Genomic DNA, 57,433 nt, shown 5'->3' with positions numbered 1-57,433 from the left:
TATTCGTACCGCATCCGCGGGAAAAATAAGAACGGAGTGACAACTTCTGTGGTGTACTTTCTGATTGCGCTAATTGTATTTTTGATTGACCAGGGTACCAAATATGTGATTGCTACCCGGCTGGAGCTCGGAGAGCAGATTCCGGTTATTAATGATTTCTTCATTATTACCTCACACCGCAATCGTGGAGCCGCTTTCGGCATCCTTCAGGGACAGCAGTGGTTCTTCATTCTGATTACAACCGTGGTTGTGATCGGTATCATCTGGTACCTGAACAAAGCCCGGAAGACCCGCAAGCTGCTGCCTACAGCGCTGGCTCTGGTGCTCGGCGGAGCGATCGGCAACTTTTTGGACCGTCTGCTGAACGGAGAGGTTGTAGATTTTCTCATGTTCAATTTCGGCAGCTACACCTTCCCGATCTTCAACGTGGCCGACTCCTGTATTGTAATCGGGGTAGCGCTGATTATTCTGGACACGCTGCGTGATGTGAAGGGCGGAGAGGAAATCACTGAAGTTAAAGAAGCAAAGGAAGTCAGAGAAGGGAATGAATGATTTGAACAAGGACTTTGGCGAATTGGTGGCTGAAGGGGCCTCAGAGGAGGACAAGGACGTCACTGCATGGACGGTTGCATTAGAAAACGCCAAGGAACGGATTGATAAATACATCACCGAAGCCTGGGAAGAGGAGGTTTCCCGTTCGCAGGTGCAGCTATTGATTTCAAACGGGCATGTTACGGTAAACGGAGCTCCTGTAAAAGCGAATTATAAGCTGTCTGCAGGCGATGTTGTTGCTGTAACCATACCGGAACCGGAAGTAACTGACCTGGTACCCGAAGATATTCCGCTTGATGTGGCTTATGAAGACAGCGATGTTATTGTGATCAACAAGCCGCGGGGCATGGTTGTGCATCCGGCTGTAGGGCATCCGTCAGGTACCTTGGTCAATGCGCTGATGTATCACTGCAAGGACTTGTCCGGTATTAACGGCGAGATCCGCCCGGGCATTGTGCACCGCATTGACAAAGACACCTCCGGCCTGATTATGGCCGCCAAAAATGACGCCAGCCACGCCTCGCTCGCAGCCCAGCTGAAGGAGCACAGCGTAACCCGGCGTTATATTGCGGTTGTACACGGTAACGTATCGCATGACAAGGGAACAGTGGATGCGCCGATCGGCCGTGATCCACACGACCGCAAGCTGTACACCGTAACCGAGAAGAACAGCAAGCGGTCGGTGACCCATTTTACCGTGCTGGAACGCTTAGGGGATTGTACCCTGCTCGAGTTGCAGCTGGAGACAGGCCGTACCCACCAGATCCGTGTGCATATGAAGTTCATCGGACACCCGCTGGTCGGAGATCCGGTGTACGGGCGCAGCAAGGGGATCACCATGAACGGACAAGCACTGCATGCCGCTATACTCGGCTTCGTGCATCCTTCGACCGGAGAATATATGGAGTACAGCCGGCCGATTCCTGCGGATATGGAAGATTTATTGCTCCAGCTGCGGAGCAGATAAGTACAAATGAAGTGATGATAAATCCATGGTTTTGCAGGCGGTTTTGCTTCATATTTAGATTATGGGATGTAAAATCGTCCTGCATGGGTTGCATAGTTATAAATAATGCCAGGAGATGAGAACAAGAATATGAGTATTGAACAATATCAGAGCACTTTTATTCAGAGTAATTTTGCTGACCGCATCGGCGGCGCTAACTACGGCAAGGATACCAACATTTATAAATTTGAAAAAATCAAACGTGCAAAAGCATCGGCGAAGCAGGACTTTCCTGATATCGAACTGATCGACATGGGTGTAGGCGAGCCGGACGAAATGGCTGACGAAGGCATCGTTGCCAAGCTGGCTATGGAAGCTGCAAAGGAAGAAAACCGCGGGTATTCCGATAACGGGATCCCTGAATTCAAAGCGGCAGCCGCTGCTTACCTGAAGGAAGTATTCCAGGTTGAAGGCATTGACCCTGTGACGGAAGTGGTTCACTCCATCGGTTCGAAGCCGGCCCTGGCTATGCTGCCGTCCGCCTTCATCAATCCGGGCGACATCACCATCATGACCATTCCGGGTTATCCTGTGCTTGGTACCCACACCAAATATCTGGGCGGACAAGTCTACACTGTTGAGCTTAAGAAGGAAAACAACTTCCTGCCTGACCTGAACTCCATTCCGGAGGATATCGCTCACAAAGCGAAGCTGCTCTACCTGAACTATCCGAATAACCCTACAGGCGCAAGTGCAACTCCTGAGTTCTTCGCTGAGGTTGTAGTCTGGGCTAAAAAATACAATGTCGTAGTTGTCCACGATGCTCCTTACGCAGCCTTGACTTATGACGGCGTGAAGCCGCTGAGCTTCCTGTCCGTACCTGGCGCGAAGGATGTCGGCGTAGAGCTGCACTCCCTGTCCAAGTCCTATAACATGACCGGCTGGAGAATCGGCTTTGTTGCCGGTAACCCGCTGATCGTAAAAGCATTCAGCGACGTTAAGGACAACAACGACTCCGGTCAGTTCATTGCAATCCAGAAGGCTGCCGCTTACGGTCTGGCTAACCCGCAGATCACCGAGGCAATTGCCGCCAAGTACTCCCGCCGCCACAACATGCTGGTAGACGCGCTGAACAGCCTGGGCTTCAAAGCCGAGAAACCGAAGGGTTCGTTCTTCCTGTATGTAGCTGCACCTAAGGGTGTCAAAGGCGGACGCCGTTTTGAATCCGGTGAGGACTTCTCCCAGTTCCTGATCCGCGAAAAGCTGATCTCCACTGTGCCTTGGGATGATGCCGGCCCGTTCGTCCGTTTCTCTGTTACCTTTGTAGCTAAGGGTGAAGAAGAAGAAAAACGCGTAATCTCCGAAATTCAAAGACGTCTCTCCGACGTTGAATTCGAATTTTAATGATAAAGCCGCCGCGGTCTTAACAGACTGCGGCGGCTTTTTTATGAGTGGGGGAAATGGGGGGTTCCGGTGATGGATACGTATTATTTTGCCGGCGGGCGGTACGCCTTTTTATGAAATGCATTGATGTACTTGAACAGGGACTCCCCTTTATCTGTTACTGCAACTTCCCGTGCGAGCGGCTTCAGCATGGCCTGATACGGCTCCGGTACCCAGATGTACTGATGAACGTAGGGCGTAAGGACGAAGCCGTTCTTTTCCCAGAAATGAATCCGTTCTGTATGTTCCTCCGACGTGCCGGATTCTGCCTCGATAATAACTCCTTGCACGCCATGTTCCTTCTGTGCCCATTCCACGACTGAGTTCAGCAGCAGTGTACCGGCTCCCCGGCCGCGCAGCTCCCGGCTGACCGCCAGATAATCAATGATGAGCCGCCGGCCTTCTTTTCCGTCGATTACACCTGTAACAGCCATCCCGGCTGTCTGTCCAGCTAACATTCCGGCGTGCAGATAGCCGATTCCAAGGTCCAGCATACTATGCAGGATTTTTTCAGGCTTGGCCCCGCTGGGGAAAGCCTCCCGGTACACCGGCTCCACGGACCTCCATAGCTCATCGTTCCACTCTGCAATTGTTATTAGCTCCATGTTCATCCTCAAGTCGCCTCCGGATTTATCATAACAGACCGGGCGGGGCATAGTAAAAAATGGTGCTGTAGCGGGAATGGCCGCTTTAGCGCGGATTAACTTTTGGCTGCTGTCTGTAATATGACATACAGGTGTCTATTTCAATCGGATAGAATGATAGCATAAGTCAAGATAAAGAGGTGTGCCTGTGGACAAGATGGATTATAAAAAAGCTAACAAGGATCTATACCAGCCCAAGACTGTGCCTGGTGTGGTTGATGTGCCTGAAATGACCTTCATCCAGGTGGACGGACAGGGTGACCCGAATGAGCCGGAGGGCGAATATCAGCGGGCTGTAGAAATACTCTATGCGCTGTCCTATGCGATCAAAATGGCTCCCAAAAGCGGTCCGGCGCCAAAAGGATACTTCGAGTACGTCGTGCCTCCGCTGGAGGGCCAGTGGTGGCAGGAGGACATTCACGGGGTGGACTACGCCCGGAAGGACAGGTTCTGCTGGACCGCGATGATCCGCCAGCCTGAGTTTGTGGATTCGCAGGTGTATGCGGCTGCTGTGGAGACAGTAAACCGTAAAAAACCGCAGATCGATGTTGCCAAAGCCCGGCTCGTAACCTTTACGGAGGGGCTGTGTGTCCAGTGTATGCATATCGGCAGCTATGATGAAGAACCGGCGACCGTTGAGAAAATGAACAGGTATATAGCAGAACAGGGTCTGCTGTGTGATCTGTCTGACATGCGGAAGCATCATGAAATTTATCTGTCCGACCCGCGCAAATCGGATATTGCGAAGCTGAAGACGATTGTACGGCATCCTGTACGCAGGGCGGAGTAACACTGGGAAATATGTAGCTTAATGATAATTGGACCGGGGATTGGGTAAATACAAAGTAAGTCTGCCCCAATGTAAACCGGAGGAGTGATGTGCGTGGATCATTCAGCTTCAAAAGAGCCCGGGAATGAAGGCGTTGTACCCAACTGGCAACCGTCCTCCCTTCCTGTCATGCAGCGTCATACAGAAGCGTATCTCGACAAGCAGCTGCTGCCGCTGCAGCGGATTGAGGCCGGGGGCCCTCTGCAGCGGGCCGATCTGAAGAGCTTCCCAGACCCGGTTCGTTACATTGGCTACGCTATTGTCTATGGCATCCCCCTGATCGTCTTAGCTCTAATTCTAATTAGCCTTTTAAAGTAAGCCGGCGTTTTTTGCCGCTGATGGTTCTTGCCGATTGTATTTAGTCTTTTTGTTTTCAATCGTTTGCTTTCAGTCTTTTGTAAGCTGAACTTAAGAATAATGGGTACCGGATAGGCGAAACTCTTGTATCTCAAGAATTCAGCCATCTCAACAAGTCCGGTTTTTGAGTTCTCAACCAATCTAGTTGGATTTTTGACACTTAAATCCGGTATTTTTCGCTATCTACGGCCATTAGTTGGAAAAAAGGCATCTAAATCGGGCTATTTATCGCTCGGTAGGGTATTCCGGCTAAATTAAGTGTCTTTTTTCCAACTAGTCTCTGGGAAGAGGGTTTCACCGGTAAAATAGTTGGCAAATTTGCACTTAGATAAAACAGCCTAGCCGTCATCCCTTTGCTCCTTCTCCCCCGAACTGGGAAAGCCTTCTGTTCAGGTGGAACCCCGCAGCAGCGCCCGGCACCGAACAAGTGTATTTATAACTAAATGTAAAACTTTCCCGGTTTGACATCAAGACAAACATCTGTCATAATTCCCTTTAGTTGAATATGCGCCTTTAATTCAGTCCCGTGAGGCTGGCAAGGTAACGTGAATCGAGGTTCGCGACAATTGGATGGGATCCGTATGAGTACGGATAGCCTCTTTATGCGCGCGGACATCCATCTTTTTAATCTGCGGATTTCACTCCTTGCCTGCTTTGGGCAAGGAGTTTTTTGATTTCCGGGAACTTGAACGGGCGTACAAGTGAAAGGATGGCTGGATAAATGGCTACCGAAAAAAATGTAATTATGGATGAAACGGCGATCCGCCGGGCGCTGTCGCGCATTGCACATGAGATTTTGGAGAAAAACAAAGGTATTGAGAATTGTCTGCTGGTCGGCATCCGCACCCGAGGGGTGTATCTGGCCCAGCGGATTGCAGAACGGATCAAAGAAATTGAGGGCGTGGAAATTGCCTGGGGCGAGCTCGACATCACGCATTACCGGGATGACCGCGAAGGCGGAGATAACCGGGAGGCAATGGACCAGGCGGCGGCAGAGAGCATACTGAACCTGCCGGCAGGCAGCGGCGGTATCCGCGACAAGAAAGTGATTTTGTTCGACGATGTGCTGTACACCGGACGTACGATCCGCGCGGCGATGGATGCCCTGATGGACTGCGGACGGCCGCGGATGATTCAACTGGCTGTACTGGCCGACCGCGGACACCGCGAGCTGCCGATCCGGCCGGACTACATCGGCAAGAACGTGCCGACCTCCAGGCATGAAGAGATTGAAGTTTCGCTTACGGAATACGACGGCAAAGACGAGGTTTACATTATTTCCAACCGGGAGGAACGATAACAATGATGACAGCAACCAAGGTGAAGGAACGCAGTCTGCTGGGGATTAAAGAGCTGGACCGGACAGAGCTTCTGCAGCTTTTGAACAGAACCGCGTATTGGGATAATCAGGCTGAGAAGCTGACACCGGTGCTGAGATCACAGTTTGTAGCTAACATGTTTTTCGAAAATAGCACACGGACCCGCTTTTCCTTCGAAATGGCTGAGAAACGTCTTGGGGTGCAGGTGCTGAATTTTACGGCGGCAGCTTCCAGTGTAGAAAAAGGCGAGTCGATCTACGATACAGTGCGCACACTGGAATCGATGGGGATCGACGCCGGAGTTGTGCGTTTGAAGCCTGCAGGAGTGCTGCAGCAGCTGGCGGAGAAGGTATCCATCCCGCTGATCAACGCCGGAGACGGAAACAACGAGCATCCGACCCAGGCGCTGCTGGACATGTATACGATGACCAAAAATTTTGGTGAGCTAAAGGGCCTGAAAGTGTCGATTATCGGGGACATTATGCATAGCCGGGTGGCCCGCTCGAACCTCTGGGGACTGACGAAGATGGGAGCAAGCGTGCAGTTCTGCGCCCCGGACAGCATGAAGGCGCCTGAACTGGCACAGTATGCACCCTACGTAAGTATAGAAGAAGCGCTGAAGGCCGATGTGGTCATGATGCTGAGAGTGCAGCTGGAGCGTCACGCAACCGGCATCCTGCAGTCAGCTGAAGAGTACCGCAGGCAGTATGGACTGACGGAGGAACGGGCGGCCAAGCTGGATAAGAACACAATCATCATGCATCCGGCGCCGGTCAACCGCAATGTGGAGATCGATGATGCGGTAGTCGAGAGCAGCCAGTCACGGATTTTCCCGCAGATGGCTAACGGTGTTCCGGTGAGAATGGCAGTCATGGAGCGTGCTCTTCAATAGAAGAGACAGACTCTAAAAAAACCTGACATAAATGGATTAATAAATATACACAAAGATGAATTTTTATTATATAATACAAACAGGGTCTGGAGCTGCGGCTTGCAGGCAAAAGGAGAATCAACCGTGATCATTAGAAATGCCAGCGTATTGAACAAAGAAGGCGAACTGGAAATCAAGCATATCGTGGTTCAGGACGGGATCATCACAGCGGTTGAAAGTGAGCTTCCTGCGGAAGAATCCGGTGAAATTGTAGACGCGGAAGGCAAGCTGCTGGTACCGGGCCTGATCGATATGCACGTGCATCTGCGCGAGCCGGGCTTTGAGCATAAAGAAACGATTGAAACCGGCGCACGGTCGGCGGCCAAAGGCGGATTCACCACCATCGCCTGCATGCCGAACACCCGCCCGGTGACTGACACTCCGGAAATAGTCGAGCTTGTAAAAGAAAAAGCGCGTGAAGCCGGACTCGTTAAAGTGCTGCCTTATGCGGCAATCACCAAAAATGAGCTTGGCCGCGAGCTGACAGACTTTGCCGCCCTGAAGGAAGCCGGAGCGATCGGCTTTACAGACGACGGTGTAGGTGTACAGACTGCTCAAATGATGAAGGATGCTATGAAGCTGGCTGCAAGCCTGGATATGCCGGTCATCGCCCACTGTGAGGATGATTCACTGGTCGAAGGCTGTGCGGTTAATGAAGGTACTTTTGCAACCAAGCATGGCCTGAAGGGGATTCCGAATGAGTCGGAAGCCATCCATGTAGGGCGCGACATTCTGCTCGCTGAAGCGACAGGCGTACACTACCATGTCTGCCACGTCAGCACAGAGCAGTCGGTACGGCTGATCCGCCAGGCGAAGCAAATCGGCATTAAAGTAACTGCTGAGGTTTGTCCGCACCATCTGCTGCTCTCCGAAGAGGACATCCCGGGAATGGACGCCAACTGGAAAATGAACCCGCCGCTGCGCTCCCGCCGCGATGTGGAAGCCTGCATCGAGGGACTGCTGGACGGCACGATCGACATCATCGTAACCGACCATGCGCCGCACAGCGAGGAAGAAAAAGCCAAGGGCATGCAGCTTGCACCGTTTGGCATCGTCGGTTTTGAGACTGCCTTCCCGCTGCTGTATACCGCTTTTGTAGCGACAGGCAAATGGGATCTGTCCTTACTGGTACAGCGGATGACCGCTGATCCGGCCCGCGTGTTCCGGCTGAACACAGGCAGCCTGGCAGTAGGTGCGCCGGCTGACTTGACACTGATTGACCTGAATGAAGAGCAGGTGGTAGACCCGGCCACTTTTGCCACTAAGGGACGCAATACACCGTTCACCGGATGGAAGCTGAAAGGCTGGCCGGTAGCAACCTGGGTAGACGGCAAAGCCGTCTGGACACAAGCCAACTAACGATCCTGACTGAGTCAGGATAGAGACAATAGAATCAGACTACAGAAACAAGAAGGAGTGGAAGGAAATGCAGGCAAGATTGCTGCTTCAGGACGGAACGCTGTTTACAGGGACCGCATTTGGCGCTGAGGGCGAAATGACAGGCGAGGTTGTATTTAACACAGGGATTACAGGTTATCAGGAGGTGCTGTCGGACCCATCCTACTGCGGACAGATCGTAACAATGACTTATCCGCTGATCGGGAACTACGGCATTACCCGTGATGATTTTGAATCTGTGCGTCCTTTTGTACACGGCTTTGTTGTACGCCGCCATGAAGAAGTGCCGAGTAACTGGCGTGCTGAATACAGTGTGGACGACCTGCTGAAGGAATATGGCATTCCCGGCATCAGCGAAATCGACACCCGGATGCTGACCCGCATTATCCGCCACTACGGAACAATGAAAGCCATCCTGACTACTTCTAACAAGCGTGTGGAAGAGCTGATGGAAATGATGGGCGACACAACGATTGAAGAGCTGCGCAACCAGGTTGCGCGCACTTCTACGACTACAAGCTACAGCAGCCCTGGAACAAAGGAACGGATCGTGCTGGTTGATTACGGCGCGAAGACCGGTATCCTGCGCGAGCTGAACAACCGCGGCTGTGACGTAGTGGTCGTGCCTCATGATGTAACTGCGGACGAAATCCGCCGTCTGAACCCTGACGGAATCCAGCTGTCCAACGGCCCTGGGGACCCTAAGGATGTGCCTTATGCCGTGAACACCATTTCCGAGCTGCTTGGCGAATACCCGATCTTCGGCATCTGCCTGGGTCACCAGTTGTTCGCACTGGCCTGCGGTGCAGACACCGAGAAGCTGAAATTTGGCCACCGCGGCGGTAACCACCCCGTTAAGGAGCTTGAAAGCGGACGCTGCTTCATCACCTCGCAGAACCACGGCTACACCGTTAATGAAGAATCTGTGCAGAGCACCGAGCTTGAAGTGACGCACATCAACAATAATGACAAGACCATTGAGGGTCTGAAGCATACCCGTTACCCTGCCTTTTCGGTGCAATACCATCCGGAAGCAGCGCCGGGACCGCATGACAGCAGCTATCTGTTCGACCGTTTCCTGCAGATGATTGCCGATCACAAAGCGAAGACGCCTGCCGGCTCACGCCAGGCACAGCTTGCTGCCAATGCCAGAATCACGGCACCTAAACTAACAACGAAGCTTGAAGCCGTGAAAGGAGCTCTATAATCATGCCTAAGAACGATAAACTTAAAAAAATCCTGGTAATCGGCTCCGGTCCAATCGTCATCGGCCAGGCGGCCGAGTTCGACTATGCAGGCACACAGGCCTGCCAGGCTCTGAAAGAAGAAGGCGTCGAGGTTGTACTGATCAACAGCAACCCGGCCACCATCATGACTGATACTAACATGGCTGATAAAGTCTATATCGAGCCAATCACCCTTGATTTCGTAACAGGCATCATCCGCCAGGAGCGTCCGGACGGATTGCTGCCAACGCTGGGCGGTCAGACCGGCCTCAATATGGCAGTTGAGCTGGCGCGTGCCGGCGTACTGGAAGCGGAGAACGTGAAGCTGCTCGGTACTCAGCTGCATTCGATCGAGAAGGCGGAAGACCGTGATTTGTTCCGCGAACTGATGCGCGAGCTGGACCAGCCGGTTCCGGAAAGTATCATTATTACAACTGTTGAAGAAGCGATGAGCTTCGCTGAGGAAATCGGCTTCCCGCTGATTGTCCGTCCGGCTTATACGCTCGGCGGAACAGGCGGCGGTATCTGTGATAATGCGGAAGAACTGCGTGAGACGGTTAAAGCGGGTATCCGCTACAGCCCGATCGGCCAGTGTCTGGTCGAGAAGAGCATCGCCGGAATGAAGGAAGTCGAATATGAAGTAATGCGTGACGCGAACGACAACTGTATCGTGGTCTGCAATATGGAGAACTTTGACCCTGTAGGTGTACATACTGGCGACAGTATCGTTGTGGCACCGAGCCAGACGCTCTCCGACCGTGAATACCAGATGCTGCGCAGCGCTTCACTTAAGATCATCCGTGCGCTGAATATCGAAGGCGGCTGTAACGTACAGTTCGCGCTTGATCCGCAGAGCTATCAATATTATGTAATCGAAGTGAATCCGCGTGTCAGCCGCTCCTCGGCGCTTGCCTCCAAGGCAACCGGCTATCCAATCGCTAAAATGGCAGCCAAAATCGCACTCGGCTACACGCTCGACGAAATCGTTAACCCGGTTACCGGACAGACGTATGCCTGCTTCGAGCCGACGCTGGACTATATTGTAAGCAAAATCCCGCGCTGGCCGTTCGACAAGTTCACCTCGGCGAACCGCAAGCTGGGCACACAGATGAAAGCGACCGGCGAAGTAATGGCGATCGGCCGTACCTTTGAAGAGTCGATCCACAAGGCAGTCCGTTCCCTGGAAATCGGAGTTCACCGCTTCCGTCTGCCGGGTGCCGAGCTGCTGGAAGACAGCGTCCTGCGTACCCGTCTGGCAAAAGCGGATGATGAGCGCCTGTTCCTGATCGCCGAAGCCTACCGCCGCGGCTATCAGCTGCAGGAAATTCAGGATATTACGAATGTAGACTGGTGGTTCCTGTCCAAGATTGAAGGACTGGTACAGTTCGAGGATGTGCTGCGCAGTGAAGAAACACTGAGTGCTGAAACCTTGTACCAGGCCAAACGCAAAGGCTTCACTGACCGGGCTATCGCCGAGATCCGTGCCGAAGGCCGTCCTGGCGGTGCACAGACGAAGGAAGCGGATGTCCGCGCCCTGCGCCTGGCCCAAGGCCTGACACCTGTCTTCAAGATGGTAGATACCTGCGCCGCTGAATTCGAAGCATCGACGCCTTACTACTACTCGACATATGAAACAGAAAACGAAGTTACGCATTCCGATAAGCAGAAGGTTGTAGTGCTCGGCTCCGGTCCGATCCGTATCGGCCAGGGGATTGAGTTCGACTACTCTACTGTACACGCGGTGTGGGCGATTCAGAACGCCGGCTATGAAGCCGTCATTATCAATAACAACCCGGAGACGGTGTCTACGGATTTCAATACTTCAGACCGGTTGTATTTCGAACCGCTTTTCTTTGAAGATGTAATGAACGTCATTGCCCAGGAGAATCCGATCGGGGTTATCGTGCAGTTCGGCGGCCAGACGGCCATTAACCTTGCTGCGCCTCTGGCGGCAGCCGGTGTGAACATCCTTGGAACCAGCCTGTCGAGCATCGACGAAGCCGAGGACCGCAAGCGGTTTGAAGCGCTGCTGGCCCGTCTGGATATCGCACAGCCGAAAGGCAAAACAGTAACCGATGCAAGCCAGGCTGTAGAAACAGCACAGTCCCTTGGCTATCCGGTGCTGGTGCGTCCTTCCTACGTGCTGGGCGGACGTGCGATGGAAATCGTATATAACGATACTGAGCTGATGAACTACATGGTTGAAGCGGTTAAGATCAATCCGGAGCATCCGGTACTGATCGACCGTTACATGCTCGGCAAAGAGGTTGAGGTTGACGCGATCTGCGACGGTGAAACCGTAGTAATCCCGGGCATCATGGAGCATGTGGAGCGCGCAGGCGTCCACTCCGGCGACTCCATCGCCGTATATCCTCCGCAGTATCTGGATGAAGGACTGAAGCAGAAGATCACCGACATCACGATCAAAATTGCTAAAGAGCTGAAGACCATCGGTCTGGTGAACATTCAGTTCGTTATCTACCAGAACGAAGTGTATGTCATTGAAGTAAATCCGCGCTCCTCGCGTACGGTTCCATTCCTGAGCAAGGTGACCGGCATTCCAATGGCCAATCTGGCGACCAAAATCATCCTTGGCAGCAAGCTGAAGGAAGAGGGTTATACAGAAGGCCTCTGGCCGGAGAGCGACTATGTATCGGTTAAAGTGCCGGTGTTCTCTTTTGCCAAGCTGCGCAGAGTTGAGCCTACCCTGGGACCTGAGATGAAATCGACCGGTGAGGTTATGGGCCGCGACAAGCTGTATGCCAAGGCGCTGTACAAAGGTCTGATTGGTGCAGGGATGAAAATTCCGGCAACCGGCGCGATCATCGTTACGGTAGCGGATAAAGACAAAGCCGAAGCGGTTGAGCTGATGAAGGGCTTCCATGCTATGGGCTACAAAATCATCGCTACAGGCGGCACGGCGCAGGCGCTGGAGCAGTCCGGCCTGAACGTGATGAACGTCAACAAGCTGGATGAAGGCGAGCCTACGATCCTCGACCTGATCCGCAGCGGTCAAGCGAACTTCGTGTTCAATACCCTGACTAAAGGTAAAACACCTGAGCGTGACGGCTTCCGCATCCGCCGTGAAGCGGTTGAGAACGGCGTGGTATGTATGACCTCGCTCGATACCGTAGCGGCGCTGCTGAAAATGCTGCAGACGATCAACTTCTCGTCACAGTCGATGCCCGCTTTTGTCGGACAATAAGATATGAATACCAGGAACCGCCTGCGGGCGGTTTCATACAGGGGACGGTTTGCGTTATCGCAGACCGTTCAACTGTGCCCGGGCAAGCAGATGATGAATGAAGGAGCTGGAGAATCACCCATGGAACAGCAAACCCCTGAGCAGACAGAGCTTGAAACGATTGGTCAGATTGCCAAACGGGATGAAATGGCCGGCAGGCTGATGATTCCGCTCGACTACCCGGATGCGGACTCCGCGCGGGTCCTGATTGATAAGCTGGAAGGCATTCCGTGTTACCTGAAGGTTGGCATGCAGCTGTTCTATGCAGCTGGGCCGGATTTTATCAGAGAGCTCAAGGAACGCGGCTATAATGTCTTTCTGGATGTCAAAATGCACGATATCCCAAACACCGTCCGTGGCGGTGCTGAGAGCATTACCAGGCTTGGTGTGGACATGTTCAACGTCCATGCCTCCGGCGGCAAGACGATGATGGCTGCAGCACTTGAGGGAGCCGCCAAGGCGGTCAGCCTGAACCCTTCACTGCATATTCCGCTGATCATCGCGGTTACACAGCTTACAAGTACCAGCCAGGAAGTCATGAACGATGAAATCGGCATTTCCGGGAATGTAGAAGATACCGTAGTACGTTATGCCAAGCTTACTGCTGAAGCCGGTTTGCATGGCGTAGTTGCTTCCCCGCAGGAGTCCGCAGCGATCGCAGCAGCCTGCGGTCCTGAATTCGTTACTGTAACACCGGGTATCCGTCCGGCAGGCTCCTCCCTGGATGACCAGTCCCGGGTAATGACACCTGGACAAGCTATCCGTCAGGGCAGCCACTTCCTGGTTATAGGCCGGCCGATTACAGCAGCAGCCGATCCGCGCGCAGCAGCACTATCCATAATTGAGGAGATGACACAAGCATGAGTACATTGTCTAATACAAGTCAGCAAGTAGCAGCCTATCTGCTGGAGATCGGGGCGGTCGCCCTGCGTCCGCAGGACCCATTCACCTGGACCTCCGGCATTAAGTCACCAATCTATTGCGATAACCGCCTTACAATGTCCTTCCCGGAAGTGCGTAATTTTATTGCAGGCGGCTTTGCAGAGCTGATTAAAGCCAGCTATCCCGAAGCACAGGTCATCGCTGGCACAGCAACCGCCGGTATCCCGCACGCGGCCTGGGTGTCCGACAAGCTGAATCTGCCGATGGCTTATATCCGCGATAAGGCCAAAGGCCACGGCAAGCAGAACCAGATCGAAGGCAGTATCACTCCAGGCCAGAAGGTTATCGTTATCGAGGACCTGATCTCCACCGGCGGAAGCTCGATCAAAGCAGCCCAGGCTGTGGAAGAAGCAGGCGGTGAGGTGCTGGCTGTTCTGGCGATCTTCAGCTATGAGCTGGACCGCGCGACTGAGGCGTTCGCAGCAGCCGGTGTGCCGCTGCAGAGCCTGTCCAACTACACAACCCTGATCGATGTAGCCCTGAGCCAGGGCAAGATCGCTGAGAGCGATGTAGCGCTGCTGCAATCATGGCGTAAGGATCCGGCGTCGTTCGGAGTGTAAAATGTTTTAATTGCGGGACTTGCGGCTTTCCGGTTATGAGAGCTGCAAGTCCCGCATATTTATCTGTCATGATGGGGTATGCTATTACTGCAGCGCTGAATACCCGACTTCAAAGGAGACATCCATCATGAACTGGATTTATTTTGCCAAGCTGTTCAGGACGAGATTTCAGGCAGGCTGTCTGGCCAAAAGGCTGGAGCAGGACGGCTGGATTTACGGCTATCATGACCCGCGCTTTGTTGAAATTTACCGGTCGCGGAAGGGCCGTTACGGGGTTCGTTTTTTACCCTAAGCAATTAACAATTTCATCCTTGACTTTAGGGCCTTATTTAATGTATATTAACTATTGTCGCTGTTTGAATAAGTTTACTGACGCGGGGTGGAGCAGCCCGGTAGCTCGTCGGGCTCATAACCCGAAGGCCGCAGGTTCAAATCCTGCCCCCGCAACCAATTATTCTTTTGCAGCCATTGTACATTCGGATACCTAGTCCGGGCCCTTAGCTCAGTTGGTTAGAGCGGTCGGCTCATAACCGATTGGTCACAGGTTCGAGTCCTGTAGGGCCCACTTCATTAAACCCCTTGCCTAGCAAGGGGTTTTTGCTTTGTTTGGGTTTATTGGTGGTTAGTATGAAGGAGGATTGGAATTATAATGGATATTCAGATGATGATTGTGCGGTAGAAGGATCTTATATTAACCAGGCCTCATAAAGCTCGGGTCTTTGAAGTCTAACGAACTCCCTGAAACGGGATAACAGGTTCAGGTTATTGAGTTCATCAAATAGTATTTTAGGTTTAGGAGAGTGAAATGCGAATGAGTGTACAAGATCAATGGCAACAAGGGTTTGTGAAGGGGTTAACAGAATATGTCTCAATGCCGCATCGATCCGTTGCAGGCCTAAGCGCTTCATTTCCTCTAGCAAATCAATTATTTTTTTGGCTATGGCATCATCAATGCAGGGATTATGAAGAAAGTATTCATCTAACCCCTGTCCCTGTATATACTCTATTACGTTATAGTTAACTCCGGAATCAAATAATTTTGGGAAGAATGAAGAAGATTGCACATGCTTAAGCACAATGGACTCCAGCTTGGCATCATCGGGAGACGCATAGATTTTAACGCATCTGCCGGAATCCAATAAAAAAACAGCACCTTGCGCACCGGCTCCGATAAGGGGGAGGGATGTGGGATTATCAAAAGAAACCTGATAATTTACGCCTGGCAGCTGAATTCCGGGATAAACCGTAATCGTTGTAAAGTTATCCATCCGTTAAACCTTCTTTTCATTATAATCCTTACTCCATACGGGAAAATGAATGCGGACTGCTTCTATCGCCTTACGTAATAGGGCTAATCTCGAGTCCAGATAAGAAACAACTGCACGGCCTTGACTGTCAAGGAACCTCCACTCACCGGGTACACCTGATACTACTTGCTTAAGGGCAGCATAACTGAATGACTCAAATTTCTGTAATGCAGCTTCAAAGGGAGATTTGCTATCCAAAGAAGGAACAAATTTCTGGTACAATTCACCCCAATAAGTAGAAATGTAAGGTTGATGGGCTGAAACAGAGCGTTCATTCCAAGACGGCCCTTTCAAAATGTTAGCTTGGTCTATCATCCATAAATGCGGTATCAGAGAGTTGGATATCAGCAGGTTGGTATTTGCCTCATTAAATATATGCCGGTCATTGTTGTTCACCCAGTAATCAAATAGAATGATATCAGCTGTTTTATCAATATTATCTGCCTTGGAAAAATCAGAGTCAGGGGTTACATTGACAGCATTCTCGATGTAGAGGCTTCCGAAATGCGGACCTGCTTGTGCATACCCTCTTTGAAGTTCGGGATTTCGTAGAATAATCTCCTTATCCAGAAGGATGACCGCTCCTTGTGGTACAGGAAGATCAAGCAATAAGGCTAATCTGTAGCTAATCAATTCATTAACCAGAACCATAGTGCCTTGAGGATTGGAACTGAGTTTAACCACGTAGGTTTGACCATCTTCACAACGGATTAAGTGAGGACGGCTATACCCTGATTCGATTGGTTTAATATAATATTCTCCGCGTATCATTAGAAACCACCTTCTCATCTTAAATTATGAGGTGGAATAATTCAAAGATTAGGCGAAATGGTATTTTAATTTGCTGATTTTTTTAAAATGGGTCTTCGGTACAATGGTTGCAGCCTTACCCCAGTACTTTGTCAGTGATATAAAATATCCCGCCGGACTTGCGCCTATGGCATTCATTTTTTCTCTTGGTTAATCATCGGATATATAATTGATTGGATGTTTGCACGATATAAATCAAAAAACAAAATCTAATTTCCACCCAATAAGACTGATTGTACTCTGTGCAATAGAATCCGTTATACCCCATTGAACTTCATATATTACTGTAACAAAGTATAAAAAAAGCCCACACTGGGCTCAAAACTTCTCAGGATTTTCAATTCTCATCGAGGCAATTTCGCCGCATCTTTTACAGAACGTGTAGATCACTCCAGAGCCTAAGGAAAAGGCCTTGTTGATCGGCATCACGCGGGCATAACCATTATTTAGCTTGCCCTTAACGAATTCGGTTCTTCCGCATGCTTTACAAGCCGGCTGTGCCTGGTTCATTATATCCACCCCACAGTACGTATTTCTAATTGTATACGCTGAGTTTAGTAATTACGTTTCATGAACAGGAGGCCCCCATATGAAAATCAGAACATTCACTGAGCAGGACGTCACACAGCTTGTCACTCTTTTTTACGAAACGGTACATTCGGTCAACAAACGGGATTACTCGCAGGAACAGCTCAACGCCTGGGCGTCGTATGAGGATGAGAGCCAGCGGCTTAGCAAATGGAAGGACGCTCTGAGCCGTAATATTAGCTATGTTGTAGAATGCAATGGCGAAATCGCCGGGTTTGCAGATATGACGCTTGAAGGGTATTTGGACAGGCTGTTTGTACATAAGGAATATCAGCGGAAGGGAATTGCTAAGGCACTGGTGAATACCCTGGAGGCGGAGGCGCACGGGCTGGGTTTGACTGAGATCCGTACGGAAGCGAGTATTACGGCGAAGCCTTTTTTTGAGCAAACAGGTTATGAGGTGGTCCGGCAGCAGGTTGTGGAACGCAAGGGCGTGAAGCTGGAGAATTATTGTATGGTGAAAAGTTTGCGCTGAAATCGATAGAACGATTTTCTTCATATGAACATAGAGAGGGGCGACAACAGGATGAAAATGCATACTGACCCCCGGGGGGAAGCGTATAGGCAGGTCATCGACTTAGGTATACAGAATGCTGAATGGTTTGTGCTGGGTGAGAAGTTTTCGACTGAGCCTGGGGTAGATACATCAGCAAGAGAGCGATATGAACCTGTCTTAAATAACTTGAAGCCTTACCTCGTGAAGACGATTGTCATTCAGGACAAGGATACGAAAGAAATCAGGAAGGAACTTGGCAAGCTCAAAAATACATATAACAGTCACGCCTTTTACGGCTCGGGCACATACTATTTCTACCGTTGCTGTGAAGAGAGCGGGAATGTACTGAAGCAAGCAGCAGAGCGGCTGGCGGACTGGAAGTATCCCAAGCTGCCGGAGGACCTGTGTTTCCTCAAAAAAGAGGGCGGGGACTATCTCTACTCAGTCGTGCATGAACGCATCTATGGCATGGAAGTAACGGAGGAAGAGGCAGCGGGACTGATGGAGCAAGTTACGGGGCTCTTCTTGGAGCTTGCTGCGCACCGGGAGCTAGACTGTCTGCTGGAGGATGCCATCAGGCACAGGACAGACAAGCTGTACATCAGCGGACACCGGCTGACGGAGCTGCCTGAGCGGATAAGGGAGCTTAAAGCGCTGCGGGAGCTGGAGATATTTGAGCAGGATTTGTATCGTCTGCCGGACGGGCTGTTTGAGCTGGAAAAGCTGGAGCGCTTAACAATCATGACGGCTGATCTCAAGGAAATTCCGGCATCCATCGGCAGGCTGAAAAACCTGAAGGAGCTAACCATCCAGTGCGCCAGCTCGGACCGTCCAGTGCCCGGTTACCAGTTCAAGCCGAAAGCGGAGATTAGCCTGAACCGCATACCGCCGGAGATCGGAGAGCTGGAGCAGCTGGAGCGGCTAACCATACAATACACCGCGATCCGCGGGCTACCCGTCGAACTGACGAAGCTGAAGAAGCTGCAGGTTCTGGATCTCGGGATGTGCATGATTCCGGAAAAGCCGGATTTTTTGCAGGAGATGGGGCAGCTGAAGTATATCAATCTGTCACAGGACTCTTTATGGTGAGTTTCAGTGAGTTTCAGCCGCGTGTGAGAGTGTGAAACGGGGTGAGGGGGATTTTTTCAATAGTAGAGTTTATTTTTGAATGTATCGTAGATACGTTTTGGGAAAACCGCAGAAAGAAAAAGAAGGACAAGCAAAAGGAAGTATCATGAACAACGGGTACACAGCAAAGCAGCCCGCCTACCAAGGCAGGGCTGCTTTTATTTGGGTCATCAGGCCGGTCCCGTTGCCGCGGGCCACAGCCATCCTTATGGAGTCATGCTGTCCCACAGCGCCTGGAATGCGCCGGCTTCCACTTCGAAGAACACCGGTGCGTTGCCATAGCGCACCAGTCCCTGGCCGAAGAGCACCAGCTGAACCTGTACCTTGTCTTCCAGCTCCAGATAGACAATTTTGCGGTCTTCACTATCGTAGATGCCTTGCTCTATCAGCGGCTCAGCGGCTAATGGTTTGGCAGCCTCAAGTGCACTCAGGAAGCCGTCAAGGGCCTCGCCGCCTGCAAGCGGTGCATACTGCTGCTGTCCGTTGTTCCAGCTGTCGAAGCTTTTCCACCGGGCGGAGGCAATCCGTCCCTCCAGATTCAGCTCACCAAGCAGGTCGGCACCGCTGTTAACGGTAATGCCGTTGGTATGCTCATACAGGTCTGCGAATACCTGGCCGTCGATTTCCATGTAGGACATGATCAGGAAACCGGAACCGTAGCCCTTTACAGTATAGATATCAGCCACGCCGATGTTGGAGGACAGTTCAGTGTAGCCATCCTTGCCGGTCCATTCGTCAATACCGCCTGTAGTTGTTCCGAGCTTATCGCCGCGCAGGGCAGCGAGATCGGCAGCTTCCATCCGTGTTAGGGTTTGTGTATACACATTCCCTTCATATACAACCAGAGGGACCATGCTTGCCGAAACCTGGGCATTCGGATCCGGAAGCTCCACCTTAGGGATAGTGATGCCTGTTCCCGGGTCTACCTGGGCCACCTGCGCCGGAGCCGCCGGGCCGTTGATCTGCTGCCAGATATTTGGTCCGGCGATACCGATGCCTGCAGCAATTACGAGACTTGCCGCGATGTACATCGTTTTGCGCGGACGTTTCCGTTCCTGCTGCTGCTGTTCCATTTTACTGATCAATCCGTTTTTCGTATTTTCACTTGGTTTCATAGTATCCACCGCTTTCTTATATTGTTGGCGAAACTGATCTTCGTTCACTCTGATTCCGCTCCTTCCAGCTCCAGTTTTAACTGCTGGCGTCCCCGCTGAAGCCGCATTTTCACAGCAGAGTCGCTGATCTGCAGAATTCTGCTGATTTCCTGTACCGAATAATCCTCGTAGTAGTAGAGATGGATCACTGTTTTGACCTTCACGGGCAATGCCATTACGAGCTGAAGCAGCGCCAGATCCACAGGACCGTCTGCAGCCAGCGCTTCAACACCTTCCAGCTTGACCTCGCGCTTGCGCCAGCCTCTGCCCAGCATTGTTTTGCAGGTATTGGTAAGCACACGGATCAGCCATGCCTTCTGATGCTCGGCATCGTTAAATGCCGGCGCTTTTTCCATCAGCTTGATGAATGTATCCTGAACGGCCTCTTCAGCATCCTGGCGGCGGCCCAGATGGACCATCGCAATCCGGAACAGCATCTCTGAATAGGCTTCATAACTCTTTATCACATGATTTCCCGGCCGGGTCATGGATCGCTGCATGATGCAATGACCTCCTTTATACCTATAACACCACTACGAACGGGATTTGGTCACATTTTGTTTCGGAAAATTTTAATTATTACGCTGCGATGTCATATTATTCTGATTAGGCCAAGGGGATACGGGGTAAAATCCGGTAAGTCTGCATACCTTATTCTGGAAAATCAATGCTATGGAATGAAATAGTGAAGGGGCGAGAATATGCATAACAGAAAATATTTAGCAGGAATCGGTCTGGTGCTGGCCGCTATAACCATGAGTGCCTGCAGCAGCAATAATGAAGCGGATAACGCAGCTTCGACGGATCAGCCGTCTGCACCAGCTGCTGCGGAGGAAGCGGCCGCTTCAGTCCAGCCGTCAGCAACGTCCGCGCCGGCGGCGACTGAACAGGCTTCTGCCCAGCCGGCTGCGGGGGCTGCATCAGAGGGGTTGCCGGAGAATTTGCCCGGAGACTTCCCGCTCCCGGAGGATGCGGTGATCAGCGTGTCGCATTCGGAAGAGAATGAGGGCAAGAAGGCGGCGCTGCTCATTTTCAAGACCAATGAGAGCATGGAAGCTGTAACCAAAACGTACAAGGATTATTTCGCTGACAAGCTGGGAAGTGAGGCTGTACAAACAATAGATGAGAAGAATCTGATTATCCAGGGCAACTCGCCGGACAATACGCAAGTCTGGTCTGTCATCGGAGGCGAGCTGTCGGCTGAACCCGGTGTAGTTGAGCTTAATATTACCTGGTCTGAGCTTTGAGATTCGAAGTGGCAGGATACAAAAAACAAACCCCCAGCCTTTAACAGGCTGGGGGTTTGTGCGGGCGCGACAGTATGCAAAAACTAAAGAAGGATCAATCTTCCATTTACCTCTATCTAACCTTCATCCTTTGTAGTAAACTGATAACCCTGGAATAAATTCCATATTTATCAAGGGGGCTAAATGTATGCAGGAACAACTGGCACATGCCAACAAGGCGGCATGGGAAACGAAGGCTTATCAGGCTTGGGTGCAGCATCACGGGACTCCGGAGGCGCTTGCCGGAGAATTAAAGAAGGACCCCCGGCACCCGCTGCGTTACTGGCTGAAATACACAGGTGATCCATCCGGCAAAAAAGTGCTTAACCTGCTCGGCTCCCACGGCCGCAAAGCGATCCCCTTAGCGCTGCTTGGCGCAGAGGTGACGGTAGTCGATATTTCGGCTGAGAACCGCCGGTATGCCATAGAGGTTGCGGCTGCAGCGGGTGTGCAGCTGAATTATATCTGCTCGGATGTCCTGCATATCCCGGATGAAGAATCGCTTGGGCAATTCGACTATGTGCTGATGGAGTTTGGGGTTTTGCATTATTTTACTGATCTTAAGCCTTTATTTTCGCTCGTGAACCGGAGGTTGGGGGAGGGCGGCCGGCTGCTGCTGACGGATTTTCATCCGTTTGCCAGGGCATGGAAGACGACGGAGACGCTCCGGCAGCCGACAGGCAACTATTTTGACGATACGGTCCGGGAAGGCGAGGTTGCCTTTGCCAGGCTGCTGCCGGAAGCAGAGCGTCCGGGATTGAACAAGGTGCTGACGAGGGCCTGGACAGTGGGCGATATTCTAACAGCAGTCGCGGCGAGCGGGCTGTATATCCGTACCTTTGAAGAGATCCGTAACGCAGCCGATCCGAGCTTTCCCGAGTTTTATACCCTGATTGCCGACAAAACAGAAGTGCAGCTGTCTCCGCTGAATCCCTGATTGTAGGCATTAGACAACCAAACGTAAGCATATGGGTACATAAAACACTATTGGGGTGGTGGACCGGTGCTGCGTAACCAGGAGTTCAGAGTTTATATCATTACCAAAGGGGATATTCTCCGATTTGTAGCGATAGAGATTGTGCTTGGAACGATGACCTACTCTATTGCGATGAAGTTGTTCCATAACGTAATTTTGGCGAGTGCAGGCGGCTGGGCGGGGACAGAAGGCTTCAAAAGGCTGATTATGCTGAAGAATATATTAGCTAAATAACCGGATAGCAGAGAGAGGCCATCTCCTGGGAGATGGCTTTTTGGGCTGCCCACATTCAACATCCTTGACCTTAGGTCAGACCTGAGGTTTATCATAGGGATACACATTTGCGGCAGGGGCGGCTTATGAGGAATATGTGCAGCTTGATCATCCCGGGAAAATAATGTCCAGGGCACGCTGGACCTTTGTCAGCCGGAATTTCACTGCTGATGCAGAAAAGGACCTGCAGAACTTCAAGTCTCCTCTACTTTTGCTGTTGGGGGATGACGATATTAATGTAGATGTACAAGAAGCGGAGCGGGTGTACCGGGAGCGCATCATGCCTTCCTCCCTGCTCAACGTCAAGGTGTTTCCGGATACAGAGCACTCCATGCTCAGGACGGCAACGGCTGATTCCAGCCTGCAGGCGACTCTAATCAGCCTGTTTGCACCAAGAAAAATTACAGCGGACGGCTACATGGAACAGATTGAGCTGTTCCTGCGGGAAATATAAGGGCACATAAAGGACATAACATCCAGTTATGCTAGTACCAATAACATGTTTGAAGGCGGGGACTGGATTGAAGAAGAAGCTTCTGCTCGTCGAGGATGAAATCCGGATCCGCGAGCTGGTATCAGACTATTTCATACAAAACGGCTGGGAAGTATGCGAAGCGGATAACGGGCAGGATGCGCTGCTCTGGTTCAGCTCCCAGCCACCGGATCTGATCATCCTGGATATTATGATGCCCAGGCTGAACGGGTTCGAGGTGTGTCGGGAGATCCGCCGGCAATCAGCGATTCCCATTATTCTGCTGACGGCAAAGTCTGCAGATGACGATAAAATATACGGCTTTGAAGCGGGAGCGGACGATTATGTGACAAAGCCGTTCAGTCCCAAGGTGCTGGTAGCGCGGGCTAATGCGCTGATGAAGCGGGTGGAGGGCGGTCATCTGCCGGATTCCGGCAGCCTCAAATTCGGCAATGCTGTCTTTAATACCTCTGCCCACCGGCTGGAAATCGGAGGTGCAGAGGTAGAGCTTGCCCCCAAGGAATATGAGCTGTTATGGCTGCTGATCCGCAATAAAGGCATTGCCGTCTCCCGTGATACCATTCTCGGCCGGGTCTGGGGCATTGAGTTTGACGGGGATTCCCGGGTCGTTGACAGCCATATCAAGAAGCTGCGCAGCAAGCTGGGCGCAGAGTCACGCTGTATCCGTACGGTGGTCGGCACCGGCTATATGTTCGAGGAAGAGGCATGAGAAGGCGGGGAATTACCTTTAAGCTGTTTGTGATGACCGTGATCTTTTTTCTCTGCTTTTACGGGATGGTCATTCTGGGCCAGCTGCTGTTCTTTGACGGCTTTTACCAGCATCAGAAGGAGAGCCGGGTCGAAAAGCATCTTAAAAGCTTTGGTGCCAGCTACACCAGTGAGCAATGGACCGGCAGCCGGCTGTCTCAGGAGCTGGTCCGTTTTATGCTGCGCAACAAGACACAGCTGGCGATTGTGAAGCTGGACGGCAAGATGAATTCGGACGACCCGTATCATATGAAGCTGCGGATGAAGGACGGCAGGGAGCTGGTTGTTTCCCTGTCGATGTTCATGAGCGAATACGGGGACGCGCTGAGGGCAGCGGATATCAAGGAAGAGGATACGTTGACGCTTGAGGGCGAGCTTTTTGAAGAGGACAGCAGCAGCACTCAGGACCTGATCTATCCTGTAAGCATAACCGCCGGCGGCAGAACGATAGGAATGCATGAGGAGGGGATGACGCGGCTGTCCGGAACCGTCACAGAAATTGTACTGCCGGATCTCAAGCTATGGAATCCGCGTCAGGGGATTCTGCTGGAGGCGCTGGAAGAGTGGTTCCCCCTCACTTCTGAGCAAAAGGCGGGTCTTGAGCAGCTGGAAATGCAAAAGCAGGAGTGGACCGCTCCCTGGAGCGGGATCCGCAATTCTGTCATTATTCTGCCCGTCCGGCAGGCCGGCGGAGAGGTCGAGCTGCTGTTCACGGTTACCTCCCTGCAGGATGTCAAGGATTCGAATGAAGCGCTTCGCTGGTTCTTTTTATATCTGGGGCTGGGCGGGCTTGCGCTGATTCTTATTCTCTCGCTGTTCTTCTCCAAGATGGTCACCAGGCCACTGATCAAGCTGAACAATATCGCGAAACGGATGGTCTCACTGGACTTTACTGGAGATAACTCGATCCGGCAAAAGGATGAGCTGGGCAGCCTCTCAAACAGCATGTTCACGTTGTCGGTAAGTCTGGATTCGGCGCTGCGCGAGCTGCGTGAGGCTAACCGGCAGCTGGTCGAGGAGATGGAGCATAAACAGCGGATGGAGAGTATGCAGCAGGACTTTTTTGCCAATGCCTCGCATGAGCTGAAGACTCCGCTAAGTATTATAAAGGGCTTTGCTGAGGGTCTGGAGGATGGTGTGAGTGCAGGCAAGCAGGATCACTATATTAAGGTCATTATTGAGGAAGCCGACAAAATGGAGTTCCTGGTGAAGGATATGCTGGATCTGGCCAGGCTGGAGTCAGGCACCATCAAGCTGCAGAAGAGCTCTTTTATACTGAGTGAGCTGACAGAAAAGGTGGCTGACAAGCTGATTCACCTGCTGGATGGAAAGCGGCTGAAGGTGGTTGTTATTCCGGTGAACGAGCCGCCGGTGTATGCCGACAGCAGCTGGATCGAACAGGTGGTGCTTAATTTCATGACCAATGCCATCCGGCATGCGGACGAAGGAAGCACGGTGACCGTCAGGATAGAGGGGCAGGGGCAGACGTGTGTCCTTAGCATTCATAATCAGGGCGAGCCTGTACCGGAGGATCAGCTCCAGCAGATCTGGGAGAGGTTCTACCGGGCTGAGCCCTCCCGCAGCCGGCTGACAGGCGGAACCGGGCTGGGGCTGTCCATTGCCAAACGGATTCTGGATATGCACGGCTGCCGGTATGCAGTGAAAAACATCGGAGATGGCGTCTGTTTCAGTGTGTACTTTGAAGGCTGAGCAGACATGCGGCATTGAGGCCGGAAAAGGAGTGAACGGTTTTGAAATGGAATTGGCTGCCTTCAATGTGCACGCTGGGTAATCTGGGACTGGGATCATTGTCCCTGCTGTACACGATACAGGAGCGCTATGACCTGGCATTATTAATGATTTTGCTGGCCGCATTCTGCGACGTGCTGGACGGGTTGCTGGCGAGAATGCTGGGCTGTACCAGCGAGTTCGGTAAGCAGCTGGATTCGCTGGCGGATATTATCTCATTCGGACTGGCACCGACATTTTTGATCCTGTTATACAAGCTGGAAAATGTACACTGGCTGGGGCCGGCGGCTGCGGTTGGCTTTTTGATCTGCGGTGCGCTGCGTCTGGCCAGATTCAATATATCAGCCCCGTCCACGGGCTTCACCGGTATGCCGATTACAGCTGCCGGCGTGATTTTGTCCATGCTCTCATTATTTGCTGAATATATGAAACCGGGATGGGTCATCATGATGATGGGTCTGTTATCCGTAATGATGATCAGCCATATCCCGTTTCCGTCACTTAAAAAATACGTTAACAGGAAGTGAGTCCATGCCCTGGATCATAGAGATGATTACGCAATACGGATATTTGGCAGTCTTCCTGCTCATGGCACTGGGAATTCTCGGCATTCCTGTTCCGGACGAGCTGCTGATGCTATTCGTAGGCTATCTGTGTTCAGTGATGGTGTTCAACTTTTCCGTTGCCGTGTTGGTTTGCTTCATGGGATCCATAACAGGCACACTGATCAGCTATACCATCGGGCGGAGAGTGGGCCAGCCGGTTATCGAGAAATTCGGCAAATGGGTGGGGCTTACCCCCAGGCGTTTTGCCAGCGTTAAAAGATGGTTTCATAAGTTCGGCCACTGGACTGTGTTTATTGCCTACTTCATTCCCGGATTAAGACATGTCTGCAGCTACATTTCCGGCATCAGCGCCATGTCATTCCGGAAGTATCTGCTGATTACCACAGCCGGTGCCTTGATCTGGTCCATTTTGTTTGTTTCTATCGGCTACTTTATCGGGGCCAGGTTGTCCTTTGCATAGCAGAAGGAAGGATGGGGCTTCCGTCCGGTTGAGCTGGCTATGCCTTAAATAGGACAATGCTGCCGTTCATTCGTCCAAGCTTACCTGCTGCTCCTCTCATATCCTGAAAGTAGAATAGATGAGAGGATGTGTTAGTTTACTATGGCAATAATTATAGATGTAGGAAGCAGTACAGCTTCAACCGGCAGCCAGACGATATCGATCCCGATTCTTGCACCGGGAGCGAATCTGATCCTGGCAGAGTTTGGGCTGTCAACGGTTACCGGCGGATCGGTTCTGTTAAATGCCAGCGTGGGCTTTCAGACTACATTGGGCGTTCCGAGTGTAGTGTTCACCTTGTACCGGGACGGCCAGCCTGTATATAATGTGGGATCAAGCGGACTGGCGCTGCTGGCTATTCAGCCTATTGCCCTGTCTTTTCTGGATAGAAGCGTACCTGCAGGCTACCATGCCTACTCTCTGGGAGTGGCCAATAACAGCTTGAACATTCTGCTGAATACGGCGAGTGTTACCGGGCCGGTAACGTATTCCGGAGTGTCCATCGGCTAACAATACCTGCGGTGTATTTACATTCCACAGATTGCTTGTTATGATCAGAAGTATCAAAAGAGCTTACCCGAAGCGATTAAAGGATGAATGACCTCCTTTAGTCGCTTTTTTTTTTGTGGGTTATTACCGGGTTGTTTTGTAGAACTTGTACTGTATTGGAGGCGTTTTGTATGAAAAAAAGAGGTTACGAGCTGTTCATGCTGCTGGTTGGAGCGTTTTTGTTTGCGCTGGCAGTGAATGTATTTATTATCCCCAATGATTTTGGTGAGGGGGGAGTAACCGGAGTATCGATCATTCTCTTTTATCTGCTGAAATGGTCGCCGGCGCTGGTTGGCTTTACGCTCAACGGAATATTGCTCATTATCGGCTATAAGCTGCTGGATAACAAAACAATCATCTATACCATTATTGCGGTGGCGTTTAACTCCCTGTTCCTGTATCTGACCGAGAACTGGCGGATTGATTCCAGTGAGCCGGTGATTAATGCGGTCTTTGCCGGTCTGCTTGCCGGTGTCGGGATCGGATTAATTATCCGGGTTGGCGGTACAACGGCAGGGACGACGATTCTGGCCCGGCTGGCTAATAAATACTGGGACTGGAATATCAGCTATGCGCTGCTGTTCTTTGATCTGATCGTTGCCGGTCTGTCTGTCTTTGTCATCGGGCTCGAGAAGGTCATGTTCACCTTCGTTATTCTCTTTATTGGAACCAAGGCAATGGAGTTCATCATTGAGGGGGTAAACCCCAAAAAGGCAGTAACGATCATATCGGCTGAGCACGACCGCATTGCTGCAAAGGTTACCGAGCTTATGGACCGCGGAGTGACGGTGCTGCAGGGCTATGGGTATTACACCGGCGAGGACAAAAACGTGCTCTACATCGCCATCAGCAAGCAGGAAGTCTCCATGCTCAAAAAAATCGTCCGGGCCGAGGACAAAAATGCCTTTGTCACGATCCATGATGTGCGCGATGTGTTCGGCGAAGGGTTTATTGATATCTCCAAATAAATGCAGCCGGGCGAAAAGTCATTGCCGTTTCACCCAGTCAGCAGCGGGCAAATCACATATGCTATGGTGTACTCTCAATCATGAAGGAGGAATTGGAAATGGGTTGTTATGGTGAAAATGTAAGTCCGGTTGGCGGAGCAAACTGCGGATACGGCAGTCCTTTTACTTCTAGTGCTGCAATTCTGGTATTGTTCATCCTGCTGGTTATTATCACTAAGGCTTTCTGGGTATAATTGACTTAATCAATGTGCTCTGCCGGACTTCCGGCAGGGCTTTTTCTTTGAAAGCTGAAGAAACTGCAGAAAATTCCCAAAAAAAATGAAGTGAAACGGTAATTTGGCGGTTCGCAGACTGCCTTCTATGGGTAACTCCCTCTTTGAAGGTTCATATGAGATGAATCCTGAAGAGAGGAGGGAAACCTGTGTTTTATGATCAGTCGCCCTATGACATTAAACTGGAATGGGGTCAAAGAGGGGCGAGGGCTGCAGCAGAGCGTGGAGACATCATCGTTATGGTCGATGTACTAAGCTTCTCCTCTACCGTAGTAACGGCAGTTCAGCACAAGGCTACCATCTATCCGTATCCTTCGCCGGTCAATGAGCAGGCCAAAGCTTATGCCAAGGGGCTCGGAGCAGAAATTATCCGCGGCAGAGCCGAAGCGCTCAGAGCAGGAGGGCATTCATTGTCGCCGTTGTCGTTCAGCTCGGCTGATTATGAGCGTGACTTTGTTCTGTGCTCCACGAACGGTGCAGCCTGCATATGGCTTGCGGCACAGGTACCTGCATTGCTGGTCGGCTGCCTCTTGAATGCTTCAGCTGTTGCCGACACTGCGAACAGGCTGAGGCTTGAGCTGGGGGCGCCGGTTACCGTAGTGCCGTGCGGTGAGAAATGGCTGGATGTGATCGGTGCCGAAAACAATCTGCGTCCCGGCATCGAAGATTATCTGGGAGCTGGTCTGATCCTCTCCAAGCTAACCGGAAGCAAGTCTCCGGAAGCGGAGGTTTGCATCGGTGCTCTGAGGTCTTCCGGGCAACGGATCCGGGAGCTGATCTGGGAGTCTGCCAGCAGCCGTGAACTGAGGGGACGGGGATACGAAGCAGATGTGACTTACTGCTGCCAGGCAGATATCAGCTATGCCGTTCCGGTGCTGCAGCATAACCGTTTTGTTAATGCGCCATATCTTGTACAGAAAAAATAAAATTTCATCCCGGCTTCAGCAGAATTTCATAAGGAATTAAGTTAAGGGATGTATAGTAATGACATACCCCCCTTATTCATAGATTTGGACCCTGCCGGACGCCGGCGGGGTCATTTTTTTGTGAGCCGGCTGGATATTATCCCTCAGGCTCCTGCAGCAGAATCGAAAAGGTCTGGGTCTCGTGATCGACTTCGATTGCAGCAATGCCCACAAAATCCGGAATCTCGGGATGAACCGCATCCACGCTGTAATCCGGATGGGACAGTAATAACCGGATGACTTGAATAGCTTCCATATCGCACCCCCTCAAGGACTGAGACTGATTAAGGTATTGTCCCCGCCCAGGTTAACGAATATGTCTCTGGATGAATTTTCTCTCATCGCTCCGTTCCATTACCGCCATCAGCTGCCCCTGAAATATCCGCCGCTGAATCTGGTCGATCCGCTGCAGCGCCAGCTCCTCAGGTACCTGGAATGTAGAGGCTAAGTAGTAGACGGCATCCTCGCGCTGTTCGGGCAACGGTCCGGCGGAGATCATGGAATAGGGCATGGCCGCATAGAGGATAAATCGCTCGGATTCATCCTGCTGCGCCTGTGTGAAATGCCCGGGCATCAGAATACGGTTGCCGGCATGGCGGAGCAGATGGCAGAGCTCATGAAGAAATTCGAGGCGCTGCAGCTCGGGCGGAAGCCGGTTGTCCAGGAACATCGTGTACATGCCTGCGGAGGCCTCGACACTCTTGCTGCGCACATCCAGGTAATGGACCCAGATGTTCAGCCGTTCAGCTATGTACGAGATGGAAATATCGGCCGGTTTACGAACCTGCAGACGCTGATACAAATCTTCAGTCCAGCCCTCAAGGGCGGTCATTTGGTAGTAGGATTGCATAATATCACCTCTAAATAAGATCGTATGTTCGTATTTATGGGTAAAAGAAAAGCCCGGAGGGCTAAGGTTTGCCGGCATCAGACCGGAACTGGCGTTCTTATGTATTTAAGAATAAATCAATTAAACCTGAATATCAAGTGTTTTTCCAAGATTCGGATGCGGGCTCTGCTGGAGCATCTGAGTCATATTCTGCGCCATGATTTCAGCTGAATTCTTGGCTATGTTCAGTACCTGAAGTCCGGCTGCCTGCTGCAGTGACACCTGGCTCATGGCTGTGGATAAGGCGGCAATGTCCATTTTGCACCTCCTGTTTCATTAAAATTGGGGTATGACCGGTACTCCTAATGTATATCGACTGCATAGCGAAGATTCATTAGCCTCATAAGGCGAAGAAAACTGTTTGCCGATTGGCCCAAACTGCAGGTATGCCTGATACATACTCTGTGCTGTGGGCATTAAACATTTCAGGGGAGGAATAAAAAATGGGTGCAGAATACGGTTGCGGTTGCGACAACAATGTTGGCGGAGTAAATCAGGGGCCTCCGGTAGTGCCGGTAGTAAATCCTTGGATGACCTCGACCAATGCGATTCTGGTTCTGTTCATTTTGCTGGTTATTATTACAAAAGCCTGTATATTCTAAAAAAAGTTCCGGCATATGCAGCTCCGCGCCACGCGAAAGCCCGTGCGGAGCTGCTGCTGTTGTTGCTGCTTATTTGAACATAAACTCTACCCGGGTTCCGTCGGCATAGCCTTCCAGCTGATTGCCTACCCAGCTGCCTGCACCGCGGTTGTCGGCGGGAGTTATATATTCGATGTCTGCTCCGGCACCGCCCTCTGCACACATTGCCATCGGCCACTCATCGCGGTCATAGCCTTTTTTGGTCGGTACCCCCTTGAGGGATTCCTTGCGGTTCTCCTCGGCATCCCCGCGGTTGATCGTACATATCGCTGACTCACCGTTTTTGATCGCTTCCTGGATATGCTCCGCGGTTTCAGGGTAACGGTCTGAGGGGAAAACAAGCTGTACAACCTCGGAACCGCCGGTGGAAGGCGTCGTGACGGACTGGCCGTTCTCCTCGAACCAGTAAGCTGCCAGAGCCAGCAGGACAACAATAATAAGACTGGGGATAAATTTCTGTTTGTTCACGTGCTCCTCCTGATTATGCTGAAATCTTGTTGCCCGGGTCTACTCAGTATAGCTTATAATTAGCAGATTTTAGTATACTAAATTATGAAAAATAGATCGGTAAGCCGGATGATGTCCGGAATGATCAGGAGGAGAACCGGATGAAATATAGTATTTCAATTGAAGATGAAACGCTGGTAGCTGCCGCACAAGAGATTATAACAAAACGCTACGAATGGGAGAGGCATCATGTCAGTGCGGCGCTGCGCACCAGGACGGGCGAGATTTTTACGGCGGTGCATCTGGAGGCCAGTCTGTCCCGTGTAACGGTCTGCGCAGAGGCAATGGTGATCGGCAAGGCTATTTCGGAGGGGTACAAGGCATTTGATACCATTGTTGCAGTAAGGCATCCCGATCCGGACAGTGAAGACAGGGAGATCAGGGTGGTATCGCCCTGCGGGATGTGCCGGGAGCTGATTGCCGATTACGCGAGAGACTGTAAGGTGATTCTTCCCGGAGAAGAGGGGCTGGCCAAAGCCGATATTCTTGATCTGCTCCCCCTTCGTTATTCCCGCGAGTAGCAGCAAGCTTGTTTTTAGTATACATACAGGTAGTAGCATGAAAACTTGAAGCAACTATATTAGAAATTAAAATGATTATCGGCTTACCCGCCATCCGCCGCTTCCCTGCACCGGTTGTCCCCATACAATGGTACAAAAAAAGGATGGTGGAACAGATGGAACAGCGCATACTCCGGGATCTGCTCGATTCGGCATCCCGGCTGGTTAACGATGCCGCGTGGCAGTCTGCCTTCCGTGCCTTGCTGCGGGCTCCTGCAGATGAGAAGCTGGCAGCACCGGCGCTGAATCTGCTGAACAGGCTGTATACCCTTCAAGGCAAAGGACTGATCAGCGGAATACACGATTATCTGGAAAGTGCGGATGAGTTCAGCAACAAGCTTAAAGCTACGAGCGGCCAATATGCCGGGCTTCACGGCTACGAGCTGGGAGCGATCGGCAACCAGACTGAAGCGCTGATAGCCAATCAGCGTCAGTGGGTGACAGACAGTGCCATCCGCTGGCATAAGGACGGCGGCATTGTCACCATGAGCTATCACGCCAGTCTGCCGGGAACAGCCCCGGCCTGGTCAAATGTCTCGATGAACCTTAGTGAGGCGAATTTTGCAAAATATATCACACCTGGTACTCCTCAATATACAGCGCTGCTGGCGGACCTCGACAAGGCAGCTGTCTACCTGAAAAAACTGAACGATGCTGGGGTTCCCGTTCTCTGGAGGCCGTACCATGAGATGAACGGCGGCTGGTTCTGGTGGGGCCAGAAGACCCGCTTCGTGGAGCTGTGGAACCTGATGTTCGAGCGTTATACCGTCTACCACGGCCTGCACAATCTGCTGTGGGTGTGGAGCCCCAATGCCAAAAACCAGTGGAGCGAGGAGCCAGCCAAATACTATCCTGGCGCCGGCAGGGTGGATGTACTGGCTCTGGACATTTATGACGGGGATTACAAAGCCAGTCATCATGACGGCTTGTGGGACCTGGGACGCGGCAAGCTAATTGCCATCGGTGAGAACGGAAAGCTGCCTTCACCGGCAGAGCTGGCCAAATCGCAGAACAAATGGTCCTACCAGCTGACCTGGGCCAAACTGCTGTATGAGCAGAATACGGAGGCTGTGATCAAGTCCTTTATGAATGACAGCTTTGTGATTACCAGAGACGAGTATAAAGCCCTGGCCGCTGAAGGGGAGCAAACACATCCTCCTGGAATCAAGGGCGAGTATTTCAATAACATCACGCTGAGCGGAGCTCCCGCACTGGTAAGGACAGATTCAGCAATTAACTTTTCATGGAGACAAACGAGCCCTGATCCGTTAATCAATGCCGATTTCTTTGCGGTACGCTGGACCGGTAAACTGAAGCCCGATTTCAGCGAGACCTATAATCTTTATACCTACTCGGATGACGGCATACGGGTGTGGGTGGACGGGGTTCCCGTCATCGACAGCTGGATCAAGCAGAGCGGCACAGAGCGAACAGGAACTGTACAGCTGATTCAAGGCAAGCTGCATGAGCTGAAGGTAGAGTATTACGAGAACCAGGGAGATGCCAAGGCTATTCTGATGTGGGAGAGCCACAGCCAGCCCCGGGCCGTTATTCCCGCCACAGCCTATGTGCTTGCTTAGACGGGTAAACTTGCAGAAGATCTCCAAATTTTTGGAGATCTTTTTGTGATGAAGACGCTTTAAATTTGAAATTTGGTGCTTATGAGCTCTTTTTACATTTATTTCATTTGCACTTTACAAAACCCGCCATTATTCTGTTAAGTGGAGGGATTTGAGACGATGAAAAAAGCTTTATTGATAACCGTACTTTTAATGGTAATGATCCTTAGTGCCTGCAGCAATAACAGCTCTGCGCCAGCTTCAGAGGAGGAGGTTCAGGAGACCGTACAGAACTTCTACAATGAAATGACGAAGTTTGACGAAATGGGCAAAACGTCGCTGGAAAATTTCAATACGACACTAACCTCTTATTCGACAGGAGTTGCTACGGACAAGGAGCTTGAAAAGGCGCTTGATTCTTTCCAGGATACAGCCTCTGATATTGCAGACCAGGTTAATGATGTGAAAATTTCCAAGAGTCTGCCGGAAAATATTGAGACTCTGCTGAGAGATGCAGCCATTGCGTTCCAGAGCGCCTATTCCATCAAAGAGCAGGCTTCTCAGAGTGCGGCTTCCCCGGAGGTTACAGCAGATGAGTTCAACGCCATGAACCAGCAGGCGGATGTGGCAATGCTGTACGGGATCTCCAAAGTGAATCAAGCCCGGGTCGCTGTAGGATTGCTGGATGAGGACAGCGCGGCTGAGACGGAGCTGGGGACTGTTCCCGGAACTGTAGTTGGTACAGAAGCAGATTCAGTGGATACCGGAGCAAAGACAAATACAAGCACAGAATAAAGCAAATTATTATGCGGATTATGAACTTCATTAGAGGCGCTGTACAGCCTGGCTGTGCGCGCCTTTTGCTTGCGGCCTGCAGCATGCACCTAGGAATGGAAATCCGTCTGTTGTCATTTTTTGATGCTTGATTAAAAGCCGGATCTGCAGATATAATAATACAAACGTATGTTCGTATTAATGGAGCGCGAGTGATTACCAACAACATAAGGAGGAACGGCGATGGGCAAACAGCTGGAGGAAGGCCTGCAGGGAGGTCTTGTTCACAGGAATGAAGAGGATGCACTGCACCGGGATGAACCCGCTGCAAATCTGCGGAGACTGGAAGGGATTGAGAGTACTCTTGCACAATCGCTCCGGAGTCATATCCGTATAACACTGGTATTGCAGGGGGAGGGAGAGGGCAGGCAGCTGAACGGTTTTGTCACCTCCATTCATACCCACTCGCGTGAGATTAAGCTGCAGTGGGCAGAGGAATGGAAATGGGTTCGTGTAGATGACATCGCTGAGGCTTACCTCGCCTGATCCCTAATTTATGGCTGGGCCGTCTGTTTTCTCATAGGCGATCAGGGTAACCTCTTTGTTGCCTGTTATCCGTGCAATAGCTTCCTCGGCCTGCCGGATCACCTCAACGGCGTCCTTCCTGTCGCTAAGCGCGGCAATCTTATAGCTGTCACTGTGAATGTCCAAGGGCTAATCCGCCTTTCGGGAATGGAGTTTATTTCGGATAGTGTGGCCTTTTAGGCGGGAAAACATCCAAAGCTTCTAATCAGAGAACGGGATGGGCGGTTTCGTACGAATGGTGCACACACTTTAGGCAAACCGTACAAGCAAAGCAGGCAGAGAGGGCATCTACTATACCAGGGGGTGAGGAAAATGCTGACTTTAGATCAGGTGAAAAGTAAATCGGCAGGCTGGCTGGGTAAGCTTCATCCGGTTCTGCTGGCAGGTGCCAGTGCTCTGATCCAGCGCAGCTATGCCAAAGGCATCCCGATTGTCATCACCCAGGGCATGCGGACTATAGCCGAACAAAATGCACTGTATGCGCAAGGCCGCACCAAGCCGGGAAACATTGTAACGAATGCCAGAGGCGGCTCCAGTTATCATAACTATGGTCTGGCCATCGATTTTGCCCTGCTCCTGCCGGATGGCAAAACGGTCTCATGGGATACATCCCGTGACGGCAACAATGACAAGACGGCTGACTGGCAGCAGGTGGCGCAGGAAGCCAAGAAGCTGGGTTTTGCCTGGGGCGGAGACTGGACCTCCTTCAAGGATTATTCCCATCTCGAGATGACCTTCGGGCTGACCACAGAGCAGCTGCGGGCCGGCAGGCAGCCGACGGTTCAGCAGGTCAAGGATACACTGGCCCTGATTAACGGGACAACCGGCGGAATGGATCAGGCCATTACAGTCACACTGAATGGAGTTAAAATTACCAGCGGCCTTCTGGAGAACGGCATAACCTTTGCACCCGTGCGGGCGGTTGCTGAGGCGCTTGGCGCACAGGTCACCTACGATGCTGCCAGCCGGACTGTGAACCTCGTCAGGGAATAAGGACCACCTGTATAGATGATGATCCACATGGGGAAATTATCAGCGAAATACAATTTCCTCAAAGGGGGCATTTCTCTTGAACAAGCTGGTCACAAGCCTTGCCTGCACTACACTGTTATCCATGAGTCTGATGGGATCGGGTTATGCAGCTAATGCTGCTGGCACCGGTGGGGGAATGGGTACATCCATTCCGGATACCGGAGCAAACGGTATGAGAACCGAGCGCATCCGTGAAACGAATGGAACGGGTACTCATATGCTCAACGGAACGGATCACCGGATGATGAATCAGACCGGCAATACGATGCGCGGAACAGACGGCCGGATGATGAATCATAACGGCAATACGTTGATGAATGAAGTTGAACGCAGCGGTGATAAGCTGATGAACAGAACCACCGGTACAGTTCGTAAAGGTGAGAACATGGTGAACAACGCGGTCCGGGACCGTGATAACAGCACCGTCTCCCCGCTGTCCACCACCAATCAGACCGGCAGATACCGCGCCACCAGCACAACCACCAATACAGACAACGACAGAGGCTCCAACTGGGGCTGGCTCGGTCTGATCGGTCTGCTGGGTCTGGCCGGCATGCGTAACCGGAGCGGCGAGCGGGAACGTCACTAGCAGGTAACCCGCTGCCACGGCGGAAGGTTGCTGATGAATGGCGCAGGAGGTTTCGCCCTTTGTTGGGCGGCAATGAGCAGGGATCAGGGGCAGGGATGCCCCTGATTTTGGCTTGTGCGCGCATTTGAGGCGGTAGTGAGTGCTGGAGGCAGAAATCAAAGGGACAAATGCCTTTGAATTGGGGTATTATGCGCTGAAGGCTGGAATCAAAGGCACAAATGCCTTTGAATTGGGGTATTGAGCACTGAAGGCTGGAATCAAAGGCAAAAATGCCTTTGAATTGGGGTATTGAGCGCTGAAGGCTGGAATCAAAGGCAAAAATGCCTTTGATTTATCTCGTTTGATGCTATTGGCGGGGGAATATAGGTAACTTTGCTCTTTGGATGTGCTAAAGTAACAATTCCGCTGTGTGACCATTAAAAGTGCTTTTTATGACAAGCCACGTGAAGTTAGGCCGAAGCAGCCTAACTCTATTGTAAATAAAAAAATTGGCAATATGGATTGCGCGATCACCAGATACGTGATATGATATTTCTTGTCGCGTTAGAGCGCACAATATATGCCGGGGTGGCGGAACAGGCAGACGCACAGGACTTAAAATCCTGCGAAGGGTGACCTTCGTACGGGTTCGACCCCCGTCCTCGGCACTACAGTGAGAAACCTTGAGAAATCAAGGTTTTTTTCTTTTTGTTTTTATAAGCTATAATTTTCCCGAATGCTAAAGGTTCTGTGTGTCTAGGAATCTAGGAATCACATTAGAACACACAGAACCCTGACGATAATACTCCTTTTCAGTGCTTGTCTAACCACAAGTTCTAGAGAGGTTTTTTAAACTGTGAACTTGTATGATTTTTTTGGATTGGATAAGAGTTAGGTTGGAGGTCAACATAGGTAGCCCGGCAACTGATGTGTTTAATATTGACATTCAATGAGAGTCCTAATTTTGGGATTCTCATTATTAGTATAGACTGATCATTAAACGAATGCCCCCCTTTATTGCCTATTTGGCAATGAAGGAGGGCACTTTTCTAAGTCTAATGATTATTGTTTTTTTGCAGAGCTTGTTATCATCAGGGTTGATTTGTTCTTATCCCATTGCATATTAGCCCCAAGCAATGAGGTGAGATTGTGAGCTATAATGTAGGATACCCCTGAATAGGCATAACAATTTGCTATTGTTTTTCCATCTATTGTTGGTAGTTTTTTGATGCTGTCATAGCCTACATCTACTCCTAGCAATTTGCTGACAGATCGCAGTGGAACGAACACGGCGCTATCAAATAGTCTTCCGGGTTCTGCGATTTGTCCATTCACTTTGATTTGAACGACTTTAGCTGCTGCAAAGCTTTTCTCATTTGGAATTTTGGTTTGAATACCATAGTAGACTACTGGTTTTTCAATTAATTCAGGCGCATTCGCCGGGTATACTCTAACCTCATGTGTGCCAGTTATTGTACCTAAAGTAGCCATGACTGAAGCCTTTCCTAATCCGGTTGTCTGAAGACTTCCCTGACCTAAGGTCGCAATAACCTGTGGATCCGTCGTTTCCCATGAAGCTAGCTCAGTTACATATGCAGTGTCCCCGTTATCGTAGATAGCTAGCGCATTTAATTCATAACCGTTATTTACAATTAGTTTGAACGGATCAGATGATGGCGAGATCGTTCCGCGAACGATTTCAATTCTTTTGGGAGTGAGAGCACCAACTAGCAGCTGCTTAGAGGTTGTGCCATAGCTATGAACGGAGGCTCCCGTGGCATCCTGTAGTACAGTTCCCTCAGATACAATATTGATTAGTGTATTCTGGATCTTGACCTCATTTTTAACCGTTAGGTAAAAAGAGATAAACGCTTCATCAGCCGTTGAGTCGATCATTTTGCTATTTAGAGCTGATATAGACAGAACTACTTCCTTTCTGCCATCGGCAGGGTTGAAATCTTCAGGATATGGATGATCGATATGATAATCAACAGTCTCAAAAGCTTTGGAAGGAATGAAAAAGTTATCATCTCTCCATATGTATTTCCCAAGCGCTTTATCAAATCGAATGTTATCCTCTGATGAAAATACATTTTCGTCATAGCTTACAGCAATCTTAGCAGAACGAAGCCCTTTGTGATCGGAGGGAATATTCGAAATCTTGACGCTCACCATGACACTCTGGCCTGGGAGTAGGCTCGAATAATTGCTTAGAACATCAACGGATAACTTCTTTGATGTTGATGCTGATGCTGTTACTATACCTGTAAAGCTGGCAACTGACACGAGCAAAGCAAGCAGCGCTGTGATTGTTTTTCTAAGAATATACATTTAATAAACCTCCATCCATATAATTACATCTGATATTTATATCGGCCGCCAGGAGGGATTTGTAAATGCGCTAATTCCCAACGATAATCGCAAACAATTCATCTGCAAATTAATAGGGATCATGTAACCAATTGGATAAACCGTTCACAATAAATTTAGAGTTAAGTGAAAAGGACATTTCGAGTAATTGAGGGAGTCCCACCGTTAAAAACGTTATGAATCAGGAAACCTGCAGGCGCAAACAGCGGCTGAATACCCGAACATTCTCTGGAGTCACGGCACAGCGGCATGACTAAACTTACGAGTCTATGAACCAAACTTGAAACGTTTCCAAATTAACTATTGAAACGTTTCCACTTTGGTGCTATTATAATTTTCAGAAGAGAGTCGGAGGTGTTCAATGACAAGCATTAAAGATGTAGCCAACTTAGCCGGCGTTGCAGTAGGTACCGTGTCCAGAGTCATTAACAACTCTGGCGCCGTCAAACCGAAGACACGCCAAAAGGTAGAAGCAGCCATACAGGAGCTGAATTATTTTCCGAATGAAGTGGCCCGGAATTTTAAAATGCAGAGGTCCAGGATGGTCGCCTTATTGCTGCCGAGTATCTGGAATCCCTTCTTTTCGGAGCTGGCGTATTACATTGAGGATGAACTGGACCGGGAAGGCTATAAGTTGATGCTGTGCAACAGCGGCGGCAAGCCCGAAAAGGAGCTCTATTATCTTGATATGCTGCGGCAGAACAAGGTGGCCGGAATTGTGGGCATAACTTACAACGATATCGAGAATAATGTGAGCAATGACATTCCGATCGTAAGCATTGACCGGCACTTTAATAAGAAGATTACCTGCGTAACTTCGGATAATTATGAAGGAGGCCGTCTTGCCTTAAGAGAGCTTGTGAAGGCGGGAGCCAGGAAGCCGGCTTTTATGGGGAGCGTCACCTCGGTGTTCAGTGAGACGATGAACCGGAGAGAGGGCTTTATCCATGAGGCGCAGGCTTTGGGCGTCGATTATGTAATCTACGAGAAGCCGGACCCCATCGTGGACAATCAGGCCTTTATTAATGAGTTTCTGCATAACCACGGCGATGCAGACGGCATTTTTGCCATTACCGATATGCTTGCCGCCTGTTATATCGATCAGGCCAGTAAGCAGGGTATCCGGGTGCCGGAGGATGTGAAGGTCATCGGCTATGACGGCATCCAGGACAGTCCGTATTTTCATCCTATTCTGTCTACCATCAGGCAGCCGGTGGAAGAAATGGCGCGCATGACGATCAAACTGCTGTATGACAAGATCGAAGGCATTCCGCTGGATAAGCAGGTGTACCGTATACCTGTTGTGTTCAGGCAAGGCGAGACGACATGATCTCCTGCAGATCAGAGAAACATCAGCATATCCGTATGGATGCACCGACTGGCGTTTTTCTTTTCTAAATTGGAAACGTTTCAAGTACGGAGATATATTTTTTATCCTAAATTGGAAACGTTTCAAAATGACTATTTATTTTACATTGAAAGGGAGTATAAGCGTGAATTCAAGAACCAGTACGGCAGATCCCTCCATGATCAAACCGGGCCGCAAAAGATGGAGCCGGTTCAAGCGCGACTATGAGCTGTATCTGTTTTTGCTGCCGATCATTATTCTGTATCTCGTATTCAAATACTATCCGATGTACGGGGTGCAAATTGCGTTTAAGGATTTCTCGCCGAGCCAGGGGATCTGGGGAAGTGAATGGGTAGGGTTCCAGCACTTTAAAGATTTCTTCAATGCTTATAATTTCTGGACCATCATCACAAATACGCTCTCCCTCAGTTTCCTTTCGCTGTTGTTCGGCTTCCCGGCGCCTATCATCATCGCTATTATGCTCAATCAGATGCTGGGCAAGTCCTATAAGAAATTTGTGCAGACCGTAATTTATGCGCCGCATTTTATTTCTACCGTCGTGCTTGTCGGGATGCTTAATGTGTTTTTATCGCCCAACAGCGGTCTTGTTAACCACCTGATTACCGCGTTTGGCGGGCAGCCCATCCTCTTTATGGCTGATGAAGGCTGGTTTCGTCCACTCTATATCCTTTCAGGCATCTGGCAGGAGACAGGCTTCGCCACAATTATCTATCTTGCTGCGCTTGCGGGAGTCAATCCTGAGCTGCATGAAGCGGCTATCATGGACGGGGCGAGTAAATGGAAGCGTGTGTGGTACGTGGATATTCCGAGCATTTTGCCGACGATTGTTATTCTGCTGATTCTCGCACTGGGCAATATTATGAGCATCGGGTTTGAAAAAGCATTTCTGATGCAGAGTGATCTGAACTATGCCACCTCCAATATTATCCCGACCTATGTCTATGAAATGGGGATTCAGAAGGCCCAGTACAGCTTTTCTACGGCAGTCGGCCTGTTCAACTCCCTGATTAATATCATCCTGATTTTCACCGTAAACCGGATCGCCAAAAAGATGACAGAAACCAGCCTGTGGTAAGGAGGAAACAATCATGAACCAATTATTGAAGCGAAAGAGCAGAGGGGATGTATGGTTTGACATCATTAACTATATTTTGCTGACCATTATCATGCTGCTTGTGTTATACCCGCTTTACTTTGTGCTGACTGCCTCGTTTAGCGATCCCAATTATATCTACTCCGGTGAGGTCTGGCTGTTTCCGAAGGGGTTCACGCTGGACGGCTATGAGCGGATCTTCAGTGACTCCTCCATCTGGATCGGATACGGGAATTCCATTCTGTACGCGACGCTGGGGACCTTAATTGGAGTTGCCGTCACGGTATTCGCAGCGTATCCGTTGGCCCGTAAGGACTTGGCCGGGAAGTCGGTGATTATGTGGTTTTTGCTGGTTACGATGTTCTTCAGCGGCGGGCTGATTCCGACCTACCTGCTGATAAAAGATCTGCACATGCTGAACACGATGTGGGCGCTGGTCATTCCCGGGGCAGGCGGTGTATTCAACGTCATCATTGTCAGAACCTTTTTCCAGTCGTCCATACCGGATGAAATGTGGGAGGCGGCCTCGATCGACGGATGCTCGAACACCAGATTTTTCTGGAGCATTGTCCTTCCCTTGTCTAAGTCCATTCTGGCAGTCATGGTGCTGTACCACGTGGTCGGCTTCTGGAACGGATTCTTCGACGCTTTGATCTACCTGAATGATGAGAGCAAGTACCCGCTGCAATTGGTGCTCCGCAACATTCTGGTCCAGAATCAGGTCAATTCCGGGATGATGATCGATGTGGAATCCTATGCAGCCAAGATGCGCGTAACCGAGCTGATCAAATACGGGGTCATCATGGTGTCCAGTCTGCCGCTGCTGATTTTGTATCCGTTCCTGCAGAAGTATTTTGTCAAAGGTGTAATGATCGGCTCGATCAAGGGCTGATATCCATATTCGCTACTTGAGAGGGGGGATGCACCGCCGTATTCAGGCAAAAAATAGCAGAGCAATACAAGCGTTTAACGGGTGGCATGAACAAAAGGGAGGTTATGGATAATGAAGTCTTTATTCAAAAATGCGGGGATTGTAATGCTGGCCGGAGCGTTTGCGCTGAGCGGATGCTCGGGTAACGGGAACGGGTCCAAGAATCAGGCGGAGAATCCGGATCAGGAAGCGAACTTTAATGCAACCGGTCTTCCGATTGTAAACGAAGCGGTGTCCTTAAGAATGGTAGCCCCGAAGGCGGCCCTGGCGCCGGAGTTTACGGAGATGGAAATCTTCAAACGGCTGGAGAAGGATACTAATGTAAAGATTAACTGGGAGAACATTCCGGATACCGACTATACAGAGAAGAAGAACCTGCTGCTGGCGAGCGGTGATTTGCCGGATGCCTTTTATGCGGCCGGATTTACCGATTATGAGCTGATCAATTACGGTGAAGACGGAACTCTGATTCCGCTGGAGGATTTAATAGAGCAATATGCGCCTAATTTGAAAGCGCTTCTGGACCGTCGTCCTGATATCAAATCATCCATTACCGCACCAGACGGGCACATCTACGGGCTGCCGTCCTGGGAAGAGAATAACCTGGGAACGAACCCTTTCTTTCACGTCATCAATAAAAGCTGGCTGGATAAGCTGGGCCTGAAGGTACCGGAAACGCTGGATGAATATACGGAAGCGCTGCTGGCCTTCAAAACACAGGACCCGAACGGCAACGGCAAACAGGATGAAATCCCGCTCAGCTTCATGCACATGCAGTGGTGTATGGATATCGCCGGACTGTTCGGCGCCTTTGGGCTTCCGGATAACCTGGAGCACCGTGTTGTCCGGGACGGCAAGGTTATTTTTACGGCAACTCAGCCTGAATACAAGGAAGCCCTGAATTATTTTCATGAAAAATGGTATAAGCAGGGTCTGATCGATCCGGAATCCTTCACCCAGGATGCGGCGCAGTATCTTGCCAAAGGCAAAACGACCGATGAAACGCTGGGGTCCTACGTCTGGTGGGAAGTAGAAGAGGTTGTCGGTACTGAACGTGCCAAGGATTATGTGCTGCTGTCCCCGCTTAAAGGCGCGGATGGGGAGCAGACGATTGGACGCGCCAATGGCGGCGGGCCGGGACGCGGATCTTTTGTTATTACCAAAGCGAACAGCAATCCGGAAATTACCATGCGCTGGATCGACCAGCAGTATGAGCCTTACATGGCCGCTCAAATCCACTGGGGCCCGCTGGATGTTGTATACAAGAAGGACGAAAACGGTAAACTCGTGAACCTGCCGCTTCCTGAGGGAGCTTCTGCAGGCGAATTCCGGCAAAAGGTTGCTCCGGGATCCGGCGCGCCAGGCATCATTACCTTCGAGGACTTCGGCAAAGTGGTAGATATGGAGCCCCGGGCCCAGCAGCGCGCTGCTGACCTTGAGAAATACTACAATCCGTATATGGAAAAAGAAAACTACCCAAGCATCTTCTTTGAGCCTGAGGAACTGGACACTATTAACAGAATTGAGCCGGAACTGATCAAGTATGTGAATACGCAAAGAGGCAGATTCATTGTGGACGGCGGAGCGGACGAAGCGTGGGACAACTACCTGAAGACACTGGACAAGATGGGCCTTAAGGAATTGATGGAAATCTATCAGACCGGACTGGACCGCTACAACGCAAATCTAAATAAATAAATAGAAGATTAGGTGGGGAGAAACTGTGCTAGATGTTATCGCGATCGGAGAAGTGTTAATAGACTTTACTCCGGCAGGCCGTTCAGCCGCGGGGAACGGGCAGTATGAATGCAATCCGGGTGGGGCTCCGGCCAATGTGGCCGCTGCACTGTCCCGTCTGGGCGCAAAATCGGCACTCGTCAGCAAGGTTGGAGCGGATTCATTCGGTTCTTTGCTGCACAATACACTGCTGGACAGCGGTGTGGATGTAGCAGGTGTTTCGGTTACGGACGAGGCAAGTACAACCTTGGCCTTTGTTCATCTGGATGAGCAGGGAGACAGATCCTTCAGCTTCTTCCGGAAGCCGGGAGCGGATACCTTTTTACATGCAAAGGACCTCCCGCTGGAGCGGATTGACAGCTGCAAGGCGCTGCATTACGGCTCATTGTCTATGACCCATGAACCTGCACGGACGGCTACCCGGACGGCAGTTCTTAAGGCTAAGGAAGCAGGGGTACTGCTGTCGTTTGATCCGAATATCCGGTTTGCATTATGGGAGAGCAAGGAGGAAGCCAGACAGCATATCTTGTGGGGGCTGAAGTATGCCGATATCCTGAAGATTTCGGAGGATGAGCTTTCTTTTATAACAGGTACAAATGATATTGAAAAAGGTTCTCTGGAGCTTCAGCAGCACTATGATATTACACTCATTGTCGTTACTTTAGCGGAAAAGGGCTGCTATTACCGCCTGGCTGGACAGGACGGGTATGTGCCGGGCTTTAAGGTGAAAGCTATCGATACGACAGGAGCAGGAGATGCTTTTCTGGGCTGCCTGTTATACAAGATTCTCAATACCGGGGGTTCTCTACAGGAGCTGACCACCAGTCAAATCACCAGCATACTGGGTTTCGCCAATGCCGGCGGAGCATTAGTAACAACACGAAAGGGGGCTCTCGGGTCCATGCCTACGACTGATGAGATTAACTGCCTGATGGAGTCCGCCAAAACGGACAATGGCGACCGGTTCAGACCCGGGTTCCACTTTTCACCTCCCGACAACTGGGCGAATGATCCCAACGGATTAGTCTATTATGAGGGAAGCTATCATCTATTCTATCAATATCATCCTTACAGTAATAAATGGGGACCGATGCACTGGGGCCACGCAGTAAGTGAAGACCTGGTTCACTGGGAGCACGCGCCTGTTGCGCTATTCCCGGATGAGCATGGTGCGATTTTTTCGGGCTGCTGTGTAGTGGACTGGAATAATAGCAGCGGTTTATTCGGAGATTCCCAGGGAGGACTCGTGGCGATCTTTACGCATGCCGATACCCATCCGGAGACAGGCCAGCCGCGGCAACGTCAGAGTCTGGCTTACAGCAGCGATAAAGGCCAAACCTGGAAGAAGTATGATGGTAATCCAGTGCTCTCCGAGGATGATCTGATAGACTTCCGGGACCCCAAGGTGTTCTGGCATCAGCAAAGCGGGCGCTGGATTATGGCGATTGTTGCGGGAGACCACGCCCGGTTCTATGCCTCAGATAATTTGCGTGAATGGTCGCTGACTGGTGAGTTCGGCAAGGGAGAAGGCTCCCATGACGGCGTATGGGAATGCCCGGATCTGTTTCAGCTGCCGGTGGATGACAGCGGTCGATCCAAATGGGTGCTTATTATCAGCATTGGTGACAATCCTGATTGTCCCGAGGGATCCCGCACGCAATATTTCATTGGTGAATTCGATGGAAAGACGTTTATTAATGACAACCCGGCCGATCATATCCTGTGGCTGGATTATGGCAGAGATAACTATGCAGGTGTTACCTGGTCGGATATTCCGGAGCAAGACGGCCGCCGTGTCCTTATCGGGTGGATGAGCAACTGGAAATATGCCAACGAGACGCCTACGGGTTCCTGGAGAGGTGCCATGACTCTGCCCCGCGTCCTGTCACTGACAAGCCAGGACGGAAATGTCGTGCTAACGCAAATGCCTGTCCGGGAAATAGAGCAGCTGCGCAAAGAAACGGCGAGCTGGAAGGCTGTCGCCGTTACACCTGAGACTCCGTTTGTACAGCGGACGGATCATAGTCTGCTGGAGATAGAGGCAGAACTGGATGTCCGTTCCGGGGAAGAGGTATATATCCATCTGAAATCCTCCGGACAGGACGAGATCATGATCGGCTACGACCCTGCTAAGGAATGGCTGTTCACCGACCGCTCCCAATCGGGTGTGACTGATTTCCATCCGGCGTTCGCAAGCCGGCACGGTGCCAGTCTGGCCGCGGTGAATGGGCAGCTCAGGCTGCAGCTCTGGCTGGACCGCAATGCGGTTGAGGTGTATGCGGATAATGGCCTGGTTGTGCTGACGGATCAGATTTTCCCTGAGTCTCCTATTGAGCATATTGAGGTAAGGACGCAGTCAGGGCAGGTGGTCGTGAACTCCCTGCAGATTCACAAGCTGGACGCTGTTCAGATTCCATATGTCAGTACAGGGCAGCCAACAAGGAGGAATGAGGCATGAGCAGCTCGGCGGGAGACCGAGGACTAACGAGGTATTGGGCTTTTGATGAAGGGGCCGGAGCAGGTGCGCTGGAGAAAGTCACTGATACGGTGGATAATGTCCATTACGTGTTTAATAATGCGGAGTTTACCGACCCTTGTACTCCGCCATGGAGGCAGGGCGTACAAGGAACCAGTCTCCTCTTCGATGGTTACTCAACCTATATTGAACATTCTGTCCATGGAGAGGCAGAATTTATGGATGCTCTCAGCATCGGGGTATGGGTTGCACCACGAACCTATGAGTGGGGACAGGACGGCAAGCTGGCCGCCATTGTTAACCGGCATAATAAGGATGCTAAGCAGGGTTATCTGCTTGGCATGTTCCGTCACGGCTCCTGGTCCTTCCAAATCGGGCTTGAGGGAGGGGAATGGGCCGAAATTTGGGCGCCGGATGGCTGTGAGCTGCCCAAGAATGAATGGTCTTACGTAAACGCTGTGTTCGACGGGGGGAAGGGTGAACTCAAGCTGTATTTGAACGGCAGTGAAGTGGCCTCTGCTGCCGTGCCTTCCGGCTCCCGGCTGGCGGAAGCGGCGGATACGGATCTGCTCATCGGCAGGAACAATCACAGCAGCAAGCTTGCAGGGGTGTTCAGCCTGCATATGTTCAGCGGGCTTATGGATGAAATGAAGATGTATAGCTGCGCTCTGAGTAACGAGGAAGTAGCCTCTTCTTATCTTGAGGTGATACACGCACATGGAGGCGTCCGGCCGCAAGTCGATTATGATGACATCAGGCTGGGCCGTACTCCACTGCTTGCAGACCGGCACAGACCGCAATATCATGTCAGTCCGCCGGCCCACTGGATGAACGAGCCTCATGCGCCAATCTATTTTGACGGGCGATATCATCTGTTCTATCAGCATAATCCGCAAGGGCCTTACTTCCATCATATTCATTGGGGACATTGGGTAAGTGAAGATCTGGTGCATTGGCGTGATCTTCCTGTGGCCCTGGCACCTGAGAAGGATCAGCTCGCACCCGACGGGATCTGGTCAGGAAGCGCCACTTATGATGCCGACGGCCTGCCTGTCCTGTTCTTTACGGCCGGCAACGACAGTGCTTCACCGAATCAGAGCGTGGCGCTGGCCAGAAGCACGTATTCCGAAGATAAGGACCCTGATCTGGTGAGATGGATCAAACATCCGGAGCCGCTTATTGTACAGCAGAAGGGAATGGGGGCCTTCGGCGATTTCCGGGACCCGTTCGTGTGGAGGGATGAGGACGGCTGGTATGCCCTGGTCGGATCGGGGACGGAAGGCGGAGCCGGAGCAGCGCTCGCATTTACGTCAAAGGACATGCTGAACTGGACGTACAAAGGTTCGTTCTTTGAAGCGGACATTCAGAAGTTCCCTTACCTTGGACCAATCTGGGAGCTTCCGGTGTTCCTTCCTCTGGGCAGTGACAAGCAAGGTGTGAGTAAGCATCTCCTGCTGGTCAGCCCTGTGGGAGCTGGAGCCGATGTTGAAGTGTTCTACTGGATCGGACAGCTGGACAAGCACAATCTGTCATTCATACCGGATCAGGAGGAACCACAGCTCATTGATGTCGGTGATTTCCATTTTACCGGCCCGAGCGGAATGGTAGATCCGGTGACAGGCAGGAATATCGTCTTTACAATCGCGCAGGGTGACCGTACGTCCTTGCTGGAGTATCAGTCCGGCTGGGCTCATAACGGCGGATTGCCGGTAAGTGTGTATTTGCGGGAGGATGGCCGGCTTGGCATTGAGCCGATTCATGAGCTGCAGTCACTGCGGGGTGAGAAGCGGTTATCGCTTCGTGACAAGTCATTAACAGAAGCTAATGACCAGCTGAGGGCTATTCAAGGCGATATGCTGGAGATTCGACTGGAAATGGAGCGGGGCAATGCTGCACAGCTTGGAATCAAGGTCCGGTGTACACCGGATGGAGAGGAAGAAACGCTGCTGTATTATGACTGGAAGGAATCCATGCTTTTGGCCGACCGGACGAAAACGTCACAGCATCCTGAAGAAAAATGCAGCGGGATTCAGGGCGGTAAGCTGGAGCTGTGCGGCGAGAATCTGAAGCTGCATCTCTATCTGGACCGCTCCATGATCGAAGCCTATGCCAACGGACTTAAGAGCCTGACAACCCGGGTATACCCGGGCCGTAAGGATGCCCTGGGCCTTGAGCTCTGGGGAGATGGGGAAGCGTTGGTGAAGTCTGTGGACATTTGGGAGATGAAGTCAATATGGTAACGCGGAGCGCCCAGGCGCTCCTTCCCTCATGGGTACAGCAATTAACGCAACCCAATAGATAGTTATTTGTAAGCGCTTCATTGAATCGAAAATAATGAAGGAGGCTTATTAATGAGGAAAGCTAACCGAAACACATCATGGATCTCCAAAATGGTAGCGGGGGTTATGGTTCTGCAGCTTGCGGCTCCGGGTATTCAAGGCACAGCCGCAGCCGCGGTTGAGAAGGAAGTCGGGGAGGCTGCGGCATCAAGCCCGGCTCCGGGATTATCCGTTACCGGTTCAGTCTATCAGGCACCCAAGCTGGAAGGGAGCTCGTCTGTTACGGATACGGTCTATGAACTTGTAAACCCGGGCTTTGAAACGGGAGACTTAACAGGATGGACCGTTGCCAAAGGAAACGCGTTTGGCCCGGACAGTGTATCCGGGGAGTCCACCTGGTGGGCGGAACAAATCCCGTATAACCAGGAGGGCACTTATCATTTAAACGGCTGGAAGTATAACGAAGGAGAGACAGGGGTGCTCCGGTCCAGTACCTTTGAGCTGGGCGGTAGCGGCTGGATTAGCTTTAAGCTCGGCGGTGCCAAAAATGCTGACAAGGTATATGTGAACATCGTAGAAGCAGATACGGGTCAAGTGATCGCCAGATACGGCAACAGCAAATTTTCAGACGCTGGCTTCCCGAATCCCGCTCAGGGCATGCGGCTTGCGAATATGGAGCAGTATAAGGCCGATCTTTCCGGATATTTGGGCAAGAAGCTGTATGTTGAGATTGTAGATCATGCAACCTCGGACTGGGGATTGATTTTTGCAGATGCCTTCTTTATGTATCATCAATCAGAGCCGGGCGAAGGCACCGTTGCCGTGGATATTAAGCCGGATTTCCAGCGCTACCAAATCATGAATCCGGGCTTTGAAACGGGTGATTTGACCGGGTGGACCGTTGTTGAAGGTGAGGCGTTTGGGCCTGACAGCGTATCTGACGAAACCGTCTGGTGGGCAGAACAAATTCCGTATAACCAGGAGGGCACTTATCATCTAAACGGCTGGAAATACAATGAAGCCGCAACGGGAGTGCTTCGCTCCAGCACTTTTGAGCTAGGCGGAACAGGCTGGATCACCTTTAGATTAGGCGGCGGCAAGCATACGGATCAAGCCTATGTAAGTGTTGTCGATGCGGATACCGGGAACCTGATTGCCAGATACGGCAATAGCGAGTTTAACGATTCCGGCTTCCCGGATCCGGCCCAGGGCATGAGGCTTGCCAATATGGAGCAGTACAAAGCGGACCTGTCCAAGTATATCGGCAAAAGAATCTATATTGAAATTGTTGATCATGCAGTCTCGGATTGGGGAGTGATTTTTGCGGATGACTTCCAGACCTTTAACGAGAGCGTGCCGGATGAAGGGGTGATGGCCGGCAATATCATTCCGACTGAAATTGCGAATCGCAGTTTTGAGACAGGTAACTTTGAGGGCTGGACGGCCAGTGGGGAGGCTTTTCAAGTAACGGATGAAGCTCACGCAGGTAAAGAGGGCAGCTTTTATGCCAAATCCTCCCTCCAGGGACAGGGCTCTATTACCTCAAGCGCCTTCACGCTTCAGGGAACCGGGACGATTAGCTTTAAGGTTGTAGACATTGTGAATCCGGAGAGTGCCTACGTAGGATTGTATGATGCCGGAACGGACGAACTGCTTGAAAAGACCGGGAATACCATCGTAAATCAACAAATTACCTGGAATGTGCATAAGTACTACAACAAGAGCCTTTATATCAAGGTCATTGATTCGTCTGATCAGTCCCGTATTTCCGTTGATGCTTTTCAGGCTAACAATAAGGGCAACATCTTCTATATGGATTTCGATGAAGGCACTGGCAAAAAGGCGCTTGAGCAAGTGAGTACTCTTGAGCATGATGTAAACTACGTGTTTAATAGCGCCAGATATATGGACTCCAAAGATCCAAGATGGACTCCGCGCGGAGTAAAGGGCGGTGCCCTCCTGTTTGACGGGTATTCGAATGATATTGAGGTTAACTCGGAGGAGACCATCCCCGTAAGCGACGCGCTGACGATCGAAGCCTGGGTCGCCCCGCGCAGCTACGAATGGGGAGACGGGAACAAGCTGTCGGCCATTGTGAATCAGTCCGATCAGGACAAGGCGGAAGGCTTCGCGCTTGGCATGTACCGGCATGGGACATGGTCATTTCAGGCCGGAATCGGCGGACAGTGGGTGCAGGTATGGGTTAATGATCATCTGCTTGAGAAATACATGTGGAATTATATTGCTGCCACTTTTGATAAGGGAACTGGAGAAATTAAGCTGTACCTCAATGGAGAGCAGGTTGCCTCTCAGGCAACCCCCATCAATGTTCCGATTACATCATCTACAGCAAGCCTGATGATCGGCAAAAATAATAAGCCAACAAAGTTCGCTGGCCTGTTCTCTTACAATATGTTCAGCGGACTCATTGATGAAGTGAAGCTTCAGAACAAAGCACTCACGGGTCAAGAGATCCTTGCTGAATATGAGAGTGTTAAGATGCTTCACGGCGGCGTGGTTCCGGAAATTCCGGACGGTGATATTGATGAAGACCCGGGTGTGTTTGACGGAGATCAGCACCGTCCGCAGTACCATGCAATGCCGCCGCAGAACTGGATGAATGAAGCGCATGCACCAATTTACTATAACGGCAAATATCATTTATTTTATCAGCATAATCCGCAAGGTCCGTATTGGCATCAAATCCACTGGGGTCATTGGGTCAGTGATGATATGGTGCACTGGGAAAATGTACGGCCTGCACTTGCACCTGAGGCGGGTACGCTTGATCCGGACGGTGCATGGTCAGGCAGCGCGGCTTATGACCGTGACGGAAATCCTGTCCTGTTCTATACCGCGGGCAATGACTCTTTGTCCCCAAATCAAAGAACAGGCCTGGCGACCCCCGCTGATTTGTCTGATCCTAATTTGGAGCAATGGATGAAGTACCCTGAGCCAGTAACGGAGCAGAACGGAAACGGCATTCATAACGAGTTCCGGGATCCGTTCGTGTGGTATGACCAAGAGACAGATAAGTGGTATCAGCTGGTAACCTCCGGTCTGAAAGACTTCAGCAGCGGTACGGCGCTGGTATATGTATCTGATGATATGTACAACTGGGAGTATAAGGGGCCGCTTTACGTCAGTGACAGAAGCCAGTATCCGGAGCTTGGCACAGTATGGGAACTGCCGGTGCTACTCCCGGTAGGCAAGGACAGTGCAGGCCAGCAGAAGTATATTTTCATGATCAATCCGCATGAGAAACCGGAGCAGGTTCCGCCGGCGAATGATGTGCAGCGGGATGTTGAGGTATTTTACTGGATCGGAACGTGGGACCGGGATAATCTCAAATTCATACCTGACCAGGAGGCACCGTCCAAAATTGATGTGGGTGACGGCTACTTAACCGCAGAGAGCGGGATGGTTACCCCTGACGGAAGAACGGTTGTGTTCTCCATGGTGCAGAATGTAAGAACACCACAGGCGGAATATCAGGCTGGATGGGCGCATAACCTGGCGCTGCCGGTTTCCCTGAGCCTGGATGAGCACGATGAATTGCGCATCGAGCCTATTGAAGAATTGCAGAGTCTGCGGGGCAATAAGCTGGTTAATTTGGCAGACAAAAATGTTCAGGCTGCCAATCAGCTGATTAGCAATGTCAAAGGCGACATGCTGGAGATCGTCATGGAGATTGATCCGGGCGAAGCTCAGAAATTCGGCCTTAAAGTACGGCGCTCTGACAACGGTCAGGAAGAAACACTGATTTACTATGACAAGAGCGACAATACATTCAATGTGGACCGGACCAAGAGCAGTATCGACCCGGATGTCCGGGTGGATGGGATTCAGGGCGGGTACGTCGATCTTGACGGAGAGAACCTGAAGCTCCATATTTTCCTGGACCGCTCGGTTGTTGAAGCCTTTGCCAACTACAAGAAAAAGCTGACAACCCGCGTCTACGTAGGCAGATACGATTCCTTGGGTCTGCAGGTCTGGGCGGATGACGATGTTACGGTCAAGTCGATGGAAGTATGGGAGATGAATGCTTTGACAGGTGAACCGGCAGCTCCGGTCGATGTACCTGACAACTGGGACAACTCCGTATATACCGATATTACCGATCTGCCGAATCATGATTTTGCTACAGGTGACTTAACAGGCTGGATTGCAGAAGGGGACGCCTTCCAGGATGTCCATGTGACGGATGCCCAGTTTTTCTGGGATACGATCTACTTCAATCCTTCGCATAAAATACCGGGCGGCTATCATTTGTGGGGCTTCAATGAGGAGGCCGGCGGCGACAGCTTGACGGGAACGCTGCGATCACAGAATTTCATCCTTGGCGGAAACGGCAAGCTTAATTTCCTGGTCAGCGGCGGGCGTGATATTGATAAGCTATACGTTGCACTGGTCCGGGCATCGGACGGCAAAGAGCTCTTTAAAGAGACAGCAACGAATTATGAGGAATATCAGCGGAAAATCTGGGATGCGTCAGCGTATATAGGCGAGGAACTGTACATTAAGGTTGTTGACCAATCCACAGGCGGGTTCGGACATATAAACGTCGATGATTTCAATGTACCGGTTAAGGCGCAAAATGGGGGCGGGCCAACTGACCCAACTGACCCAACCGATCCAACGAACCCAACAGACCCAACAGACCCAACTCCGCCTGTTCCAACCAGTCCGCCGGGTAATCCTGTGATCCCGGGAAGCATGCCGGATAGCCAGAGCACTCAGAGTAGCTTGACTTTCGAACTGGCCAAAGGTGAGCAGCAGGTCCTGTTTCCGGTGACTATGGCAGCAAATGACGGTAAGAATGCCCTGAAGGTTAAGCATGCAGATGTGGAGATTGAGGTTCCTGCAGAAGTTTTAAAGGAATTGCAGGCACTGGTTACGGGCAGCGGATTGGAGCAGGCGCAGATTTCTTTTGAGATGGGGGCATTATCTGCCGAACAAAGCACAAAGCTGCTCACACAAGCCGGAAGCAAAAATCATGCGGACATCTCCGCAGCCGGAGAGATCTATGATTTCAAATTATCTATCGTCAAGGCTGATGGAGCAGTGCTTGAGCTGGAAAGGTTCTCCCAGCCTGTCACAATCAGACTGAGTGCCAATGAGAATTCCCGTGAGGATCTGACTGGCATCTACTACATCGCTGATGACGGCAGCCTGGAGTACATGGGCGGAACCCGTTCGGACGCTAAGTGGACAGCAAAGGTGAGTCATTTCAGTGCATTTGCAGTCCTTACCTGCGATAAAACATTTGAAGATGTGAATGCATCGTATTGGGCTCATGATGTGATTAAAAAGATGGCGGCCAGACAAATGGTCTTAGGTGTCAGTGAAATGGCATTCGCACCTAAGCAAAAGGTAAGCAGAGCTGAGTTCGCTTCCCTGATTACCCGGGCCCTCGGTATAAGAGGGACGAACGCACCTGCATTCAAGGATGTAGACTCCGCCAAATGGTATGCTTCCTCCATTGCCGCAGTGTACGAAGCAGGGATTGTCACCGGAAGAAGCAAAGATAGCTTTGCGCCGGAGGACACCATAAGTCGTGAAGAAATGGCATCCATGATTTACAAAGCATATCTGTTTCATACAGGACAGAAGGCTGCTGGTAATCGTCAAAGTAATTTCAAGGATGCCAGCATGATAAGCGTATGGGCTGCAGATGCAGTGGCTGCCTTACAGGAGCTTGGGTTCGTTGACGGGCGCGGCAATCAGGTGTTTATGCCCCATGAAACGGTGAACCGTGCAGAAAGCGCGCAAATCATCTCGCTGCTGCTGGATGAAGTCAACAAATAAGTTTTAAGAGAAAGCCGGGGAAGCAAGGTGATGTTTGCCTTCGCCATGACTCCGGCTTTCTCTAATGATGCCTATATGCCGGTTTCGCTGGATGAACGATTAGCCATTCAAAATAACGGGAGGAATTATTAATGAAGGAATTTTTCTATCGTCCGGATCATGCATGGGTTGGGGATGTTATTCCCTATTATGAAGACGGAGAGTTTAAGCTGTTCTATCTGCACGGGTGGAGAGACAACGATCAGGAAGGTCTTGATCATGGCTGGCATTTGCTTGGAACGAAGGACTTTGTAAATTATCGGGAAGACGGAGCCTGTAAAATTGAAGGCGGGACTGGGCATATTCTCAAAGTGGACGATGTTTATCACATGTTCTATTGTATTTTTCCAGAAGGAAAACAGTTTGCCTGCCATGCCATCAGTAAGGATCTGCTGACGTGGGAGCCGATTCCTGAAGACACTTTTGGCCCGGATGGCGAAATTTATGAGCTGGCGGACTGGCGTGACCCCTTTGTTTTCTGGAATGAAGAAGAAGAACAATATTGGATGCTGATCGCAGCGCTGGCCAAAGGACCGACGAACCGGAAAGGCTGCACAGGTCTGCTGTCGTCCAAGGATCTTAAGAACTGGGAGTACCGTGAACCGCTGTATGCACCGAACTTGCATGTAGGCGCACATGAATGCCCGGATTTGTTCCGGATGGGAGATTGGTGGTATCTGATTTATTCTTCGTATACGGGGCGTTTCGGTACCTTTTACCGGATGAGTCGTTCCTTGAACGGACCATGGATTACACCGCCAGAGGAAGCCTTCGATGGACGGGCTTATTATGCGGCGAAGTCGGTATCCGATGGATGTAAACGTTATTTGTTCGGCTGGAATCCGACAAAGAACGACGACCTGTTTGGCTGGAATCCGCCTAAAGCTTCTGGTAAAGATTATGATACATGGGATTGGGGCGGCAATCTGGTTGTGCATGAGATCGTACAGCGCCTGGACGGGACGCTTGGGGTAAAAGTTCCGGAAACGATAGACTCTGCCTTTACCAAACAAGTATCCGCGAGCTTTCAGACAATCGCCGGAGATTGGTCAATTACAAATGATGTGCTGCGCAGCGATTCCCCTTATGCCTTTGCCGGCTGCATCACAGAGGAGGAACTGCCCGATCAGTGCAAAATATCTACAATTGTACGTTTCTCGGAATCAACCCAGGGTCTGGGGTTCATGCTTCGTGCAGGTGAGGCTCTTGATTTTGCCTACTATATCACGCTTGAGCCCCAGCGTAGCCGGATTACCTTCCGGGGGCCGATTATGCAGTCTGAAGAAGGAGGGAAAACCTTCCCTTACGAGGTGGAGCTGGAACGTCCGCTCAAGCTGCTGCCCGATCAGGAGTATGAAATGAAGGTATTCGTGGACAACACGATTTGTGAAATCTATATCGGCGGAGATGTGGCGATGAGTGCCAGAATGTACGACATCCGGCAAGGAAAGCTTGCCGTATTCGTCAGTCAAGGTGCAGCGGAGTTAAAACGGGTCAAGATAGAAACGCTATAAGCGTGAAATAAGTGAGCGGCTGGTTCAATATCTTCTGGACGGGCAGCTGCCGGATGGAGGTTGGAATTGTGAATCTCCTCCCAGTCCGATATTCTAAAGTGGTGGTCTTCATATTGATAACTTAAAATCGATATGTCTATAATAAGCGGTATGAAGGGGGGAGCAGACCATTCGCTATTTATACGAATTTATTCAGCATCAGGACGATCTGCCGATGAAGCTCTTCGTGAATTCCGTACAGCATATTGAGTTTCATTGGCATAAGGAAGTTGAGATCCTGTATGTTCTCCATGGCTCAATCAACATGTATCTGGACCAGAAGCAATATACGCTCCAGGAAGATGATATTCTCGTGATCAACAGCATGTCGGTTCACAAGATCGAGCGGACCCATCAGGATAATGTGTTGTTAACCCTGCAGTTCGGACCCGAGCTGCTGCATAATAATGCGTTCATCTCCTGTAACTCTGCCGGTCATTCCGGGCAGGACCAGACGCGGCTGCACAGCATCAAGCATAATCTTGCGCAAATGGTCTGGGAGATTAACAAGAAATCGCCGGGTTATCACAGCTACACGATAGGCAGATTACAGATGCTATGCGGATGTCTGCTGCGATATTTTTCGGACGGGACGAATCCGGCGGTGGCAGAAGGAAGCAAGGACAACGATTATAAAAGACTGAACAGTGTCCTCACATACATCGACCGCCACTATAATGAAAAGATTACGCTGCAGGATATGGCGGATTCCGAGCATTTAAGCCTGCATTATTTTTCCCACTTCTTCACGGATAAAATCGGGATTCCCTTTCAAAAGTATCTGACGCTTATCCGCCTGGAAAAGGCCCAGCTTCAGCTGGCAGAAAGCGATAAGACCATCTCCGAAATTGCCCTGGATTGCGGATTTGCCAACGTGAAGCTGTTCAACAAATATTTCAAGGAAAAATACGGCTGCACGCCGGGCTCCTACCGGGAGGCGTCGCTCGCACCGGAACCGCACCGGCTGAACCTGAACCGCAAGCCCAAAACGTATGAGGAATCCTCAAGCGGAGACTATTATGAGATGGACACGATGAATGCCATAGGGTCACTGTACCGCTATCTGGACGTCAAAACGGATACCGGTCCGTCCGGCGTTCCGCTGTCTGCTGCTCTTGCAGCTGCCCCTGAGCGGATTGAGGTTCGTGCAGACCAGACACCGGCATTTTATAAAAAGCACTGGAATATCATCACGACGGCCGGAAGAGCCGTAGAAGGACTGCGCGAGGATTGGCGGAAGCAGCTGTCTGCCTTGAAGGGAAGCATCCCGTTCCGGTATATCCGGTTTCACGGCATTTTTAATGATGAGATGATGGTATACAGTGAAAATGAAGACGGCACACCGGTCTACAACTGGTCTTATGTGGACAAGCTGTACGATTTTCTTCTGGAGCAGGGAGTCCGGCCGTTCGTTGAATTGAGCTTTATGCCGGGACAGCTGGCGCG

The 57,433-nt window shown here is 51.0% G+C and carries 55 protein-coding genes and 3 tRNA genes (1 of these 58 running past the window's edge); 46 read left to right on the top strand and 12 right to left on the bottom strand.

The genetic code is table 11. The features are described 5' to 3' along the window. The first annotated feature begins 48 nt into the window (after nt 1-48). The 3 genes from lspA (at nt 49) to AC4G46_RS24095 (ending at nt 2,902) form a co-directional block, all read left to right on the top strand. Nucleotides 49-552 (top strand): signal peptidase II, encoded by a 504-nt coding sequence (gene lspA / locus AC4G46_RS24105; RefSeq protein ID WP_491128966.1) that lies wholly within the window; start codon nt 49-51, stop codon nt 550-552. Continuing rightward, on the top strand, nt 545-1,519 hold the full coding sequence (locus AC4G46_RS24100) for an RluA family pseudouridine synthase (protein ID WP_491124947.1): 975 nt from the start codon (nt 545-547) through the stop codon (nt 1,517-1,519). The genes lspA and AC4G46_RS24100 overlap by 8 nt, the downstream gene beginning before the upstream one ends. 129 nt (nt 1,520-1,648) lie before the next feature. Continuing rightward, nucleotides 1,649-2,902 carry an LL-diaminopimelate aminotransferase gene (locus AC4G46_RS24095; protein ID WP_491124946.1) on the top strand — a complete coding sequence of 418 codons (1,254 nt, stop codon included), beginning with the start codon at nt 1,649-1,651 and terminating at the stop codon, nt 2,900-2,902. Nucleotides 2,903-2,985: 83 nt separating this feature from the next. Here the strand turns inward: AC4G46_RS24095 and AC4G46_RS24090 are convergent, their stop codons facing one another. Beyond that, entirely contained in the window at nt 2,986-3,552 is a 567-nt protein-coding gene (locus AC4G46_RS24090; protein ID WP_491124945.1) for a GNAT family N-acetyltransferase, read from the bottom strand. Nucleotides 3,553-3,742: 190 nt separating this feature from the next. Here AC4G46_RS24090 and AC4G46_RS24085 point away from each other — a divergent pair, with 190 nt between their 5' ends. The 12 genes from AC4G46_RS24085 to AC4G46_RS24030 all read left to right on the top strand — a co-directional run bounded on the left by AC4G46_RS24085 (nt 3,743) and on the right by AC4G46_RS24030 (nt 14,956). Next, complete coding sequence (locus AC4G46_RS24085; protein ID WP_491128965.1) at nt 3,743-4,375, top strand: GyrI-like domain-containing protein; 633 nt, start codon at nt 3,743-3,745, stop codon at nt 4,373-4,375. A 168-nt stretch (nt 4,376-4,543) separates the two neighbouring features. Continuing rightward, nucleotides 4,544-4,732 carry a hypothetical protein gene (locus AC4G46_RS24080; RefSeq protein WP_491124944.1) on the top strand — a complete coding sequence of 63 codons (189 nt, stop codon included), beginning with the start codon at nt 4,544-4,546 and terminating at the stop codon, nt 4,730-4,732. 760 nt (nt 4,733-5,492) lie between these two features. Beyond that, nucleotides 5,493-6,071 (top strand): bifunctional pyr operon transcriptional regulator/uracil phosphoribosyltransferase PyrR, encoded by a 579-nt coding sequence (pyrR, locus tag AC4G46_RS24075; protein ID WP_491124943.1) that lies wholly within the window; start codon nt 5,493-5,495, stop codon nt 6,069-6,071. A 2-nt stretch (nt 6,072-6,073) separates the two neighbouring features. Then, nucleotides 6,074-6,982: an aspartate carbamoyltransferase catalytic subunit gene (locus AC4G46_RS24070; RefSeq protein WP_491124942.1), complete on the top strand. Its 909-nt coding sequence runs from the start codon at nt 6,074-6,076 to the stop codon at nt 6,980-6,982. A gap of 123 nt (nt 6,983-7,105) precedes the next feature. Continuing rightward, on the top strand, nt 7,106-8,380 hold the full coding sequence (gene pyrC / locus AC4G46_RS24065; protein WP_491124941.1) for a dihydroorotase: 1,275 nt from the start codon (nt 7,106-7,108) through the stop codon (nt 8,378-8,380). A gap of 67 nt (nt 8,381-8,447) precedes the next feature. Further along, a complete protein-coding gene (gene carA, locus AC4G46_RS24060; RefSeq protein ID WP_491124940.1) occupies nt 8,448-9,626 on the top strand; it encodes a glutamine-hydrolyzing carbamoyl-phosphate synthase small subunit in 1,179 nt (392 codons plus the stop codon). A gap of 2 nt (nt 9,627-9,628) precedes the next feature. Continuing rightward, nucleotides 9,629-12,850 carry a carbamoyl-phosphate synthase large subunit gene (gene carB / locus AC4G46_RS24055; RefSeq protein WP_491124939.1) on the top strand — a complete coding sequence of 1,074 codons (3,222 nt, stop codon included), beginning with the start codon at nt 9,629-9,631 and terminating at the stop codon, nt 12,848-12,850. A gap of 186 nt (nt 12,851-13,036) precedes the next feature. After that, nucleotides 13,037-13,753 (top strand): orotidine-5'-phosphate decarboxylase, encoded by a 717-nt coding sequence (pyrF, locus tag AC4G46_RS24050; protein ID WP_491128964.1) that lies wholly within the window; start codon nt 13,037-13,039, stop codon nt 13,751-13,753. Then, nucleotides 13,750-14,391 (top strand): orotate phosphoribosyltransferase, encoded by a 642-nt coding sequence (gene pyrE / locus AC4G46_RS24045; RefSeq protein WP_491124938.1) that lies wholly within the window; start codon nt 13,750-13,752, stop codon nt 14,389-14,391. The genes pyrF and pyrE overlap by 4 nt, the downstream gene beginning before the upstream one ends. Nucleotides 14,392-14,518: 127 nt before the next feature. Then, the gene (locus AC4G46_RS24040; protein ID WP_019909365.1) at nt 14,519-14,683 is read left to right on the top strand and encodes a hypothetical protein; all 165 of its coding nucleotides are present in this window, start codon (nt 14,519-14,521) and stop codon (nt 14,681-14,683) included. An 81-nt stretch (nt 14,684-14,764) separates the two neighbouring features. Beyond that, nucleotides 14,765-14,841: transfer RNA gene (locus tag AC4G46_RS24035), tRNA-Met, on the top strand. A 41-nt stretch (nt 14,842-14,882) separates the two neighbouring features. Further along, nucleotides 14,883-14,956: transfer RNA gene (locus AC4G46_RS24030), tRNA-Ile, on the top strand. A 121-nt stretch (nt 14,957-15,077) separates the two neighbouring features. On the opposite strand, the gene AC4G46_RS24025 is transcribed toward AC4G46_RS24030, so the two are convergent. The 3 genes from AC4G46_RS24025 to AC4G46_RS24015 form a co-directional block, all read right to left on the bottom strand. Next, nucleotides 15,078-15,659, bottom strand: coding sequence for a serine/threonine protein kinase (locus AC4G46_RS24025; RefSeq protein WP_491124937.1), 582 nt, complete (start codon nt 15,657-15,659; stop codon nt 15,078-15,080). A 3-nt stretch (nt 15,660-15,662) separates the two neighbouring features. After that, nucleotides 15,663-16,469 carry a HipA family kinase gene (locus AC4G46_RS24020; RefSeq protein ID WP_491124936.1) on the bottom strand — a complete coding sequence of 269 codons (807 nt, stop codon included), beginning with the start codon at nt 16,467-16,469 and terminating at the stop codon, nt 15,663-15,665. 357 nt (nt 16,470-16,826) lie between these two features. Further along, on the bottom strand, nt 16,827-17,018 hold the full coding sequence (locus AC4G46_RS24015; RefSeq protein ID WP_491124935.1) for a hypothetical protein: 192 nt from the start codon (nt 17,016-17,018) through the stop codon (nt 16,827-16,829). A 79-nt stretch (nt 17,019-17,097) separates the two neighbouring features. Between AC4G46_RS24015 and AC4G46_RS24010 the strand changes: the two genes are divergently transcribed. Both AC4G46_RS24010 and AC4G46_RS24005 read left to right on the top strand, forming a co-directional pair. Next, the gene (locus AC4G46_RS24010) at nt 17,098-17,571 is read left to right on the top strand and encodes a GNAT family N-acetyltransferase (RefSeq protein WP_491124934.1); all 474 of its coding nucleotides are present in this window, start codon (nt 17,098-17,100) and stop codon (nt 17,569-17,571) included. 51 nt (nt 17,572-17,622) lie between these two features. Further along, nucleotides 17,623-18,681, top strand: a complete 1,059-nt coding sequence (locus tag AC4G46_RS24005; RefSeq protein WP_491124933.1) for a leucine-rich repeat domain-containing protein — start codon at nt 17,623-17,625, stop codon at nt 18,679-18,681. A gap of 245 nt (nt 18,682-18,926) precedes the next feature. Here AC4G46_RS24005 and AC4G46_RS24000 read toward each other — a convergent pair whose 3' ends face one another. Then, entirely contained in the window at nt 18,927-19,835 is a 909-nt protein-coding gene (locus AC4G46_RS24000) for a hypothetical protein (RefSeq protein ID WP_491124932.1), read from the bottom strand. A 44-nt stretch (nt 19,836-19,879) separates the two neighbouring features. Then, entirely contained in the window at nt 19,880-20,374 is a 495-nt protein-coding gene (locus AC4G46_RS23995) for an RNA polymerase sigma factor (RefSeq protein ID WP_491124931.1), read from the bottom strand. Nucleotides 20,375-20,575: 201 nt separating this feature from the next. Here AC4G46_RS23995 and AC4G46_RS23990 point away from each other — a divergent pair, with 201 nt between their 5' ends. From AC4G46_RS23990 to AC4G46_RS23935, 12 genes are all read left to right on the top strand, one after another. Next, a complete protein-coding gene (locus tag AC4G46_RS23990) occupies nt 20,576-21,121 on the top strand; it encodes a hypothetical protein (protein ID WP_491124930.1) in 546 nt (181 codons plus the stop codon). Nucleotides 21,122-21,308: 187 nt separating this feature from the next. Then, nucleotides 21,309-22,097, top strand: a complete 789-nt coding sequence (locus AC4G46_RS23985) for a class I SAM-dependent methyltransferase (protein WP_491124929.1) — start codon at nt 21,309-21,311, stop codon at nt 22,095-22,097. A 66-nt stretch (nt 22,098-22,163) separates the two neighbouring features. Continuing rightward, nucleotides 22,164-22,370, top strand: a complete 207-nt coding sequence (locus AC4G46_RS23980) for a hypothetical protein (protein WP_090715886.1) — start codon at nt 22,164-22,166, stop codon at nt 22,368-22,370. Nucleotides 22,371-22,533: 163 nt separating this feature from the next. Next, the gene (locus AC4G46_RS23975; protein ID WP_491124928.1) at nt 22,534-22,863 is read left to right on the top strand and encodes a hypothetical protein; all 330 of its coding nucleotides are present in this window, start codon (nt 22,534-22,536) and stop codon (nt 22,861-22,863) included. Between the two features lie 67 nt (nt 22,864-22,930). Then, nucleotides 22,931-23,611, top strand: coding sequence for a response regulator transcription factor (locus AC4G46_RS23970; RefSeq protein WP_491124927.1), 681 nt, complete (start codon nt 22,931-22,933; stop codon nt 23,609-23,611). Further along, nucleotides 23,608-25,359, top strand: coding sequence for a sensor histidine kinase (locus AC4G46_RS23965; protein WP_491124926.1), 1,752 nt, complete (start codon nt 23,608-23,610; stop codon nt 25,357-25,359). The genes AC4G46_RS23970 and AC4G46_RS23965 overlap by 4 nt, the downstream gene beginning before the upstream one ends. Before the next feature lie 41 nt (nt 25,360-25,400). Then, the gene (pssA, locus tag AC4G46_RS23960; protein ID WP_491124925.1) at nt 25,401-25,925 is read left to right on the top strand and encodes a CDP-diacylglycerol--serine O-phosphatidyltransferase; all 525 of its coding nucleotides are present in this window, start codon (nt 25,401-25,403) and stop codon (nt 25,923-25,925) included. Between the two features lie 4 nt (nt 25,926-25,929). Beyond that, nucleotides 25,930-26,424, top strand: coding sequence for a DedA family protein (locus AC4G46_RS23955; protein ID WP_491124924.1), 495 nt, complete (start codon nt 25,930-25,932; stop codon nt 26,422-26,424). 141 nt (nt 26,425-26,565) lie between these two features. Beyond that, nucleotides 26,566-26,973, top strand: coding sequence for a hypothetical protein (locus AC4G46_RS23950; RefSeq protein ID WP_491124923.1), 408 nt, complete (start codon nt 26,566-26,568; stop codon nt 26,971-26,973). Nucleotides 26,974-27,143: 170 nt separating this feature from the next. Beyond that, nucleotides 27,144-27,980, top strand: coding sequence for a YitT family protein (locus tag AC4G46_RS23945; protein WP_491124922.1), 837 nt, complete (start codon nt 27,144-27,146; stop codon nt 27,978-27,980). 98 nt (nt 27,981-28,078) lie between these two features. Beyond that, entirely contained in the window at nt 28,079-28,213 is a 135-nt protein-coding gene (locus tag AC4G46_RS23940) for a hypothetical protein (protein ID WP_491124921.1), read from the top strand. A gap of 188 nt (nt 28,214-28,401) precedes the next feature. Next, nucleotides 28,402-29,178 (top strand): 2-phosphosulfolactate phosphatase, encoded by a 777-nt coding sequence (locus tag AC4G46_RS23935; protein WP_491124920.1) that lies wholly within the window; start codon nt 28,402-28,404, stop codon nt 29,176-29,178. Nucleotides 29,179-29,314: 136 nt separating this feature from the next. On the opposite strand, the gene AC4G46_RS23930 is transcribed toward AC4G46_RS23935, so the two are convergent. The 3 genes from AC4G46_RS23930 to AC4G46_RS23920 form a co-directional block, all read right to left on the bottom strand. Next, entirely contained in the window at nt 29,315-29,473 is a 159-nt protein-coding gene (locus AC4G46_RS23930) for a hypothetical protein (protein ID WP_342562353.1), read from the bottom strand. A gap of 51 nt (nt 29,474-29,524) precedes the next feature. Next, complete coding sequence (locus tag AC4G46_RS23925; protein WP_491124919.1) at nt 29,525-30,067, bottom strand: ImmA/IrrE family metallo-endopeptidase; 543 nt, start codon at nt 30,065-30,067, stop codon at nt 29,525-29,527. A gap of 120 nt (nt 30,068-30,187) precedes the next feature. Next, on the bottom strand, nt 30,188-30,364 hold the full coding sequence (locus tag AC4G46_RS23920; protein ID WP_491124918.1) for a YjfB family protein: 177 nt from the start codon (nt 30,362-30,364) through the stop codon (nt 30,188-30,190). A gap of 185 nt (nt 30,365-30,549) precedes the next feature. Between AC4G46_RS23920 and AC4G46_RS23915 the strand changes: the two genes are divergently transcribed. Continuing rightward, a complete protein-coding gene (locus AC4G46_RS23915) occupies nt 30,550-30,708 on the top strand; it encodes a hypothetical protein (RefSeq protein WP_157889962.1) in 159 nt (52 codons plus the stop codon). A gap of 69 nt (nt 30,709-30,777) precedes the next feature. On the opposite strand, the gene AC4G46_RS23910 is transcribed toward AC4G46_RS23915, so the two are convergent. Then, complete coding sequence (locus tag AC4G46_RS23910; protein WP_491124917.1) at nt 30,778-31,215, bottom strand: NucA/NucB deoxyribonuclease domain-containing protein; 438 nt, start codon at nt 31,213-31,215, stop codon at nt 30,778-30,780. Nucleotides 31,216-31,355: 140 nt separating this feature from the next. Here AC4G46_RS23910 and AC4G46_RS23905 point away from each other — a divergent pair, with 140 nt between their 5' ends. The 4 genes from AC4G46_RS23905 to AC4G46_RS23890 all read left to right on the top strand — a co-directional run bounded on the left by AC4G46_RS23905 (nt 31,356) and on the right by AC4G46_RS23890 (nt 34,693). Then, nucleotides 31,356-31,775: a cytidine deaminase gene (locus tag AC4G46_RS23905; protein WP_491124916.1), complete on the top strand. Its 420-nt coding sequence runs from the start codon at nt 31,356-31,358 to the stop codon at nt 31,773-31,775. A 155-nt stretch (nt 31,776-31,930) separates the two neighbouring features. Continuing rightward, nucleotides 31,931-33,394, top strand: coding sequence for a glycosyl hydrolase (locus AC4G46_RS23900; RefSeq protein ID WP_491124915.1), 1,464 nt, complete (start codon nt 31,931-31,933; stop codon nt 33,392-33,394). Nucleotides 33,395-33,553: 159 nt separating this feature from the next. Further along, on the top strand, nt 33,554-34,168 hold the full coding sequence (locus tag AC4G46_RS23895) for a peptidylprolyl isomerase (protein WP_491124914.1): 615 nt from the start codon (nt 33,554-33,556) through the stop codon (nt 34,166-34,168). 222 nt (nt 34,169-34,390) lie between these two features. Beyond that, nucleotides 34,391-34,693, top strand: a complete 303-nt coding sequence (locus AC4G46_RS23890; protein ID WP_491124913.1) for a YolD-like family protein — start codon at nt 34,391-34,393, stop codon at nt 34,691-34,693. 3 nt (nt 34,694-34,696) lie between these two features. Here the strand turns inward: AC4G46_RS23890 and AC4G46_RS23885 are convergent, their stop codons facing one another. Next, nucleotides 34,697-34,858 carry a hypothetical protein gene (locus AC4G46_RS23885; RefSeq protein WP_491124912.1) on the bottom strand — a complete coding sequence of 54 codons (162 nt, stop codon included), beginning with the start codon at nt 34,856-34,858 and terminating at the stop codon, nt 34,697-34,699. A gap of 186 nt (nt 34,859-35,044) precedes the next feature. On the opposite strand from AC4G46_RS23885, the gene AC4G46_RS23880 reads away from it, so the two are divergent. From AC4G46_RS23880 to AC4G46_RS23870, 3 genes are all read left to right on the top strand, one after another. Continuing rightward, complete coding sequence (locus tag AC4G46_RS23880) at nt 35,045-35,725, top strand: M15 family metallopeptidase (RefSeq protein WP_491124911.1); 681 nt, start codon at nt 35,045-35,047, stop codon at nt 35,723-35,725. Between the two features lie 76 nt (nt 35,726-35,801). Then, the gene (locus AC4G46_RS23875; RefSeq protein ID WP_491124910.1) at nt 35,802-36,353 is read left to right on the top strand and encodes a WGxxGxxG family protein; all 552 of its coding nucleotides are present in this window, start codon (nt 35,802-35,804) and stop codon (nt 36,351-36,353) included. A gap of 561 nt (nt 36,354-36,914) precedes the next feature. Further along, nucleotides 36,915-37,000, top strand: a tRNA-Leu gene (locus AC4G46_RS23870). 394 nt (nt 37,001-37,394) lie between these two features. On the opposite strand, the gene AC4G46_RS23865 is transcribed toward AC4G46_RS23870, so the two are convergent. Then, the gene (locus AC4G46_RS23865; protein ID WP_491124909.1) at nt 37,395-38,663 is read right to left on the bottom strand and encodes a hypothetical protein; all 1,269 of its coding nucleotides are present in this window, start codon (nt 38,661-38,663) and stop codon (nt 37,395-37,397) included. A gap of 400 nt (nt 38,664-39,063) precedes the next feature. On the opposite strand from AC4G46_RS23865, the gene AC4G46_RS23860 reads away from it, so the two are divergent. From AC4G46_RS23860 to AC4G46_RS23820, 9 genes are all read left to right on the top strand, one after another. Continuing rightward, nucleotides 39,064-40,032, top strand: coding sequence for a LacI family DNA-binding transcriptional regulator (locus tag AC4G46_RS23860; protein ID WP_491124908.1), 969 nt, complete (start codon nt 39,064-39,066; stop codon nt 40,030-40,032). A gap of 196 nt (nt 40,033-40,228) precedes the next feature. Further along, entirely contained in the window at nt 40,229-41,146 is a 918-nt protein-coding gene (locus AC4G46_RS23855; RefSeq protein ID WP_342566494.1) for an ABC transporter permease, read from the top strand. 13 nt (nt 41,147-41,159) lie between these two features. Beyond that, nucleotides 41,160-42,056, top strand: a complete 897-nt coding sequence (locus AC4G46_RS23850) for a carbohydrate ABC transporter permease (RefSeq protein WP_068722695.1) — start codon at nt 41,160-41,162, stop codon at nt 42,054-42,056. A gap of 111 nt (nt 42,057-42,167) precedes the next feature. After that, a complete protein-coding gene (locus AC4G46_RS23845) occupies nt 42,168-43,793 on the top strand; it encodes an ABC transporter substrate-binding protein (RefSeq protein WP_491124907.1) in 1,626 nt (541 codons plus the stop codon). Nucleotides 43,794-43,818: 25 nt separating this feature from the next. Further along, nucleotides 43,819-46,290 carry a PfkB family carbohydrate kinase gene (locus AC4G46_RS23840; protein ID WP_491124906.1) on the top strand — a complete coding sequence of 824 codons (2,472 nt, stop codon included), beginning with the start codon at nt 43,819-43,821 and terminating at the stop codon, nt 46,288-46,290. Beyond that, nucleotides 46,287-48,548: a GH32 C-terminal domain-containing protein gene (locus tag AC4G46_RS23835; protein WP_491124905.1), complete on the top strand. Its 2,262-nt coding sequence runs from the start codon at nt 46,287-46,289 to the stop codon at nt 48,546-48,548. Before AC4G46_RS23840 ends, AC4G46_RS23835 begins: the two co-directional genes overlap by 4 nt. 111 nt (nt 48,549-48,659) lie before the next feature. After that, the gene (locus tag AC4G46_RS23830; RefSeq protein ID WP_491124904.1) at nt 48,660-54,395 is read left to right on the top strand and encodes an S-layer homology domain-containing protein; all 5,736 of its coding nucleotides are present in this window, start codon (nt 48,660-48,662) and stop codon (nt 54,393-54,395) included. Between the two features lie 131 nt (nt 54,396-54,526). Beyond that, complete coding sequence (locus AC4G46_RS23825) at nt 54,527-55,948, top strand: GH32 C-terminal domain-containing protein (protein ID WP_491124903.1); 1,422 nt, start codon at nt 54,527-54,529, stop codon at nt 55,946-55,948. Between the two features lie 214 nt (nt 55,949-56,162). Beyond that, nucleotides 56,163-57,433: the 5' portion of a GH39 family glycosyl hydrolase gene (locus AC4G46_RS23820; RefSeq protein ID WP_491124902.1), read on the top strand. The gene runs 1,189 nt beyond the window's last position; the window shows 1,271 of its 2,460 coding nt (coding positions 1-1,271); its start codon is at nt 56,163-56,165; its stop codon lies beyond the right edge, outside the window.

This window comes from Paenibacillus sp. fava2, assembly GCF_058313675.1.
This window is presented reverse-complemented; position numbering and strand designations above follow the sequence as displayed.

What these genes read in the sequence shown, in the direction of transcription:
- AC4G46_RS24100 (WP_491124947.1), top strand. Translation starts at nt 545, where the DNA reads ATGAATGATTTGAACAAGGACTTTGGCGAATTGGTGGCTGAAGGGGCC.
- AC4G46_RS24095 (WP_491124946.1), top strand. Translation starts at nt 1,649, where the DNA reads ATGAGTATTGAACAATATCAGAGCACTTTTATTCAGAGTAATTTTGCT.
- AC4G46_RS24090 (WP_491124945.1), bottom strand. Translation starts at nt 3,552, where the DNA reads ATGAACATGGAGCTAATAACAATTGCAGAGTGGAACGATGAGCTATGG.
- AC4G46_RS24085 (WP_491128965.1), top strand. Translation starts at nt 3,743, where the DNA reads ATGGATTATAAAAAAGCTAACAAGGATCTATACCAGCCCAAGACTGTG.
- AC4G46_RS24080 (WP_491124944.1), top strand. Translation starts at nt 4,544, where the DNA reads ATGCAGCGTCATACAGAAGCGTATCTCGACAAGCAGCTGCTGCCGCTG.
- pyrR (WP_491124943.1), top strand. Translation starts at nt 5,493, where the DNA reads ATGGCTACCGAAAAAAATGTAATTATGGATGAAACGGCGATCCGCCGG.
- AC4G46_RS24070 (WP_491124942.1), top strand. Translation starts at nt 6,074, where the DNA reads ATGATGACAGCAACCAAGGTGAAGGAACGCAGTCTGCTGGGGATTAAA.
- carA (WP_491124940.1), top strand. Translation starts at nt 8,448, where the DNA reads ATGCAGGCAAGATTGCTGCTTCAGGACGGAACGCTGTTTACAGGGACC.
- carB (WP_491124939.1), top strand. Translation starts at nt 9,629, where the DNA reads ATGCCTAAGAACGATAAACTTAAAAAAATCCTGGTAATCGGCTCCGGT.
- pyrF (WP_491128964.1), top strand. Translation starts at nt 13,037, where the DNA reads ATGGCCGGCAGGCTGATGATTCCGCTCGACTACCCGGATGCGGACTCC.
- pyrE (WP_491124938.1), top strand. Translation starts at nt 13,750, where the DNA reads ATGAGTACATTGTCTAATACAAGTCAGCAAGTAGCAGCCTATCTGCTG.
- AC4G46_RS24040 (WP_019909365.1), top strand. Translation starts at nt 14,519, where the DNA reads ATGAACTGGATTTATTTTGCCAAGCTGTTCAGGACGAGATTTCAGGCA.
- AC4G46_RS24025 (WP_491124937.1), bottom strand. Translation starts at nt 15,659, where the DNA reads ATGGATAACTTTACAACGATTACGGTTTATCCCGGAATTCAGCTGCCA.
- AC4G46_RS24020 (WP_491124936.1), bottom strand. Translation starts at nt 16,469, where the DNA reads ATGATACGCGGAGAATATTATATTAAACCAATCGAATCAGGGTATAGC.
- AC4G46_RS24015 (WP_491124935.1), bottom strand. Translation starts at nt 17,018, where the DNA reads ATGAACCAGGCACAGCCGGCTTGTAAAGCATGCGGAAGAACCGAATTC.
- AC4G46_RS24010 (WP_491124934.1), top strand. Translation starts at nt 17,098, where the DNA reads ATGAAAATCAGAACATTCACTGAGCAGGACGTCACACAGCTTGTCACT.
- AC4G46_RS24005 (WP_491124933.1), top strand. Translation starts at nt 17,623, where the DNA reads ATGAAAATGCATACTGACCCCCGGGGGGAAGCGTATAGGCAGGTCATC.
- AC4G46_RS24000 (WP_491124932.1), bottom strand. Translation starts at nt 19,835, where the DNA reads ATGAAACCAAGTGAAAATACGAAAAACGGATTGATCAGTAAAATGGAA.
- AC4G46_RS23995 (WP_491124931.1), bottom strand. Translation starts at nt 20,374, where the DNA reads ATGCAGCGATCCATGACCCGGCCGGGAAATCATGTGATAAAGAGTTAT.
- AC4G46_RS23990 (WP_491124930.1), top strand. Translation starts at nt 20,576, where the DNA reads ATGCATAACAGAAAATATTTAGCAGGAATCGGTCTGGTGCTGGCCGCT.
- AC4G46_RS23985 (WP_491124929.1), top strand. Translation starts at nt 21,309, where the DNA reads ATGCAGGAACAACTGGCACATGCCAACAAGGCGGCATGGGAAACGAAG.
- AC4G46_RS23975 (WP_491124928.1), top strand. Translation starts at nt 22,534, where the DNA reads ATGTCCAGGGCACGCTGGACCTTTGTCAGCCGGAATTTCACTGCTGAT.
- AC4G46_RS23965 (WP_491124926.1), top strand. Translation starts at nt 23,608, where the DNA reads ATGAGAAGGCGGGGAATTACCTTTAAGCTGTTTGTGATGACCGTGATC.
- AC4G46_RS23955 (WP_491124924.1), top strand. Translation starts at nt 25,930, where the DNA reads ATGCCCTGGATCATAGAGATGATTACGCAATACGGATATTTGGCAGTC.
- AC4G46_RS23950 (WP_491124923.1), top strand. Translation starts at nt 26,566, where the DNA reads ATGGCAATAATTATAGATGTAGGAAGCAGTACAGCTTCAACCGGCAGC.
- AC4G46_RS23945 (WP_491124922.1), top strand. Translation starts at nt 27,144, where the DNA reads ATGAAAAAAAGAGGTTACGAGCTGTTCATGCTGCTGGTTGGAGCGTTT.
- AC4G46_RS23940 (WP_491124921.1), top strand. Translation starts at nt 28,079, where the DNA reads ATGGGTTGTTATGGTGAAAATGTAAGTCCGGTTGGCGGAGCAAACTGC.
- AC4G46_RS23930 (WP_342562353.1), bottom strand. Translation starts at nt 29,473, where the DNA reads ATGGAAGCTATTCAAGTCATCCGGTTATTACTGTCCCATCCGGATTAC.
- AC4G46_RS23925 (WP_491124919.1), bottom strand. Translation starts at nt 30,067, where the DNA reads ATGCAATCCTACTACCAAATGACCGCCCTTGAGGGCTGGACTGAAGAT.
- AC4G46_RS23920 (WP_491124918.1), bottom strand. Translation starts at nt 30,364, where the DNA reads ATGGACATTGCCGCCTTATCCACAGCCATGAGCCAGGTGTCACTGCAG.
- AC4G46_RS23915 (WP_157889962.1), top strand. Translation starts at nt 30,550, where the DNA reads ATGGGTGCAGAATACGGTTGCGGTTGCGACAACAATGTTGGCGGAGTA.
- AC4G46_RS23905 (WP_491124916.1), top strand. Translation starts at nt 31,356, where the DNA reads ATGAAATATAGTATTTCAATTGAAGATGAAACGCTGGTAGCTGCCGCA.
- AC4G46_RS23900 (WP_491124915.1), top strand. Translation starts at nt 31,931, where the DNA reads ATGGAACAGCGCATACTCCGGGATCTGCTCGATTCGGCATCCCGGCTG.
- AC4G46_RS23895 (WP_491124914.1), top strand. Translation starts at nt 33,554, where the DNA reads ATGAAAAAAGCTTTATTGATAACCGTACTTTTAATGGTAATGATCCTT.
- AC4G46_RS23890 (WP_491124913.1), top strand. Translation starts at nt 34,391, where the DNA reads ATGGGCAAACAGCTGGAGGAAGGCCTGCAGGGAGGTCTTGTTCACAGG.
- AC4G46_RS23880 (WP_491124911.1), top strand. Translation starts at nt 35,045, where the DNA reads ATGCTGACTTTAGATCAGGTGAAAAGTAAATCGGCAGGCTGGCTGGGT.
- AC4G46_RS23865 (WP_491124909.1), bottom strand. Translation starts at nt 38,663, where the DNA reads ATGTATATTCTTAGAAAAACAATCACAGCGCTGCTTGCTTTGCTCGTG.
- AC4G46_RS23860 (WP_491124908.1), top strand. Translation starts at nt 39,064, where the DNA reads ATGACAAGCATTAAAGATGTAGCCAACTTAGCCGGCGTTGCAGTAGGT.
- AC4G46_RS23855 (WP_342566494.1), top strand. Translation starts at nt 40,229, where the DNA reads ATGATCAAACCGGGCCGCAAAAGATGGAGCCGGTTCAAGCGCGACTAT.
- AC4G46_RS23850 (WP_068722695.1), top strand. Translation starts at nt 41,160, where the DNA reads ATGAACCAATTATTGAAGCGAAAGAGCAGAGGGGATGTATGGTTTGAC.
- AC4G46_RS23845 (WP_491124907.1), top strand. Translation starts at nt 42,168, where the DNA reads ATGAAGTCTTTATTCAAAAATGCGGGGATTGTAATGCTGGCCGGAGCG.
- AC4G46_RS23835 (WP_491124905.1), top strand. Translation starts at nt 46,287, where the DNA reads ATGAGCAGCTCGGCGGGAGACCGAGGACTAACGAGGTATTGGGCTTTT.
- AC4G46_RS23830 (WP_491124904.1), top strand. Translation starts at nt 48,660, where the DNA reads ATGAGGAAAGCTAACCGAAACACATCATGGATCTCCAAAATGGTAGCG.
- AC4G46_RS23825 (WP_491124903.1), top strand. Translation starts at nt 54,527, where the DNA reads ATGAAGGAATTTTTCTATCGTCCGGATCATGCATGGGTTGGGGATGTT.